Source organism: Paenarthrobacter sp. NPDC090517, assembly GCF_044769165.1.
In the GTDB taxonomy this organism is placed as follows: Bacteria; Actinomycetota; Actinomycetes; order Actinomycetales; family Micrococcaceae; genus Arthrobacter.
In genome coordinates this window covers 245,710-303,380 of the sequence record NZ_JBIVXN010000003.1, presented here as the reverse complement: position 1 = coordinate 303,380, position 57,671 = coordinate 245,710, and the positions used below count along the sequence as shown (strand labels likewise).

50 protein-coding genes and 1 tRNA gene (1 of these 51 running past the window's edge) are annotated in these 57,671 nt (G+C 62.7%); 26 read left to right on the top strand and 25 right to left on the bottom strand.

Going from position 1 to position 57,671, the window contains the following annotated elements; genetic code table 11:
* On the top strand, positions 1–1,711 hold the 3' portion of the coding sequence (locus tag ACIQTW_RS13025; protein WP_402937348.1) for a type IIA DNA topoisomerase subunit B. Its footprint begins 398 nt before the window's first position; the window shows 1,711 of its 2,109 coding nt (coding positions 399–2,109); its start codon lies beyond the left edge, outside the window; it ends in the stop codon at positions 1,709–1,711.
* On the opposite strand, the gene ACIQTW_RS13020 is transcribed toward ACIQTW_RS13025, so the two are convergent.
* A complete protein-coding gene (locus ACIQTW_RS13020; protein ID WP_402937584.1) occupies positions 1,708–2,925 on the bottom strand; it encodes an MFS transporter in 1,218 nt (405 codons plus the stop codon). The genes ACIQTW_RS13025 and ACIQTW_RS13020 overlap by 4 nt on opposite strands.
* A 22-nt stretch (positions 2,926–2,947) precedes the next feature.
* Between ACIQTW_RS13020 and ACIQTW_RS13015 the strand changes: the two genes are divergently transcribed.
* Positions 2,948–3,490 carry a Chromate resistance protein ChrB gene (locus tag ACIQTW_RS13015; protein ID WP_402937346.1) on the top strand — a complete coding sequence of 181 codons (543 nt, stop codon included), beginning with the start codon at positions 2,948–2,950 and terminating at the stop codon, positions 3,488–3,490.
* 14 nt (positions 3,491–3,504) lie between these two features.
* Here ACIQTW_RS13015 and ACIQTW_RS13010 read toward each other — a convergent pair whose 3' ends face one another.
* A complete protein-coding gene (locus ACIQTW_RS13010; RefSeq protein ID WP_402937344.1) occupies positions 3,505–4,527 on the bottom strand; it encodes a M56 family metallopeptidase in 1,023 nt (340 codons plus the stop codon).
* A 5-nt stretch (positions 4,528–4,532) separates the two neighbouring features.
* Positions 4,533–4,919: a BlaI/MecI/CopY family transcriptional regulator gene (locus tag ACIQTW_RS13005; protein WP_011774471.1), complete on the bottom strand. Its 387-nt coding sequence runs from the start codon at positions 4,917–4,919 to the stop codon at positions 4,533–4,535.
* A 279-nt stretch (positions 4,920–5,198) separates the two neighbouring features.
* On the opposite strand from ACIQTW_RS13005, the gene ACIQTW_RS13000 reads away from it, so the two are divergent.
* Genes ACIQTW_RS13000 through ACIQTW_RS12985 form a run of 4 tightly spaced genes read left to right on the top strand, consistent with a single transcriptional unit; the run spans position 5,199 to position 12,363 of the window.
* Positions 5,199–6,797 (top strand): cytochrome ubiquinol oxidase subunit I, encoded by a 1,599-nt coding sequence (locus tag ACIQTW_RS13000; RefSeq protein WP_402937342.1) that lies wholly within the window; start codon positions 5,199–5,201, stop codon positions 6,795–6,797.
* A gap of 18 nt (positions 6,798–6,815) precedes the next feature.
* Entirely contained in the window at positions 6,816–7,898 is a 1,083-nt protein-coding gene (gene cydB / locus ACIQTW_RS12995) for a cytochrome d ubiquinol oxidase subunit II (RefSeq protein WP_402937340.1), read from the top strand.
* 7 nt (positions 7,899–7,905) lie between these two features.
* Positions 7,906–11,343 (top strand): thiol reductant ABC exporter subunit CydD, encoded by a 3,438-nt coding sequence (cydD, locus tag ACIQTW_RS12990; protein WP_402937338.1) that lies wholly within the window; start codon positions 7,906–7,908, stop codon positions 11,341–11,343.
* A gap of 9 nt (positions 11,344–11,352) precedes the next feature.
* A complete protein-coding gene (locus ACIQTW_RS12985; RefSeq protein WP_402937336.1) occupies positions 11,353–12,363 on the top strand; it encodes a GNAT family N-acetyltransferase in 1,011 nt (336 codons plus the stop codon).
* Between the two features lie 3 nt (positions 12,364–12,366).
* On the opposite strand, the gene ACIQTW_RS12980 is transcribed toward ACIQTW_RS12985, so the two are convergent.
* On the bottom strand, positions 12,367–12,885 hold the full coding sequence (locus ACIQTW_RS12980) for a DinB family protein (protein ID WP_402937335.1): 519 nt from the start codon (positions 12,883–12,885) through the stop codon (positions 12,367–12,369).
* A 129-nt stretch (positions 12,886–13,014) separates the two neighbouring features.
* Between ACIQTW_RS12980 and ACIQTW_RS12975 the strand changes: the two genes are divergently transcribed.
* Positions 13,015–13,398, top strand: coding sequence for a VOC family protein (locus ACIQTW_RS12975; protein ID WP_402937333.1), 384 nt, complete (start codon positions 13,015–13,017; stop codon positions 13,396–13,398).
* Between the two features lie 120 nt (positions 13,399–13,518).
* Here ACIQTW_RS12975 and ACIQTW_RS12970 read toward each other — a convergent pair whose 3' ends face one another.
* A complete protein-coding gene (locus ACIQTW_RS12970; protein ID WP_402937332.1) occupies positions 13,519–16,035 on the bottom strand; it encodes a DNA topoisomerase (ATP-hydrolyzing) subunit A in 2,517 nt (838 codons plus the stop codon).
* Between the two features lie 54 nt (positions 16,036–16,089).
* On the opposite strand from ACIQTW_RS12970, the gene ACIQTW_RS12965 reads away from it, so the two are divergent.
* The 4 genes from ACIQTW_RS12965 to ACIQTW_RS12950 are packed head-to-tail and all read left to right on the top strand — an operon-like array spanning position 16,090 to position 21,537.
* Positions 16,090–18,777 carry a GNAT family N-acetyltransferase gene (locus ACIQTW_RS12965; protein WP_402937331.1) on the top strand — a complete coding sequence of 896 codons (2,688 nt, stop codon included), beginning with the start codon at positions 16,090–16,092 and terminating at the stop codon, positions 18,775–18,777.
* 57 nt (positions 18,778–18,834) lie between these two features.
* On the top strand, positions 18,835–19,560 hold the full coding sequence (locus ACIQTW_RS12960; RefSeq protein WP_017198895.1) for a DUF5998 family protein: 726 nt from the start codon (positions 18,835–18,837) through the stop codon (positions 19,558–19,560).
* Positions 19,557–20,786, top strand: coding sequence for an alkaline phosphatase family protein (locus tag ACIQTW_RS12955; protein WP_402937328.1), 1,230 nt, complete (start codon positions 19,557–19,559; stop codon positions 20,784–20,786). Before ACIQTW_RS12960 ends, ACIQTW_RS12955 begins: the two co-directional genes overlap by 4 nt.
* Positions 20,779–21,537, top strand: a complete 759-nt coding sequence (locus ACIQTW_RS12950; protein ID WP_402937327.1) for a thymidine kinase — start codon at positions 20,779–20,781, stop codon at positions 21,535–21,537. The genes ACIQTW_RS12955 and ACIQTW_RS12950 overlap by 8 nt, the downstream gene beginning before the upstream one ends.
* A gap of 48 nt (positions 21,538–21,585) precedes the next feature.
* Here ACIQTW_RS12950 and sepH read toward each other — a convergent pair whose 3' ends face one another.
* Positions 21,586–22,929 carry a septation protein SepH gene (gene sepH, locus ACIQTW_RS12945; protein WP_402937325.1) on the bottom strand — a complete coding sequence of 448 codons (1,344 nt, stop codon included), beginning with the start codon at positions 22,927–22,929 and terminating at the stop codon, positions 21,586–21,588.
* Between the two features lie 316 nt (positions 22,930–23,245).
* On the opposite strand from sepH, the gene ACIQTW_RS12940 reads away from it, so the two are divergent.
* A complete protein-coding gene (locus ACIQTW_RS12940; RefSeq protein WP_017198899.1) occupies positions 23,246–23,545 on the top strand; it encodes a DUF4193 domain-containing protein in 300 nt (99 codons plus the stop codon).
* A gap of 16 nt (positions 23,546–23,561) precedes the next feature.
* On the opposite strand, the gene ACIQTW_RS12935 is transcribed toward ACIQTW_RS12940, so the two are convergent.
* Positions 23,562–24,059, bottom strand: coding sequence for a DUF3093 domain-containing protein (locus tag ACIQTW_RS12935; protein ID WP_402937323.1), 498 nt, complete (start codon positions 24,057–24,059; stop codon positions 23,562–23,564).
* 85 nt (positions 24,060–24,144) lie between these two features.
* Between ACIQTW_RS12935 and dut the strand changes: the two genes are divergently transcribed.
* The 4 genes from dut (at position 24,145) to ACIQTW_RS12915 (ending at position 26,746) form a co-directional block, all read left to right on the top strand.
* On the top strand, positions 24,145–24,684 hold the full coding sequence (gene dut, locus ACIQTW_RS12930) for a dUTP diphosphatase (protein ID WP_402937322.1): 540 nt from the start codon (positions 24,145–24,147) through the stop codon (positions 24,682–24,684).
* A gap of 115 nt (positions 24,685–24,799) precedes the next feature.
* Complete coding sequence (locus tag ACIQTW_RS12925) at positions 24,800–25,558, top strand: DUF3710 domain-containing protein (protein WP_402937320.1); 759 nt, start codon at positions 24,800–24,802, stop codon at positions 25,556–25,558.
* A 103-nt stretch (positions 25,559–25,661) separates the two neighbouring features.
* Positions 25,662–25,922 (top strand): hypothetical protein, encoded by a 261-nt coding sequence (locus tag ACIQTW_RS12920; RefSeq protein ID WP_402937318.1) that lies wholly within the window; start codon positions 25,662–25,664, stop codon positions 25,920–25,922.
* On the top strand, positions 25,919–26,746 hold the full coding sequence (locus tag ACIQTW_RS12915; RefSeq protein WP_402937317.1) for a DUF3159 domain-containing protein: 828 nt from the start codon (positions 25,919–25,921) through the stop codon (positions 26,744–26,746). The genes ACIQTW_RS12920 and ACIQTW_RS12915 overlap by 4 nt, the downstream gene beginning before the upstream one ends.
* On the opposite strand, the gene ACIQTW_RS12910 is transcribed toward ACIQTW_RS12915, so the two are convergent.
* Positions 26,713–27,450 carry a potassium channel family protein gene (locus tag ACIQTW_RS12910; RefSeq protein WP_402937315.1) on the bottom strand — a complete coding sequence of 246 codons (738 nt, stop codon included), beginning with the start codon at positions 27,448–27,450 and terminating at the stop codon, positions 26,713–26,715. The genes ACIQTW_RS12915 and ACIQTW_RS12910 overlap by 34 nt on opposite strands.
* A complete protein-coding gene (locus tag ACIQTW_RS12905; protein WP_091466734.1) occupies positions 27,450–28,121 on the bottom strand; it encodes a TrkA family potassium uptake protein in 672 nt (223 codons plus the stop codon). The genes ACIQTW_RS12910 and ACIQTW_RS12905 overlap by 1 nt, the downstream gene beginning before the upstream one ends.
* 114 nt (positions 28,122–28,235) lie before the next feature.
* Between ACIQTW_RS12905 and ACIQTW_RS12900 the strand changes: the two genes are divergently transcribed.
* The 8 genes from ACIQTW_RS12900 (at position 28,236) to ACIQTW_RS12865 (ending at position 39,204) form a co-directional block, all read left to right on the top strand.
* Entirely contained in the window at positions 28,236–30,212 is a 1,977-nt protein-coding gene (locus ACIQTW_RS12900; protein WP_402937314.1) for an APC family permease, read from the top strand.
* Positions 30,209–31,576 (top strand): class I SAM-dependent RNA methyltransferase, encoded by a 1,368-nt coding sequence (locus tag ACIQTW_RS12895; protein ID WP_402937312.1) that lies wholly within the window; start codon positions 30,209–30,211, stop codon positions 31,574–31,576. The genes ACIQTW_RS12900 and ACIQTW_RS12895 overlap by 4 nt, the downstream gene beginning before the upstream one ends.
* A 243-nt stretch (positions 31,577–31,819) precedes the next feature.
* Positions 31,820–34,627 carry an aconitate hydratase AcnA gene (acnA, locus tag ACIQTW_RS12890; protein ID WP_402937310.1) on the top strand — a complete coding sequence of 936 codons (2,808 nt, stop codon included), beginning with the start codon at positions 31,820–31,822 and terminating at the stop codon, positions 34,625–34,627.
* Positions 34,628–34,812: 185 nt separating this feature from the next.
* Positions 34,813–36,786 carry a 1-deoxy-D-xylulose-5-phosphate synthase gene (gene dxs / locus ACIQTW_RS12885; protein ID WP_402937308.1) on the top strand — a complete coding sequence of 658 codons (1,974 nt, stop codon included), beginning with the start codon at positions 34,813–34,815 and terminating at the stop codon, positions 36,784–36,786.
* A complete protein-coding gene (locus tag ACIQTW_RS12880) occupies positions 36,783–37,352 on the top strand; it encodes a DUF402 domain-containing protein (RefSeq protein WP_402937306.1) in 570 nt (189 codons plus the stop codon). Before dxs ends, ACIQTW_RS12880 begins: the two co-directional genes overlap by 4 nt.
* On the top strand, positions 37,349–37,909 hold the full coding sequence (locus ACIQTW_RS12875; protein ID WP_402937305.1) for a hypothetical protein: 561 nt from the start codon (positions 37,349–37,351) through the stop codon (positions 37,907–37,909). The genes ACIQTW_RS12880 and ACIQTW_RS12875 overlap by 4 nt, the downstream gene beginning before the upstream one ends.
* A gap of 30 nt (positions 37,910–37,939) precedes the next feature.
* A complete protein-coding gene (locus tag ACIQTW_RS12870; protein WP_402937304.1) occupies positions 37,940–38,158 on the top strand; it encodes a hypothetical protein in 219 nt (72 codons plus the stop codon).
* A 62-nt stretch (positions 38,159–38,220) separates the two neighbouring features.
* Positions 38,221–39,204, top strand: coding sequence for an aldo/keto reductase (locus tag ACIQTW_RS12865; protein WP_402937302.1), 984 nt, complete (start codon positions 38,221–38,223; stop codon positions 39,202–39,204).
* A 96-nt stretch (positions 39,205–39,300) separates the two neighbouring features.
* Here the strand turns inward: ACIQTW_RS12865 and ACIQTW_RS12860 are convergent, their stop codons facing one another.
* The 9 genes from ACIQTW_RS12860 to ACIQTW_RS12820 form a co-directional block, all read right to left on the bottom strand.
* Entirely contained in the window at positions 39,301–41,445 is a 2,145-nt protein-coding gene (locus tag ACIQTW_RS12860) for a 3-hydroxyacyl-CoA dehydrogenase NAD-binding domain-containing protein (protein WP_402937300.1), read from the bottom strand.
* Positions 41,442–42,728 (bottom strand): thiolase family protein, encoded by a 1,287-nt coding sequence (locus ACIQTW_RS12855; RefSeq protein ID WP_402937298.1) that lies wholly within the window; start codon positions 42,726–42,728, stop codon positions 41,442–41,444. The genes ACIQTW_RS12860 and ACIQTW_RS12855 overlap by 4 nt, the downstream gene beginning before the upstream one ends.
* Positions 42,729–42,925: 197 nt before the next feature.
* Positions 42,926–44,287: an HRDC domain-containing protein gene (locus ACIQTW_RS12850; protein ID WP_402937296.1), complete on the bottom strand. Its 1,362-nt coding sequence runs from the start codon at positions 44,285–44,287 to the stop codon at positions 42,926–42,928.
* 80 nt (positions 44,288–44,367) lie between these two features.
* The gene (locus ACIQTW_RS12845; RefSeq protein ID WP_105690896.1) at positions 44,368–45,027 is read right to left on the bottom strand and encodes a DUF3000 domain-containing protein; all 660 of its coding nucleotides are present in this window, start codon (positions 45,025–45,027) and stop codon (positions 44,368–44,370) included.
* 67 nt (positions 45,028–45,094) lie between these two features.
* Complete coding sequence (locus tag ACIQTW_RS12840) at positions 45,095–46,201, bottom strand: threonine aldolase family protein (RefSeq protein WP_402937294.1); 1,107 nt, start codon at positions 46,199–46,201, stop codon at positions 45,095–45,097.
* A 29-nt stretch (positions 46,202–46,230) separates the two neighbouring features.
* Positions 46,231–46,968: an SDR family NAD(P)-dependent oxidoreductase gene (locus ACIQTW_RS12835; protein ID WP_402937292.1), complete on the bottom strand. Its 738-nt coding sequence runs from the start codon at positions 46,966–46,968 to the stop codon at positions 46,231–46,233.
* Positions 46,968–48,335, bottom strand: a complete 1,368-nt coding sequence (locus ACIQTW_RS12830) for a DUF6421 family protein (protein WP_402937290.1) — start codon at positions 48,333–48,335, stop codon at positions 46,968–46,970. The genes ACIQTW_RS12835 and ACIQTW_RS12830 overlap by 1 nt, the downstream gene beginning before the upstream one ends.
* A gap of 207 nt (positions 48,336–48,542) precedes the next feature.
* Entirely contained in the window at positions 48,543–48,983 is a 441-nt protein-coding gene (gene msrB, locus ACIQTW_RS12825) for a peptide-methionine (R)-S-oxide reductase MsrB (protein WP_402937288.1), read from the bottom strand.
* A gap of 14 nt (positions 48,984–48,997) precedes the next feature.
* Entirely contained in the window at positions 48,998–49,489 is a 492-nt protein-coding gene (locus tag ACIQTW_RS12820; protein ID WP_091467649.1) for a hypothetical protein, read from the bottom strand.
* A 136-nt stretch (positions 49,490–49,625) separates the two neighbouring features.
* Between ACIQTW_RS12820 and ACIQTW_RS12815 the strand changes: the two genes are divergently transcribed.
* On the top strand, positions 49,626–50,894 hold the full coding sequence (locus ACIQTW_RS12815) for an alpha/beta hydrolase family protein (RefSeq protein ID WP_402937286.1): 1,269 nt from the start codon (positions 49,626–49,628) through the stop codon (positions 50,892–50,894).
* 40 nt (positions 50,895–50,934) lie between these two features.
* Here the strand turns inward: ACIQTW_RS12815 and ybaK are convergent, their stop codons facing one another.
* The 3 genes from ybaK to ACIQTW_RS12800 form a co-directional block, all read right to left on the bottom strand.
* Complete coding sequence (ybaK, locus tag ACIQTW_RS12810) at positions 50,935–51,441, bottom strand: Cys-tRNA(Pro) deacylase (protein WP_402937284.1); 507 nt, start codon at positions 51,439–51,441, stop codon at positions 50,935–50,937.
* Positions 51,442–51,474: 33 nt separating this feature from the next.
* Complete coding sequence (locus tag ACIQTW_RS12805; protein ID WP_178995486.1) at positions 51,475–51,936, bottom strand: SufE family protein; 462 nt, start codon at positions 51,934–51,936, stop codon at positions 51,475–51,477.
* An 89-nt stretch (positions 51,937–52,025) separates the two neighbouring features.
* Entirely contained in the window at positions 52,026–52,952 is a 927-nt protein-coding gene (locus tag ACIQTW_RS12800; protein ID WP_402937282.1) for a sulfurtransferase, read from the bottom strand.
* Positions 52,953–53,161: 209 nt separating this feature from the next.
* Here ACIQTW_RS12800 and zapE point away from each other — a divergent pair, with 209 nt between their 5' ends.
* The gene (gene zapE / locus ACIQTW_RS12795; RefSeq protein WP_402937581.1) at positions 53,162–54,202 is read left to right on the top strand and encodes a cell division protein ZapE; all 1,041 of its coding nucleotides are present in this window, start codon (positions 53,162–53,164) and stop codon (positions 54,200–54,202) included.
* A 55-nt stretch (positions 54,203–54,257) separates the two neighbouring features.
* Here zapE and ACIQTW_RS12790 read toward each other — a convergent pair whose 3' ends face one another.
* The 4 genes from ACIQTW_RS12790 to ACIQTW_RS12775 form a co-directional block, all read right to left on the bottom strand.
* Positions 54,258–55,475, bottom strand: a complete 1,218-nt coding sequence (locus tag ACIQTW_RS12790; RefSeq protein WP_402937280.1) for a benzoate/H(+) symporter BenE family transporter — start codon at positions 55,473–55,475, stop codon at positions 54,258–54,260.
* A 120-nt stretch (positions 55,476–55,595) separates the two neighbouring features.
* A complete protein-coding gene (locus ACIQTW_RS12785) occupies positions 55,596–55,829 on the bottom strand; it encodes an antitoxin (protein WP_091466768.1) in 234 nt (77 codons plus the stop codon).
* A 96-nt stretch (positions 55,830–55,925) separates the two neighbouring features.
* On the bottom strand, positions 55,926–57,380 hold the full coding sequence (locus ACIQTW_RS12780; RefSeq protein ID WP_402937278.1) for an amino acid permease: 1,455 nt from the start codon (positions 57,378–57,380) through the stop codon (positions 55,926–55,928).
* A gap of 178 nt (positions 57,381–57,558) precedes the next feature.
* A tRNA-Gly gene (locus ACIQTW_RS12775) sits at positions 57,559–57,634 on the bottom strand.
* Positions 57,635–57,671: the final 37 nt, after the last annotated feature.

Sequence of the window (57,671 nt, the reverse complement as noted above, 5' to 3'; positions counted from 1 at the left end):
CCAAGTGGACCGCGGCAGCAAGACTTACCAGATGTCGTTCCGCCGCGGTGAGCCGGGACGCTTCGTGGATTCCGGGGCAAAGCCGAGCCCCAACGCACCGTTCGAACCGTTCGTGGAGAACTCGGTGCTGGATGTCGTGGGGAAGGCGAAACGTGGCGTCACCGGCACCCGCGTGCGATATTGGGCCGACCGTCAAATTTTCACCCCTGACGCCAAGTTCTCCTATGACGACCTGGCAGCACGGGCACGCCAAACATCGTTCCTCGTACCCGGCTTGAAAATCACTGTGCGCGACGAGCGCAAGCTGGCCGGAACGCCGGGGGAGGCCGGTGTCCATGAGGAAGTGTTCCACCACGATGGCGGCATCTCCGAGTTTGTTGAGTTCCTCGCTGCCGATTCCGGGGTTACGGATGTCTGGCGCCTCCATGGTTCAGGGAAATTCAAGGAAACCGTCCCGGTCCTCGATGAGAACGGGCACAGCAAGATCGCGGAAGTTGAACGTGACTGCGAGGTGGACATCGCCCTGCGATGGGGCATCGGTTATGAGACCACTATGCGCAGCTTCGTCAACATCATCGCCACCCCCAAGGGCGGCACGCACCAGTCCGGCTTTGAAGCGGCCCTGCTGAAAACCTTCCGCAAGGCCGTGGAGACGAACGCGCGCAAGCTCAAGGCCGGCAACGACAAGGTGGAGAAAGACGACATTCTCGCCGGGCTGACCGCCGTCCTAACTGTCCGGCTTGCGGAGCCGCAATTCGAGGGACAGACAAAGGAAATCCTTGGTACCTCGGCGGTTCGTGCCATTGTGGCCAAGGTGGTTGAGAAGGAAATAACAGCGAGGCTGAACTCGGCCAACCGCAACGACAAAGCCCAGTCCGCGCTCCTCTTGGAGAAGATGGTCGCGGAGATGAAGTCGCGCATCTCGGCCCGTGTGCACAAAGAAACCCAGCGCCGCAAGAACGCCTTGGAAACTTCGTCGATGCCTACAAAGCTCGCAGATTGCCGAACTGATGACGTCGCGCGCTCTGAACTGTTCATCGTAGAGGGTGACTCGGCACTCGGTACCGCCAAACTTGCCCGCTCATCCGACTTCCAAGCACTACTGCCCATTCGCGGCAAGATCCTGAACGTGCAGAAAGCATCCGTAGGCGACATGTTGTCCAACGCGGAGTGCGCGGCGTTGATCCAGGTTGTGGGCGCCGGCTCCGGTCGAAGCTTCGACATTGACGCTGCCCGTTACGGCAAGGTCATCCTCATGACCGACGCCGACGTGGACGGTGCACACATCCGCACCCTGCTGCTTACCCTTTTCTTCCGATACATGCGGCCCATGGTCGAAGCCGGCCGTGTGTTTGCCGCTGTCCCGCCCCTGCACCGTGTGGAAGTGATCAACCCCGGCCAGAAGGCCAACGAGATGATCTACACCTACTCGGAGGCCGAGCTTCACGTCCTTCTCTCCAACCTTGCCAAGGAAGGCAAACGCTACAAGGAACCAATTCAGCGATATAAGGGCCTGGGTGAAATGGACGCACAGCAACTGGCAGAGACCACTATGGATCCACGACACCGGACTCTCCGGAAGGTGGGCATTGATAGCGCCCAACGTGCCGAGGAAGTCTTCGATCTTTTGATGGGCTCGGACGTGGCACCGCGCAAGGAGTTCATCATTGCCGGCGCGGCTACGCTGGACCGGGAACGCATCGACGCCTAGCTCTGGTTTGGCGGAACCAGGTCACCATCAGGGACCTGTGGTGCGCGGGCGCCCGGGGCTGCAAGGGCCGCGGCGCCCACCACCAAGGCCAAAGCTCCCAGGCCCCAGGGCAGCCCGGCCGCTACTGCGACGCCGCCCACCAGCAGCGGCCCGCCGGCGTCGCCAAGTTCACGGCCCAGCTCGGCAGAGCCCATGGTTCTGCCGAGGCGTTCGGCCGGCGTCGCATCGGCCAGGTGAGCGAATGCGAGAGGGGTGGAGACGCCGATTCCCGCACCGATGAGCACTGCTGCGCAGTAGATCCAGGCCGCTCCCGGCAACAAGCCGGCCATCAGAGTGCCTACCGAGATAGCCAGCAGGCCGGCCACCATGCCGGGCCTGTCGGCGATTCTTCCCTGGTCCCTCAGCCTGCCGACGCGGGGCTGTATCAGCGCGGAAGCTACTGCCAGCACGGTGACTACGGCAACGCTGCCTGCCGTGCCTAGCCCTTCCCGTGCTACCAGCGCGGGGAGAAAGCCGACGGCGGCACCCAGCGCACCCGTGGCAGCGGCCAACACCAGGGTTGGGCCGAGGAATGACCGTTCAGTGCTTTGGCGCCACACATCGACGATGGTGTATCTGGGACGGGGAAGCGGCTGCAGGCGGGGTACTGAAACCATGGCCCACATGGCCACAGCCAAGCCCAGGGCCGTCAGGATCCCGAACAGGAAGCCGAATCCGCCGATGATGATGGCCATGGCGCCCAGCAACGGGCCAATGGCGTAGCCGAGTCCTTTCCAGGAGCCGTAGCGGCCGAAGTAGTGCCCGGTCCTGCCGCCTGCGAGCCGGGCAACGCCAGCGGATGAGGCCGGCGAGAAGGCCGAAGCCGCCATCCCTTGACCAAGGCGGGCGGCCGCGAGCATGGCGGGTTGATCCGCCCATAATCCAATCAGGGAGGCAGCGGAGAAAGCCACAAGCCCACCCACGATCACCGGCTTGGGTCCGATGTGATCGCTGAGGGCACCGAAAACGGGTTTGAGGAACACTTCCGCTACGTCGTACAAAGCCAGAAGAACGCCCAGAGCAAGCAAGCTCAAGCCGATGTCCGCGCTTTCTGCCCCCAGGCCCGCTGCCACCGCATGGGCACCAAAGGCGGTGGTGAAGCCTGCGGCGTAGAGGGGCCAACGCTGGCGGGCTGCAACGGACGTGGGAGAAGAGTTGGGGGCTTTCACGTACATGAATGTAACAGCTGCTACATTCATGAGTGTGATTGATGAACAGTGGTTGTTGATTTTGGTGCAGGTTCCTGCGCAGCCATCCCGGCACAGGGTGGCAGTGTGGCGGGAGTTGCGCCGGATCGGTGCCGTTCCTTTGTCGCCGGGTACGTGGGTTCTCCCGGCCCATCCGGCCTTCGATGAGGGTCTTGCGCGGGCCCAGGCGCTGGTGGCAAAGGGCGCAGGCACTTGGACTTTGGTGGACGCTGCACCCCGCGACAACGGTGCGGACACTTTCCGTAGCGCTTTCGAAGCTGCCCGGTTGGAGGAATGGAAGGAGTTCACGGCCGATTGCGGCAAATTTGAGCAGGAGATAGCGAAAGAGATTTCGAGGGAGAAGTTCACTTTCGCCGAACTGGAGGAAGAAGAACAAAGCCTGGAGCGCTTGAGGCGCTGGTACAGGGAGCTGAAGTCACGCGATGTGCTTCATTTGCCGCAGGCGACGGATGCTTCAGAGCACCTGGCACGCTGCGCCGAGGCACTGGAAGGCTACGCGTCCTTGGTGTACGAGGCGACGCTGCCCCAATAGCCGGGTCAGCCCGGTCACCCCAGTAGTCCCGGGACGATCAGCAGGGCAGTGGGCACCGCAAGCAGCAAGGCCGAGGCCGCCAGGACCAACACCCGTGCAGCCTTGGTGAGTGGAGGCTTGGGTGAGAGCAGGCGGCTGACGCGTGACGCCGTCGTGCGTGGGGAATCAGCGCCGCCTGTGGCACTCACGGCATTGCCCTCGACGACGGCACCACCGACGCTGAGTGCCTGGCCGCCGGCCAGTGTCTTGCTCCCGCTGACCGGCTGCCCGTCAAGGGCGGGCTGTGTGGTGCCGCTGGCAACAATGGCGATGGCCTTGATCAGGGTGCCTTTGCTCTCGGTGCGGAGGGCGACGTCGTCGGCCAGCATTTCGATCAGCGAATTCACCGCTGTCTGGGCCAGCCGGGTGGTGGGAAACCATGGCAGGGCCTGACGCCAAGCAGCAAAGGCCCAAAGCAGGAGATCGTGGCGCTGGGACAGGTGCGCGTTCTCGTGAATAAGCACAGCCCTGAGTTCAGCAGGTTCCAGTGCTGCCATCAGGCCGTCGGATAGCACGGTTACGGATCGGGCGCCACCAGGCAGGCAGTAGGCGACGGGGGAATCGTGGTTGATCACCACTGTGCCGGGGCCGTCGTCCGACGGTGATGCCAGCAGGGCCAGCAGCTCGCGGTGGCGTCGCCGCTGCCGTTCAATCTTGTAATAGGTCAGCAGCAGGGTGAAGACCAAGTGGGCGGTCAACAGTGCCGCTGCGGAGAGCGCAAAAAGGTGCCAAAAGCCCAGCGCGGTGGTGGGCTCGTTGTTGAAAACCATCCCGGCCAGGCTCTTGAGTCCTGCAATGAGGTTGTCCCCGATGGGCTCGAGTCCGTAAACGAGCATGGCCCCGATCATGGACAAGCCGCCAGCGAGGGCGATCGCCTGCCACAGCACCATGGCGGTGAAGGGAGATCGTGCCGGCCACTGCGCGCGGGAAAGCAGCACGGGTACTGGCCACGCCAGAATGATTGCCAGGACCGCAAGCAGGTATGAGGTCCAGAACATAGTGGCTAATTGTAGCCGAGCAGTTTGCGCAGGGTAGCGGCTTCGCTTTCGGTGACGGAACCAATGAAGCGGGCCAGGACGGCCTCGCGGTCCGGAGCCGAGCCCAGGACTTCGTGCATGAGTTCGGCGGTGTGATCGGCGCGGCTGGAGACGGCTTGGTAGCGGTGCGGTCGCGTTCCGCGTTCGCGCTCCACCAGGCCCTTCTTTTCCAGCCGTGAGAGCACAGTGAGGACCGTGGTTACGGCCAGATCCTTGCCCTGGTGACCCGCGGTGCCGTCACCAGCCTCGGAATCCTGCGCCAGCAGATCCCGCAGTGTGTTGGCAGTTGCAGCCTCCTGGCCTGCCCAGAGCAGATCCATCACTGCCCGTTCCAGTTCCCCAAGACTTGCCATTGATACGTCCCTACCTTCCGCTCCTGGTGCAGAGTGCCTGCTGCCGGAAGCGATGATCCAACATTCCACAATAAATCTACCGCTTTTCAGGCCTTCATTCTACGTGAGGTAGAACTATCGGCGCGCCGCACCCGAAGGCAAACCCTTGTGCGTGGGTTACGCCACTTGAAGAATGGGTTTCGGCGGTCGCCATTTGTTCTACACTGTGTAGAAGAGAAGTTTTCTACGTGACGTAGAAGTAAGGTCATCGTACTTCGGTCCACCGCACAAAGGACAGCCATGGACGCCTTGGAAATCGCACGCTGGCAGTTTGGTATCACTACCGTCTACCACTTCATGATGGTGCCGCTCACTATCGGACTCGGTCTGGTGGTGGCCATCATCCAGACCATTTGGTATCGCACGGGCAAGCCCGAGTACCTGCGGATGACCAAGTTCTGGGGAAAGCTCTTCCTCATCAACTTCATCATGGGCGTAGCCACCGGCATCGTCCAGGAATTCCAGTTCGGTATGGCGTGGAGTGAGTACAGCCGATTCGTCGGGGATGTTTTCGGTGCGCCGTTGGCCCTCGAAGCGCTATTGGCCTTCTTCGTGGAATCCACGTTCCTGGGGCTGTGGATCTTTGGTTGGAAGCAACTCAAGCGCGGCGTCCACCTGGCGTGCTTGTGGATCGCCGTGATTGGTTCAGTCTTCTCCGCATACTTCATCATCGTGGCGAACTCCTGGATGCAGCACCCCGTAGGCGTTGAAATGGTTGATGGCCGGCCCGTGATGACCGATGCCTGGGCTGTGTTCACCAATAACACGGCCTTGGTTGCAGTGCCGCACACACTGTTCGGCGCTCTGGCTGTCGCGGGTGCCTTCCTGTTGGGTATCGCCTGGTATCACCTCTGGCGTCGCCGCCACGATGGCATTGATGTGGTGGGCAAGGAGGGCAAGCTGGTTCCCGGCGAGGCCGCAATCCCGGGCCGTGACAAAGCCGATTACACCGTGTGGATGACATCCTTGCGAATTGGTGCGGTGGTGGCCATGATCTCCTTCGCGGGAACGGCCATCACAGGTGACCTGCAGGGCAAACTGATGTTCGAGCAGCAGCCCATGAAGATGGCCGCAGCGGAAGCTGCCTGCCATGACGGCACGGGCTTCTCGGTCCTGAGCGTCGGGAACCTTGGTGCCACCAACTGCGATGACATTGTGGCCGTCATTGAAGTGCCAGGCATCCTCTCCTTCCTGGCCAAGGGTGACTTCACCACTGAGGTCAAGGGCGTGAACAGCCTGCTGGGTGAGTACAAGGAGAAATACGGCACACACCTGCCGGACAACCCGCTGTACGGTGAGCGCGCCGGACAGGAAATCCAATACGTGCCTGTCATGGAAGTGACCTACTGGGGCTTCCGCATGATGATCGGCTTCGGTGGCCTCGCCGCCTTCGCCGCACTGTTGGCCCTCTGGGTCACCCGCAAAGGCGTGGTTCCTCAGTCCACATGGCTCATGCGCCTTGCCGTCCTGGGGATCCTTGCACCGTTCGGAGCCAACGCCGCAGGCTGGATCTTCACCGAAATGGGCAGGCAGCCGTTCGTAGTGGCCCCGAACCCGGACATGAACGGAATCGACCAAGTCTTCATGTTCACCGCTGCTGCGGTGTCCCCGGGGGTCAGCGCAGGGGAGCTCATGACCTCGCTGGTAGTCCTCACCGCCATCTATGCCGTGCTGTTGGTGGTGGAAGTGAAGCTATTGGTCAAGTACATCCGCGGTGGCGTGGCCTCAGCGATGCCTGAACTGGGCCATGTGCAGGATTCAGACGACCAACGTGACAAGAACGACGACGGCACGGGACCGGACAAGTCCGGCAACGACGTCCTGGCATTCGCCTACTAAAGCCAAGGGGTACTGACAATGGAACTGTTGCCAACCATCTGGTTCGTAGCCATCGCCGTGTTGTGGACCGGTTATCTCTTCCTGGAGGGTTTCGACCTCGGCGTCGGCATGCTCATGAAGCTGTTTGCCCGCCACAACACTGACCGCCGGGTACTGCTGAACACCATCGGCCCGGTGTGGGACGGCAATGAGGTGTGGCTGCTCACGGCCGCCGGTGCCACCTTCGCAGCCTTCCCCCTCTGGTACGCCTCACTGTTCTCCAGCCTCTACCTCCCGCTGCTGGCAGTCCTCGCTGCCTTGATCTTCCGGGCAGTCGCTTTCGAGTACAGGGGCAAGGTGGACTCCGAGCAGTGGCGCAACCGCTGGGACTGGGCGATCGCCGTCGGGTCCTTCGTGGCCGCCTTCGGCATCGGCGCAGCCTTGGCGCTCACCACCACGGGCCTGCCCTTGAACGCCAACGGGGACCGCGTCGGTGGCCCAATGTCCTGGTTTAGCGGCTACGCACTCCTTGGCGGTTTCGGTGTGGTGGCGTTTGCCCTGGTGCACGCTTTGGCGTTTCTTGCCCTTAAGACCGACGGCGATGTGCGGCATCGCGCCCGCCGTTGGTTCATTCGCCTGGTGCCGTTCGCGGTGTTGCCGATGTTCGGCTGGATGGTGGCCGTCCAGTTCCTGAGCGGCAAGCCCTGGACCTGGGCTTTGGTGGCAGCCGCTGTCGTCGCAGTCGTCTTGGCTTGGCGGCTGGCCCGCACAGGGTCTGAAGGGCGCGCCTTTAGTGCCCTCGGCGCCTTCATTGTGTGCGCCACGGCCTCGATCTTCGGAGCCGCTTTCCCTGTGGTCATCCCGTCCACGATCGATCCTGCCTTCAACTTGACCATCTCCAACGCCTCGTCCTCGGACTACACGCTGGGCCTCATGAGCATCGTTGCAGCCGTTGGCCTGCCGCTCGTGATTGCCTACCAATCATGGACGTACTGGGTGTTCCGGAGGCGCGTCAGCGCGGCCCACATCCCCGAAGCCCACGGGTTCCTGCCGGCAATTGCCGCAAAGGTGATGGTCCCCAAGGGCAGCTCGCCGGCCACACCACGCAAATCGGGAGAATAGCCGCCCCATGAAACCCGTGTTCCCTACCGGCCCTGCCACGCGATCGGCGCTCTACGCCCTTGGCCTGATGTCCGCCCTCAAAGCACTGTCCCTGGTGCTCATGGCCCAAGCCGTAGCGGGGATGCTGGCCGGACTGGCCTCCGGTTCAGCGGACTGGAACAGCGGACTGCTGTGGGGCGCGGTGGGAGCGGTCCTTAGGTCGCTGACCGTTTGGGGCCAAGGCATAGCCTCCCGGAGGGCTGCCCTGGGCGTCAAAGAGGAACTGCGGGCACGGCTGTTGGGGCGCTCGCTGTCCGGCGGCGGTTCATCGCCCGTATCGGGAATGAACGACGGCGGTCTGGCGATCCTCGCCACGCGGGGCCTGGACGCGCTGGACGACTACTACACCCAATACCTGCCTGCGATCGTGAACTGCGCTACGGTCCCGCTCCTGATCGGAGCCCGAATCCTCTTCGCTGACTGGGTGAGTGCCGTGGTGATCGTCCTGACGGTTCCACTGGTGCCGCTGTTCATGGTCCTCATCGGCAGGCACACGGAAGACACCGTCCGGGAGGCGCAAAGCACGCTCCGGAAACTGTCCGGTCACATCCTTGAACTCGCCAAGGGCCTTCCCGTCCTGGTGGGCCTGGGACGTGCCACCGAACAGCGCGCAGCCTTGGAAGATATCTCCGAGCAATACCGGACCCGGACCATGGTCACCCTTCGCACGGCCTTCCTTTCCGCGCTGGCACTGGAACTCATTGCGACCATCTCCGTGGCCGTAGTGGCTGTGTTCATCGGCGTACGGCTGGTGCATGGCGACATGGCCCTTGAGGCCGGGCTCTTGGCACTGATCCTGGCCCCGGATTGCTACCTTCCGCTCCGGGAACTGGGCACCGCCCACCACGCAAGCGATGACGGCAGGGCAGCCCTCGAAACCACCAATGCCGTACTTGATGCCCCCTCACACGAGCGACTGCAGGATCATGGGCCTTCCAACACCGAGCAGGCCAGTACCGAGCAGACCAGTACCGAGCAGGCCGGCGTAGTGGTGAGCGGATTGTCCGTGACGTACCACGGAAGGTCCGCGGCCGCCGTCGGGCCCCTCAGCTTCACTGCCGCACCCGGGCGCGTTACGGTCCTCGACGGCGATAGCGGCTGCGGAAAGAGCACAATCCTGGGTGTCCTGGCCGGCCTCATCGGCCAAGGGCCGGGAGCCTCGGTCACAGGGACCATAACCGGTGCGGCCCCTGGGACAATGGCGTGGGTTCCGCAACACCCGGTCATGGCCACCGAAACTGTGCAGCAAGAGATTGAACTCTATCTTGACGGATACCAGGGGAACGCCTCCGAAGCCGTCACCCGTGTCCTGCGGAAGGCCTCCGCAGAGCACCTGGCTGCAAGGAACCCGGCCGAACTAAGCCCCGGTGAGTTGCGGCGGATCGCCCTGGCCCGCGGATTGGCCCGCGTGGAAGCAGGCGCTACGGTCTTGTTGCTCGACGAGCCCACCGCCCATCTTGACCAGTACTCCGCCAGCGTGGTCCGTCGCGCCATCGAGTCGCTTCGTGGCAGCGTCACCGTGATCCTGGTGGCCCATGACGCTGGCACCCGGGCGCTCGCCGACCATGTGGTACCTGTAGGGCACCGGCACGGGACCTTAGCGGCTGTGGCCAGGGGGACGAGCAGCCCGCGCGACACTCCTGCCGGGGTTGTTTCAGTCCCAGCGAAGGAAGCCAACCTCCAAGGCGGCCTCCCTCCCGTTCCCAGGGCCAGCAGCCTGCACGGCCTCCTGCGGGCGCTGCGACCCGTACGTTGGAAGTTCCTTGCCGCAGGTGTCGTGGCCGTCCTGGCTGCCCTCTTCGCAGTGGCACTGTCAGGTCTGTCCGGGTGGCTGATCATTCGTGCCAGTGAGCAGCCGCCCATTCTCTACCTGCTCGGTGCGATCGTCGGAGTAAGGTTCTTCGGCATAGGAAGGGCCGTCCTGCGTTACTGCGAGCGGCTCTTGACCCATGACGCTGTCTTCGCTGCCATGACCCGCCTCCGCGGTGCTCTGTGGGCATCGCTAAGCCGGAGGGCGCTGTCCCTCAGGCGACTTCTCCAAGGGGGCAACGTGTTGGGCTCCATTGTGGACGACGTGGACACCCTCCGAGACCTTCTGCCCAGGGTTGTTCTCCCACCCGTGACTGCCATGGGAGTCGGGGCCGCGGCGATCCTCGCCACAGCCATCGTCTTGCCCGCGGCCCTGCCTGCGGTGGTGGCAGCCGCAGTCGTCGGCCTGGTCCTTGCCCCGACCCTGGCGGTCCTTGCTGACAGGAACTCCGCCAAGGCCGAACAGCAGATGCGTTCAGTCGTGCTTCGGGGGGTGGCCGCAGCCCTGGACGCCCGTGCGGAACTAAGCGCCAACGGGGTGGGGGAGCCGGTCCTCGGAGCACTGCGTGGGAAAGACCGCACCGCCACAGTCTCTGCACAACGCTCGGCATGGGCTGAAGGACTCGGCCAAGCGGTGATTGTCCTGGCGTCCTCCATGGCCGCACTGTGGGCCGGCGCCCTGAGTGCACCCGCCGTGCTGAACGGCACAGTTGCCCCGGAACTGGCAGCCGTCATTGTCCTGATGCAACTCGCATTGGTTGAACCATACGGTGGCATCGTGTCCGCTGTGCGCCAAGCACCGGCGCTCGCAGCCGTTCTGGGTCGGGTGGCAGCATCCGGCGCTTTGGACAGCGCCACGCCAAGGAGCCAAGCGGAAGAACACGACGGCGGCACGCTGCGCCTGCCTGATCGACCGGGACGGGCGGGGCTGGAGTTGCGGGATGCTTCAGCGTCCTGGCCGGATGGTCCGAGGGTCTTTTCCGGTGTGAATGCTGTTGCCGAGCCCGGCCGCTGGCTTGCCGTGACCGGCCCCTCCGGCGCAGGGAAGTCCACGCTTCTCTCCGTACTTCTCGGATTCCTGCCCCTGACGGAGGGAACTGTGAAGCTCTCCGGCAAAGCTGCGTGGTGCCCCCAGGAGGCCCACCTGTTCGACTCCACTATCCGCGGCAACCTCCTGCTGAGCCGTCCGGCTGCAGCCAAGCCCAGTGAGGCCGAGATGCACAAGGCGCTGGCCGACGTCGGGCTTAATTCAGTGGTGGAAGCGTTGCCGGGCGGGCTCGATGCCCGTATCGGCCCCGGTGGTTCTTTCCTGAGTGGTGGCGAACGTCAGCGGCTTGCCATGGCAAGGACGCTCCTGACCGGAGCCTCCGTGTTGTTGCTGGATGAACCCACTGCCCACCTGGATGCGGGCTCGGCGCGGGAAATGATGGCCATTCTGCGCAACGGACTCAAGGACGTCACCGTTGTCCTGGTGACGCATAATCCAGACGATATTGATCCGGCAGATGTGCGGCTGGAACTCCCTGCCGCCAAGGATGCTGCCAAGCGAAGCAGCGCAGGCGCGTCGGAACTGGTGGGAAGGCCTACTCCTCAGTAGCCTGTTGGCATGCCTTTCGAAGACGCAAGCCAGGTCATGCCGGATGCTGTTGCTACCGGCCTGAACTGGCGACCAGCCACCATGGAAGACCTCGACAACTGGGCAGGCCTGATTGCCCGGACGGCCGCCGTCGAACGCCCCGTCTGGTATGAGAAGCGCGGCGATCTGGTCCACGTCCTGGAGTCCACCAAGAACCCGGCGGAGACGAGCACGCTCCTTGGCCTTGATTCCGACGGTGTGGCGCGTGCCTATGGCCGCATTTCCAAGAATCCGGCCGGTGATAAAGCCACCGGAATGGCGTGCGTTGACCCGCAATGGCAACAGCGGGGCATCGGCTCTGCAGTCCTGCTGTGGCAGGAAGGACAAGTACGCAGCCGATTCGAGTCCGATCAAGCTGCTGGACACACCACAGCACCGCCACGTCTCCGCATCCAGACGGAGGAACAGCACGAGCACCAGGCAACACTCCTGATGGGTCACGGCTACGGCGCCGTGCGCTGGTTCAACGAAATGCACCGGCCCCTGTCCCAGCAACTGCCCGAGGCGCCCCTGAGGGCAGGACTCGAGCTCAGGACGCTGGATCCATCGCTGTTTGAACCCGTGCGCCAAGCCCATAACGATGCGTTCAGGGACCACTGGGGGAGCGAGCCCCGGGATCAAGAATCGTGGCGCTTCACCATTGAGGAACCGACGGCCAGGCACGATCTCAGTGCTGTGGTAATTGATTCCGGCACGGGGGAGGTGGCCGGGTATCAGCTAACCAGCTTTGATCCCGGCTCGGCCGCGGATCGCGGTTTCAAGGAAGGCTATACAGAGCTCCTTGGTGTGCGGCGTGCCTATCGCGGCCAGGGCATAGCTCAAGCACTGCTCGCCGATGCCATGCAGCGGTACGCCTCGGCGGGAATGAACGTGGCCTCACTGGACGTGGACTCGGCCAACCCCACCGGGGCGTTGCAACTCTACTTGGGCATGGGCTATGCGCCGGTGAACCGCAGTATGACGTGGGAGAAGATGCTCTAGTTACTAGCCGTCCACATCATGAAGGTGATGCACAACGTCGTGGAGGAAGTACTGGGAGAACGTCAGGACTGTGAATGAGGATCCGTTGCTGCGCGTTCCGGTGCGTTGCCAATCATCCTCGGTAACCCTGGCGAAGGACTCTGCAATCTCCTTGCCCTCTGCCTCCAGTTCGTCGGCGACCGTGTGCGGATCAGCGGAACCGTACTCGCCGTCGATCGCGGCCTGGTCCTGGTCCCAGTTGGCAAACCGGGCGTCGTCCTCTGTGAGCATCAGGTTTAGACGCTGATCGAAGAGGCTGAAGACGTCCCGGACGTGGCAGGCGTACTCCAGGTTGGACCACGTGTGGTCGTTGGGCCGTGTTGCTACGTCCTCCCGACGCAGCACGGCCCGCCACCGGGGAAGCATGTTCAGAACGGTGCCGGGCACCGTGGAGGGAGTCACCGTCGCGGGGTCGAAACCGCATTCGGGGCAGGGCTCTGAGAGCACCCAGGTCCAGTCTTTTTCATCGGGGATGATCGGCATGCGGCCAGTCTAAGCTGATCCTGCCCGCTCTCCTCTGCAGCCCATGAAATATGGTGTCGTTTTCCAATTACTTACGGCCCCTGCCGAGAGTAAAGTTCGTTCCGGGGGGAGAGCCGGAAAGAGAAAATAATGCTCAAGGATCAGCAGGTTGGTGCCGTCCTACCGGCACAGGACATAGCCCGGGCACGCGCGTACTACAGCGAAAAACTCGGACTGGAACCCGAAAATCCGGACGACGACGATAACCTCCAGTACAGGTGCGGCGACGGAACCGGATTCTTTCTCTATCAAACGTCCAATGCAGGGACTGCGAAGAACACCCAGATGGGCTGGACGGTCAGCGATGTCCGGGCCACAGTGCAGGAGCTGCGCGGCAAGGGAGTCAAGTTCGAAGACTACGACTTCCCGGGCCTGAAGACTGAAGACGGCATCGCTACGATGCCTGATGGAAGCGCAGCAGCATGGTTCCTCGACAGTGAGGGAAACATACTGAGCATCAACCAAACCGGCTAGCCCGCGCGGTGGCTTCACAGCCACGGCAGCACAAAGGCCGGAGGTCTGTAACCCCCGGCCTTTGCCGTGCTGTTCGACGACTTCGCGGCCCCGTTCGGGAAGCCCCGCGATTATTCCGCGTTATTCCGCGGCGTCGGCCCATGCCATGCTCGGGCCGATGGCTTCCACGGGCTGGGACAACGGAACGCCGGATCCATCCCTGCGGCCATGTTCATGGGGAAGCGCCCTTGCGACGCCTGCCGTCGAGGAAGCCTTCGCCGGACCATGACCTGCCCACGCGAGGAGCAGTGTGTCTTCGCCCTTGAGGAAACGGTGGACCCGCACGCCACCGGTGGCCCGGCCTTTCACGGGATACTCCTCGAAAGCGGTCACCTTCGCAGTTCCCGGTGCCGTCCCCGGCAAGGCGCCGATCGTTCCCGCAATGGTCACCACGACGGCGGCAGGATCGTCCGCGCGAACGGTACCGAAGTGAATCACTTCGTCGCCGGCAGCAAGCTTGATGCCGGCCATGCCGCCGGCTGTACGTCCCTGCGGACGGACATTGGAAGCGCTGAATCGAAGCAATTGGGCCTGCCGTGTCACGAAGACAAGGTCAACATTGTCCTCCTGCGCCGGTTCAACCGCGAGGACCGAGTCCTTGTCCTTCAGGGCGATGATTTCCCAGTCTTCCCGGTTCAGCGGGTAGTCCGGCTGAACTCGCTTGACCACGCCCTGGACCGTACCTACGGCGAGGACGGCGTCCAGGGGAACGAATGCTACCAAGGTTTCGCCCTTGAGCAGGGTGATGAAGTCCTTGGCGGGGACGCCGCCGGCCAAGTTGGGGAGACCGGAGACCGGAGGCAACACGGGCATGTCCATCACTTGGAGCCGCAGCATGCGCCCCTGGGATGTGACAGCACCGATTTCTCCCCTGGCGGTGGTCTTGACCACTGAGCGGAAGACATCGTGCTTGGTTCGGGGGCCTGATTCGGCCAGCGGTTCCTGGTTGGACGTCCTGGCGATCTGTCCGGACACACTCAGCAGGGCCCAGCAGGGGTCGTCCGGAATTTCCAAGGGCAGCGCTGCGGCTTTGCCCTTTGTTCCGGGTACTGATGCCGCCAAGGCCGCAGCCACCGTGGGGGAGACAGCTTCCGATTCCAAGAGGACTGTGCGGCGGGGCGTGCCATACTTTTCGGCGACCACGGCCAACTCACCGGAGACAAGATCGCGGAGGAGTTCATCCGAAGCCAGGATGGCCTCCAAGGCCTCGATCTCGCGGCGCAGTTCGTCCTGTTCCTTCTCCAGCTCCAGGCGGGAGTACTTGGTCAACTGCCGCAGGCGCAGTTCCAGGATGTAGTTGGCCTGGATTTCGGTGAGGTCGTAGATGGACATGAGGCGTTCACGCGCGGCCGAAGCCTCGTCCGAAGAACGGATGATCTGGATGACTTCATCGATGTCCACAATCGCGATCAACAAGCCCTCCACCAAGTGGAGGCGGTCCTTCTTTTTGCCGAGGCGGAAGGAGGTACGGCGCCGCACCACATTGAGCCGGTGTTCCACGTACACCTGCAGCAGCTGCAGGAGGCCCAGCGTCTGGGGCTGGCCGTCCACCAAGGTGACGTTGTTGATGCCGAAGGAATCTTCCATGGGTGAGTAGCGGTACAGCTGCTGGAGCACGGCATTGGGATTGAAGCCGTTCTTCAACTCGATGACCAGGCGGAGGCCGTGATTGCGGTCCGTGAGGTCGACGACGTCGCTTATGCCGGTCAGCTTCTTGGCGTTGACGGCATCCTTGATCTTCTCGATGACCTTTTCCGGGCCCACCATGTAGGGGAGCTCGGTGACCACCAGACCGGTGCGGCGGGCGGACAGCTGTTCAACCTCAACCTTGGCGCGGGTCTTGAAGGATCCACGGCCCGTGGCGTATGCGTCACGGATTCCGTCCAATCCCACAATGCGGCCGCCCGTGGGGAGGTCGGGGCCCGGGATGAACCGCATGATCTCGTCCAGCGTGGCCCCGGGGTTGGCTATCAGGTGACGTGCAGCGGCGATGACCTCCACCAGGTTGTGGGGAGGCATGTTCGTGGCCATACCCACAGCGATGCCCGTGGTGCCGTTGACCAGCAGGTTGGGGAAAGCCGCGGGGAGCACATCCGGCTGCGTCAGCTGGTTGTCGTAGTTGGGGACAAAGTCCACCACGTCTTCGTCCAGGTGGTCCGTCATGGTCAGCGCGGCGGCCGCCAAGCGTGCCTCTGTGTAACGCGGTGCTGCCGGGCCGTCGTCGAGCGATCCGAAGTTGCCATGGCCATCGATGAGCGGCAGGCGCAGGGAAAAATCCTGCGCCATACGCACCATGGCGTCATATATGGCGGTATCGCCGTGGGGGTGGAGCTTACCCATGACTTCGCCCACCACGCGGGCGCTCTTGACGTGTCCTCGATCCGGGCGGAGGCCCATATCGGACATCATGTACAGGATGCGCCGTTGAACGGGCTTCAGTCCGTCGCGGGCGTCCGGGAGGGCACGCGAGTAAATCACCGAGTAGGCGTACTCCAGGAAGGAGCCTTCCATCTCGGACGTGACGTCGATGTCGACGATGTTCTCGGTGAAATCGCCGAGGGGCTCGGCTGTGCGTGCGGATTTTTGGCTGCGGGCCATGGGGTCGGTGGATCCTTAAAGATGTACTGCGGATGTTTTAGCTAGGCTAAGCCTATGGTGGATCAGCCCGGCGTCGGCATTTATCCGGAATATTGGGAAGCTGATGTCGTGCTGCGCGACGGCGGGACAGCCCACCTTCGTCCGATACGACCCGAAGATGCCGATGCTTTGCAGGCGTTCCATGCGGGTCAGTCGCAGGCCTCCATCTACATGAGGTTCTTCTCCTTCAAACCAAAGCTCTCCGGCAAGGAAGTCCGGCGCTTCACGGAAGTGGACCACATCAACCGCGTGGCGTTCGTGATCACTATCGGCGGTGAAATCATGGGGATTGGCCGCTACGACAGGCTTGATGATCCCGCGGAGGCCGAGGTTGCCTTCAACATTTCCGACGCGCACCAGGGACGTGGAATCGGCTCAATCCTCCTGGAGCATCTGGCGGTTGCCGCCAGGGAAAACGGCATCCGGCGCTTCACGGCCGAGGTCCTGCCGGACAACCGGAAGATGCTGATGGTCTTTGCCGACGCCGGCTACGACGTCAAACGACAATTCGATGACGGCGTTGTGAGCGTCGAATTCAACATCGACCCCACGGAAAAATCGCGGGCCGTCATGGAGTCCCGCGAGCACCGCGCTGAGGCGCGCAGCGTGCGGGACCTGTTGTCGCCGTCGTCGGTGGCTGTCATTGGTGCCAGCCGCAAGTGGGGGACGGTGGGCTACCAGCTTCTGGAGCACATTATTGAAGGCGGCTTCAAAGGTCCTGTCTACGCCGTCAACCCGGAAGCGTTCGAACTCGCCGGAATGATCTCCTTCGGAAAGTTGTCCGAGATCCCGGGGCCGGTGCAGTTGGCCATCGTTGCTGTTCCCTACGAGGAAGTGCCCAACGTAGTGGACGACTGCGCCGCTGCGGGCGTCAAGGGCATCGTGGTGGCCACTGCCGGATTTGCCGACGACGGCGAGCGGGGACTCGCGCGCCAGCACGAATTGGTGCGGCGGGCAAGGGCGAACGGTATGCGCGTCATTGGCCCGGAATCACTCGGGATCCTCAATACACACCCGGCGGTGTCGTTGAACGCATCCATGGCACCCACGATGCCCCCACGCGGCAGCCTGGGCTTGTTCAGCCAGTCGGCGGCCGTTGGAGTGGCGGTTTACGCAGCCGCCAGCCGCCGCCGGCTCGGGTTGTCGTCGTTCCTCTCCGCGGGAAACCGTGCCGACGTTTCCGGCAACGACGTCATGCAGTACTGGGAGGACGACGCCGATACCTCCGCCGTGGGCCTCTACCTCGAGTCCATCGGCAATCCCCGCAAGTTCTCACGCCTTGCGCGCCGGTTGTCCCGCAGCAAACCCGTAATCGTTGCCAAATCCGACGTCACCGGCCTCAGCCTGCCCCCCGGACACGAGGTTCGCACCACCCAGGCGCCGTCCGCGGCAGTGGACGCGATGATGCGACAGGCGGGCGTGATCCGTGTTGAGACCATCGAGCAACTCATGGACATCGCCCAGATCGCGTCCTCGCAGGCGTTGCCCAAGGGGCCGGGCGTCGCCGTTTACTCAAACTCCGTCGCGTTGGCCAAGGTGGTTGCCGACAGTGCCGGACCCCTCGGGCTGGATGTGAATCGCCTTGTGACGGACATTGATCTGGACGCCGGTATGTCACTGGCGCTTCCTGCCCTTCGGGCAAGTCTCCAGGAAAGCCTTGCGGACGACTCCGTGCATGCCGTTGTGGCGGCCCTCCTCCCGGCCCGCGGGCTTACCGTGGAGTCACTCGCGGGCGTCCTGGCCGAATGCGCTGCCGAGGCCGGCAAACCTGTTGTGGCTGCATTCACTGGAATCCTGGATCCCTCCGTGCAGGTGGAAGGCATGGTGGGCGCAGCGGGCAAGCCTGTGCTGCCGTGCTACTCCAATGCCGGCGCCGCCGTGGCGGCCCTGGCGGCGATCGTCCGTTACGCGCAGTGGCGCGACCGTGACCAAGGGCTTTTCGTGGAGCCCGACGGCTGCGATGTCGACGGCACCAGGGAAACGTTGCACGCCATGCTGGCCGGCGTCACGGGCGAAAAGATCAGGAAGCTCGACGCCGGTGCTGCCGCCGCACTGCTTTCGGGCTACGGAATCGATGTTGTGCCGACTCTCGGATTTGGTACCGCTGACGAGGCTGTGCAGGCTGCGGAGACTGTGGGATGGCCCGTGGTCCTCAAGACCACGGATCCCGCATTGCGGCATCGACTGGACCTCGGAGGCGTTCGGCTGGACATTCAGGACGCCGAATCCCTCCGTCAAAACATCGCCCAAATGCGCCGTGCTTTGGAACCTTATGGATCGCCGTCGCTTGAAGTGCAAGCCATGGCGCCTGTGGGGCAGGCCTGTACCTTCCGTGCCATGGAGGACCCCCTGCTGGGGCCGGTCCTGTCGTTCGGCCTGGCCGGGGATGCCGTGAACCTGCTGGACGACTGGGCGCATCGGGTCCCGCCGCTATCAGCTGCGGACCTGCACGATGTCATCCGCTCGCCACGGGCGTCCCGAAAACTGTTCGGCTACCAAGGTCTGCCCGCCGTGGACGTGGAAGCCCTTGAGGACATTGCTGCCCGTCTCGCCAAGCTAAAAGATGACCATCCTGGAATCGCCTTAGTGGAATTCAACCCTGTCCTGGCGGGGCCCTCGGGTGCCACCATCCTTGGCGCGGATGTATGGATCGGCAACGCGGCACAGCGTACGGACAGTGCCCGACGCGCGATGCGGGGTTAGCCACAGGACTGGACCGCGCGGTTAGGTAGTCACCAAGCGATCTGTGAAAATGGGGGAATGAGCACCCAGTCTCCGACGCCTCAATCCCGTCCGTCCAACGCCGGGCACCACACCTCCCATCATCACAGCTCGCAGGGACAGAGCCTGGACCAGGCGCTGCAGCAGGCAGGGTTCTACCCACGGTTGGTGGCCGACGTCGTCGATGACGCCTTGGATGGCCGGGAGTGCCTCTCCCACCTGGTCCACTTGGAGACCCATTTCGACCGTGCCGAGGTCCGCAGGCACATCACAGTGCTGGTGCTCACGGAGGACATGCTGGTGATCACCCACGTTGATGACCAGCAGTTGGATGAGGCCGGAGAGCAAATCGTTGCCCAAGTCTCCACTGAGTCGGTACCCGTGGCCCAGATCCGCTCAGTAGTCTTGAGCTACATGTATTCACAACCCCAGGACTACAAGCCGTCCGATCCTGTCCGGGAGATGACCTTGTCCATAGCCTGGTCCGGCGGGCAGCGCCTGGACATGGGCCCGGCGAGCTGCGGGGATCCGCAGTGCGAGGCCGATCATGGCTACAGCGGAACCATCGCCCAGGAAGACATCGTCCTGCGGATCAGCGCTGAGGCAGACGGACTGCAAGCGGTCCAGGACGCCAAAATTTTTGCCCGTGCACTACGCGCGGTTAACACGGGCAATCCCTCCCCGGCCCAACATGCCAGCATCCCTGCACCGAGGCCGCGTTCGGGCGTCTTCAGCAACCGCCTTAGCCGCGGACACCAGCGTTGAGGGAAACCGCACAGAACCTGGTGAGCACGTCTTCGGGGACCAGCCCGGCCGCTGACCTTCCATCACCCCCGCTATTCGGAAGCAAGTCCATAGCGGAAGTCCTTACGAGCGCGGCCTCATCCCTGGGCATGCCGGGCTTCACCAACCACCTGCAGCTGCCGTCAGCGCAGCGTGTCTGCGTGGTCCTTGCCGATGGGCTCGGCCGTAGCCTCTTGAAGCAAAAGTCCTCCCACACGCCCTTCCTCCGGTCGGTCGTGGCCGGCGGACAACGCAACGTCCCCACGTGGATAGACGCCGCCTTTCCCAGCACCACGGCGGCATCCCTCGCGAGCCTCGGCACAGGTTTACCGGCGGGCCAGCACGGAATGGTGGGCTACGACGTCCTCGACCCCGATCAGGACAAGGTAGTCAACCTCCTGGGCAATTGGGATTCCCAGGTGGATCCCGCGCAGTGGCAGCCCCATGCCACGGTTTTTGAACGACTTGCCGGAGAGCTGGACGTCGTGACTGTCAGCCTGCCTCAGTTCGGAAACTCCCCGATGACTCAGGCTGCCCTCCGCGGAAGCCGCTTTGTTGGCGGCACCACGCTGCATGCCAGGACCGCTGCGGCCGCTGAGGCAATGTCCCGAGGTGGACGTTCCCTCATGTACTTTTACGCCAACGAGCTCGATAAAGCCGGTCACCGCTATGGCTGCCAGTCGGACCGGTGGGAGCACCAACTCGAAGAACTCGACTCTACGGTCAAGAGACTTTCCGCTACGCTGCCTGCCGGCACCACCATTCTGGTGACCGGCGATCACGGCATGTTGGACGTCCCGGAATCGCAGAGGATCGACTATTCCGCTGATGAAGCACTGATTGCAGGGGTCCGGCACACTGCCGGGGAGCCACGCATGGTGCACCTCTATCTTGAGCCGGACGCGACTCCGGCCCACCGGGAATCCCTGATTGAGGCGTGGCGTCACCGCTTTGGCGAACGGATCTGGGCCTTTACTCGGGAGCAGGCCGTGGACGCAGGCTTGTTTGGCGCAGTGCGCCCTGAGGTGGCTCCGCGCATCGGCGACGTCATGATCGCAGCACGTGACACCTTGGCCCTGTATGACACGAGGAGGGCCCGCCCGGCATCCCTGGAGGTTGTGGGGCAGCACGGTTCACTGACCAAGGCCGAACGCGAAGTACCCCTGCTGTGCTTCGCCGCTGCCGGCAAGAAGGGCAAACGTGGCTGAGCTGGTCTTTTTCTCAGGCACCATGGACTGTGGCAAATCCACACTGGCCCTCCAAATGGACCATAACCACCGCGCACGCGGCCGCGGAGGTGTTCGGTTCAGCTGTAACGACCGAGCAGGTGATTCAACGATCTCCAGCAGGCTGGGCCTGCAAACCGACGCGGTAGAGGTTGTGGGCGACACCGATTTCTGGGACGAAGTGGTTGCCCGGCGAACCAACGGATTACGGGTGGACTACCTCATTTGTGATGAGGCCCAGTTCTACTCGCCCACCCAGGTGGAGCAATTGGCACGGGTTGTTGATGAGATGCAGGTGGACGTCTTTGCGTTCGGCATCACCTCCGACTTCCGGACCAGATTATTCCCTGGCTCACAGCGACTCATTGAACTCGCCGACAAAGTGCAGGTCCTACAGGTCGAAGCTTTGTGCTGGTGCGGCCGCCGGGCAACTCAGAACGCCCGTACCGTCAACGGCATCATGGTGGTAGAGGGTGACCAGGTGATGGTGGGCGACGTCGCACCGCAGAACAGCGGCGACGACGCCGGGCCTACGGAGGCCGCATTGTTTGAGACCCCACCCGCAGAAGCCGGTCCTGCTGACGCAGTGGGCTACGAGACGTTGTGCCGACGCCACTACATGAGGCGCGTCACGGCGCATGGCGCGAACTTGATGGCAGGCGCAGACCAGCCGCTGCCTTTTGACGTCGATGCCTGCCTCTGGCCCGGTGCAGGGGCCCTTAGGCGCGGCTAGCCGTTGCAGCTGGCCGCTGCGCGTAGCTGCAGCATCCTGTGCCGGCGGCTAGTCGCCTCGGGCCCCGAAAACGATCTCGTCCCAGCTCGGGATGCTGGACCGTTTGGGGCGGGACGGCTGGCGTTCGGCAGGGGCGTCCACATCCTTATGCACGTCAGCATCTTTCTGGTTCTCTACCGGCGCTTCGTCCTGATGGGCGTCGTGGGAAGATTGCGCAACGTCGGCTTCGTCCTCTGCGCGGGGTTGCGGGTTACCGCTGCCGCCGAGGAGTTCGTCAAGTCCTGCAGGCTTGCGTCCTGCCAGGGAAGTCACAGGTCGAAGCGGGCTGGCTAGCACCGTTATTTCACGTGTGTCTGTGCTGACGCCATTGTGGAGCTTCAGTGAGTCGTCGCCGTCGCCGTCGTCGTGCGACTCGAAGTGCCGCGGAGCCAGGCTGAGCCTGGACATCATCGAAGGGCGTCCGTCTTTGCGTGCGTGCTCTTCGACTGCAGGAGCCGCCGCTTCGACATCCGGTACACCGGGTTCTTCAGCTTCGTCTATTTCCTCCCCGGGGCGGGGATGCGCTGCGGGAACGTTGCTCAGAAGGACGGCCAAGGCGTCGTCGCCGTCTTCATCCACGCCAAGGCGCTGGCCGCGCCGCGAACGGAGCATTTCCAGCAGGCTGTCGGATTCTTTCGCGGACGCACGTGCCGCCATTTCGGCGTCGGTCTCGAAATCGAACGGCCTGTCCGAGACGGCGGCAAGCCGGCGGGCCGGGACCGGGCCATCCATTGGCTCGAGTTCGCTGAGTTGCTGGGCCCAACGGTTGGCATTCTGCAGCGACTTGCGCTGGGGACTAAAGGTCCACATGGCCGGCGGCTCTTCACCGATGCTTCCGTGAGCGCCGGGGACAGTTTCGAAGCGTGCGACGACGGTCCAGGTACCGTCCGGGCGGCGCCATGAATCCCAATCCACGGAGGAGGAATCGATGCCGTGCGCTGAGAGCCGGTAGTCAACCATTTCGCCAAGAGTGGCCGGGTTGTCGCCAAAAGCGGAGCGGTAGATGTCATGCCCGGGAGCAGGGGAGGCAACTTCGATGTTTCGGGCTTGTCGCACTACGTACTCACGCTCTGCAAGCACAGGGCCTTCATAGCGTTGCACGTTGGCAAGGGGGAGACCCGAAAGCTCTGCAACTTCCATGGCCGTGGCTCCGCTGCGGATCCGGGCCTGAATATCGCGGGGCGACATGGAAATCGACGTGTTGGAGGCACGAGCGGCCACCTGGGCAGGGGTGCGGCTCGCCGCGGCCCTCAAGGCCTCGTCGATCGGAAGCTGGAACATCGCACCACCGGGGCCGCTCAAGAGCAGATGCCCGCCGTCGTCGTGGACGCCTACCAGTCGTAGATCCTGCATAACACCCTCCACCACATGGCATAACTGACATTCGAAACTCTGCCACCCGCGGAGGGCTTTTCCTACTAGGGCAAAGGGCGTGCCGTGATATTCCGCTGAAAGCCGGTTCATTCCGGAAGGGTTTTCAGCCGATTTCACGGCAAAAGCGGGTCTATGGACTTTCCGGGTCCGTGGGAGGACAATCTGGCCGAGATCGGGCACAACTTCGGGGCGTCCGGCGTTTGCACCCTTAAGCCGGCGGCAGGGAGGTTCCTGCGATCCGGTTTCCAACCCTCAACAGGTATACCGGAACAGATATGGAGGACGAAGAAGGACCATGGCTACGGACTACGATGCCCCTCGAAAGACCGAGGAAGACGTCAGCGAGGATTCGCTGGAAGAGCTTAAGACGCGCCAGTCGGGGAAGCAGTCCTCCGCGGTGGACGTCGATGAGACCGACCTTGCCGATGGCTTTGAGTTGCCTGGCGCGGATCTTTCCGGCGAAGAGCTGCTCATTCAGGTCATGCCGCCCCAGCCTGACGAATTTACGTGTTTCAACTGCTTCCTGGTGAAGCACAGGTCCCAGATCGCCGCCGAACGGGACGGGCACCAGTACTGCACCGAGTGCGAAAGCTAAGCGCTGCGTCCCGGTGTCAGAGCCGTGGCGTGGTGAGTGCCGAAACGAACTCATCAGGCCGGCGCGAGGATGCCAGCCAGTAGGGGGTCCTGTCTGCGGGGTCCGTGATCTCAATCTTTACCACCGGATCGATCCAACCGCGGAAGCACATGTAGGCGAGTCCATTCAGGCGTGGACCCCGCTCAGCGGTGGCCTCGCCCTTCTTGAACGCCTGGACGGAGCCTACGTATTTCCGATCGATGCTCGCACGACCCACCCTGACGGTGTCAGTGGTGACAGTAATGGTTGGCGTAGAGAGCACCAGCATGATTGTCATGATGGCCAGAAGCACCAAGGCGGCGATGATGCCGGCGGCTGCGCTGATGGGACCAAACATCAGGACGCCTGCGCCGGAGAGGCCCACAACCACGACCCAGATCCATACGGACGGCCACAGCTTCTCGGTGTACAGGACCTCGGAGGCCGAAGGGGTGTTCCGGGCAGGCACAGGGGAAGACTGGTCAGGCGTAGGCATGGGTCCAGCTTATCGGGCATTGGCACGGGGCTTCGCCCGGGCCTGCCGGGGCTTGTGCCGGCAGGTCCCAGTAGAATGAACCACTGTGAGCAACGAGACCGCAGTATTCAGTACAGAGGCAACCTCCGCAGTCGCGGATAATGGCGAAAGCACGGCAGCGCACGGCGCCCCCACTTTGGAGGTGCAGCTGAAAATGCTCGACGCCGGGTTGGAAGCTCCGTCATACGCCCACCCTGGCGACGCGGGTGCCGATCTCCGCGCCCGGGAGGACGTGCACCTTGCCCCGGGCGAACGAAAACTGGTTCCAACCGGCGTCTCCATAGCGCTGCCCGACGGATTTGTGGCCCTGATCCACCCCCGTTCCGGGCTGGCCACCAAGCATGGCCTTACGGTCGTTAATGCTCCCGGCACCGTGGACGCGGGTTACCGTGGTGAAATCGCAGTCACGCTTCTGAACACCGACCAAAAAAATGCCATTGACCTCAAGCGCGGCGATAGAATTGCACAGATGGTGATTCAGCGCGTCGAATACGCGCGGTTCGTGGCTGTTGACCAACTGTCCGATTCCATTCGGGGGACCGGCGGCTTCGGATCCACGGGCGGCTTCAACGTACCGAAGGCCTAAGAAACTACTGAACCCGGCGTACCGCAGACCAACCCCTGGCGCATTGGCGCGGTTTAGCGCGGTTTAACGTGGTTGCGGTTTACTTGGGGATAGACCACTACTAAGGAGAAACCCAATGCTTTTTGGGCGCGGCAAGAAGTCCAAGGACGAGCGGTCGGAAACCGCCGGTTCCGTCGATGAGTCGGGTGCCGAGGCACTGAATTCCGAAACAGGCGGGTCGGGCACGCCCGGTGACTTCCGGCTTGGCAAAGGACCCCTGGACATAGAGGAGATCGAGAGCCGCGATGGCTACGTTGACCTCGGTGCCCTTCTGATCGAACCGGCCGAAGGTCTCCAGCTGCGGCTCGAGGTGGAAGAAGCCACTCAGCGCGTGGTCGCCGTGACCATGGACCTCAATGGTTCCAGCTTGCAGCTCCAAGCATTCGCGGCACCGCGTTCCGAAGGTCTTTGGGACGAGATCCGTGAACAGATCAACCAGTCCGTAGCGAGCCAAGGCGGTGAAACCGAAGAGGTTTCCGGAGCTTTCGGCACGGAACTTGTGGCGAAACTGCCCGCTGAAGCTACTGACGGCAGCCGTGGCTTCCGTGCCGCCCGCTTCATGGGCGTGGACGGGCCACGATGGTTCCTCCGAGGTGTCCTTGGCGGGCAGGCTGCCTTGGAGCGTGATGCCGCAGCAGGTTTGGAAGATCTGTTCCGCAAGGTTGTGGTGGTCCGTGGCGACAATCCGATGCCTCCCCGCGAATTGCTGCAGCTGCGCCTGCCCAAGGATGCTGCGGTACCGGGCCAGGCCAGCGCTCCCCAAGGCGCCGTTCCCCCGGAAGAGCCCGCAATGCAGCAGCCGGAGCGAGGGCCGGAGATTACCCAGATTGGTTGATTCCTCCGGGTACAGCGGAACTTCCGGCCAGAGACCCCCTGAGCAGGGAGTTCGGGACCTTCCTGCGCGGGGAAGGGCCGTCTGTACCGGTTTCATCGAGTCTGTGACTCATCAGCCGCCCAGCGAACAGCCGTTCTTCTCCGCTGTGGTGGTCGATACCCTGAGGTCGGCAGACCAGCGCGCTTCCGGGGGAGCAAAAAAGCCCTATGACCGTCTCCGCGTGATCTGGCTGGGCAGGACGCGGGTCCCCGGCATTGAAGCCGGCGTGGAACTTCGCTTGAACGGCATGGTGACCCAGGTGGATGGCCTTCCGGCCATGTTCAATCCCCGATACGAAATACTTTCCCGTCAGGAGCACCTATGACCGTGGCCAACGGATCAGAACCGAAGGACACAGGGCGCCCGACGCCCCCGCAGGACGAAGTTTCGCTGCCCGGAGAGGCCAAGCCCGGTGCGGCCAAGCCTGGTGCGGCCAGCCCCGGTGCTGACTCACCCAGCGTGTCTGACCTCGCTGCCGGTTATGCCGAAAAAGCCGGTCTTCACCGGAACAGCGCCGGGCACGTGGACATGCTGAAGTCAGCGGGCGGGGTCCAAGGTATCGCCGAGAGCATCCTTCCCGGACTTGTCTTCCTGGTCGCCTTCACCATCACCCGCGATCTCACACTGTCCCTTATCGCAGCGTTGGCTACCGCCGCCGTCTTCACCGTGGTCCGCCTGATCCAGCGGCGCCCCTTGACGCAGGCGCTGGCCGGCGTAGTGGGCGTGGGCATTTCTGCGTGGTTGGCCAACACCACAGGTAAGGCGGAGGATTTCTACGTCCTCGGATTCTTCACCAACATCGCTTATATCGCGGGCATGGTGCTTTCCATCGTGCTCAAGTGGCCGGTTGCGGGGCTTTTGTTCGGTTTCGTGCGCAACGAGGGACTTGAGTGGCGAAAGGACGCCGAAAGGCTCCGTGCCTACAGCCTGGGTACGTGGATCGTAGTGGCGGTGCTTGCTCTCCGCCTGGTGGTTCAGGTGCCGTTGTACTTCATGGGAGAGCCGGGACTGACGGCGTTGGCAACCACCAGGCTGTTAATGGGAGCTCCGCTGTACATCCTGGGTCTCTGGGTGGCGTGGCTTGTCACTAAGCCTGCTGTTGGCGAGCCGACACCTCAGCCGTCGAAACCGTCGTCCTCAGCTGATTGATCGGCTGCTTCGGCAGCATCATCACGGGGTTCCTGGCCGTCGTCGGAACCCGGCGACAACAGCGCCCTCAAGCCGTCCTCGGCTGCGATGGTGGTGACGAAGAAGAGCTCGTCACCGCCATCCAGCACGTCATCGCGTGTGGGAGTGATGGGGGCGTGGTCGCGCAGGATGGCAACCAACGTCGCGTCTTCCGGCCAGTCGATACCGCCTACCGTGCTGCCAATGACGTGGGAATCATGCGGAACAGTGAACTCCACGATCGAGGCCACCCCTGTCTGCAGGGTCAACAGGCGCACGATGTCGCCAATCTCAACAGCCTCTTCCACGAGGGCCGTCATGAGCTGCGGGGTGTTGACGGCCACGTCTACGCCCCAGGAGTCATTGAACATCCAGTCGTTTTTGGGGTTGTTGACACGCCCCACGGTCCGCCCCACGCCGAATTCGGTCTTGGCAAGCAGGGATACCACCAGATTCACTTTGTCGTCACCTGTGGCAGAAACCACGACGTCGGCATCCTCGAGTTTGGCGTCCTGCAGGGTGCTGAGTTCGCAGGCGTCGCCCACCAGCCAGCGGGCACCTCGAAGCCCGCTGCGCCCAATGACTTCGGGCTTCAAATCAATGAGGAGAATCTCGTGTTTGTGGGCGAGTAGTTCACGCGCGATGGACGAGCCGACGCTGCCTGCGCCAACAATGACAACTTTCACTAAGACTCCTTGGCGGGTGCTTTGGCGAGAATCCGGCTGATCTCGGAGGTTCTGTCCAGGCTCACCATCGCGTGGACGGTATCACCCTCCTGGTAGGCGGTGCCGGCTTGCGGCAACAGGCCCTCACCAAACCTGGTGAGGTACGCGATACGGATTCCGGCGGCGGACTCGATGGACTCCATGCTGTGTCCGATCCAATCCTCGTGCAGATCCACTTCGGCCAGTACCAGGCGGCCGGAGGGCTCGCGATAGTCACCGGCGAGGTGCTGCTCCGGGAGTATTCGGCGCAGGACCTGGTCGGCACTCCAGCGGACGGCTGCGACCGTGGGGATGCCGAGCCGCTGGTAGATCTCGGCGCGGCCGGGATCGTAGATGCGTGCCACCACATGGGCAACATGGAATGTTTCGCGGGCTACGCGTGTGGCGAGGATGTTGGAGTTGTCGCCGCTGGAAACGGCGGCGAAGGCGTAGGCCTCTTCCACGCCTGCTTGCTTCAGGGTGTCCCGGTCGAAGCCGACCCCGGTGACTTTGCGACCCGTGAAGGTGTTGCGGAGCCGGCGGAAGGCCCGCTCGTCCTGGTCGATGATGGCCACTGAGTGGCCTGCATCCTCCAAAGTGTGTGCCAGGGTTGCGCCAACACGGCCGCAACCCATGATCACGAAGTGAGCCACCGTGTCTCCTTATGTGTGTTGTCCATCCCGCTCGGTATGACTTTACCGGTGCAGCGCGGGTAAGCCGGCGACAACCGTCATGACATCCCTGTGGATTCAGAGTAGCTTTGCGGAGTGCTGACAATTTTGAATGCCGCGAAGCGGGTGCTGGTGGGCCGGCCAGTCCGGAATGACCGCCTATCCCACACCCTGTTGCCCAAACGCATCGCTTTGCCCGTCTTCGCCTCGGACGCTTTGTCCTCGGTGGCATACGCCCCGGACGAAATCCTCCTGACGCTTGCCCTTGCGGGCGTGAGCGCAGTGGCATTCTCCCCGCTGGTGGGCCTCGCCGTCATGGTGGTTTTGCTCACAGTAGTGGCTTCCTACCGCCAGAACGTGCACGCCTATCCCTCCGGCGGCGGCGACTACGAGATTGCCAACGTCAACCTCGGCAAGTACGCCGGTCTCACGGTCGCTTCTGCGCTGCTGGTGGATTACGTACTCACTGTTGCAGTGTCCATGTCATCAGCAGCGACATACTTGACCACCGCCATCCCGGCTCTGCATGGCCAGCAGGCAATGATTGCCACTATTGGCGTGATCATCCTGGCTCTGGTCAATCTTCGCGGGGTCAAGGAAGCCGGGACGCTATTCGCTGTCCCTACGTACATCTTTATGGCGTCCATCCTTGGAATGACCGCGGTGGGCATCTTCCAGGCTGCCACCGGAACCTTGGGGGAGGCGCCTTCCGCCAACTTCACCATCGTTCCTGAGCCCGGATTCGATGAGGGCTTGGTGGGGCTGGCCGGGGCCTTCCTGCTTCTGCGTGCCTTTTCATCGGGGGCGGCGGCGCTGACCGGCGTCGAAGCCATCAGCAACGGGGTGCCGAATTTCAAGAAGCCGAAGAGCAAGAACGCCGCCACCACGCTGCTGCTTCTGGGCGTTATTGCCTCGGCCATGCTTGCGGGCATCATTTATCTGGCTAACGCCACAAAGGTCCACATCGTCCTGGACCCGGCCCGGGAATTCCTGGTGGACGGCAAGCCGCTTCCGGAGGACTACATCCAGACCCCTGCCATCAGCCAGATAGCAGACACCATTTTCGGTTCCGGCTCCATCCTTTTCTACATCGTGGTTGCGGCCACCGGCATCATCCTGGTGTTCGCTTCCAACACAGCTTTCAACGGTTTCCCCGTGCTGGGCTCGATCCTTGCCCAGGACGGCTACCTTCCACGCCAACTCCGCACTCGCGGTGACAGGCTTGCATTCAGCAATGGCGTCCTTGCGTTGGCAGCCGGGGCGCTGGTCCTGATTCTCGCGTTCAACGCAGATGTCACCAAGTTGATCCAGCTGTACATTGTGGGCGTCTTCATCTCTTTTACGGCCAGCCAGCTCGGCATGGTCCGGCACTGGGGGCGAGAGCTGAAACTGGCCAGGGATAAAGCTGTCCGTCGCCGGATCTTCAAGTCGCGCACTATCAACATGGTGGGTTTTGGCATGACGGCGCTGGTTCTCGTCATCGTCCTCATCACCAAATTTGAGCAGGGCGCCTGGATAGCGTTGCTGGCCATGTTTGTCCTCTTCCTCATCATGTGGAGCATCCGCGCGCACTATGACAATGTGGCCAAGGAATTGGCCGTGGATGAGGACTCCTCGCCCCGTGCACTTCCCACCAGGGTTCACGCGGTTCTCCTCGTTTCACACGTGCGGAAGCCGGTCCTACGGGCGCTGGCCTACGCACGGGCTTCCAGGCCCTCGCGTTTGGATGCCGTTACGGTGGACATCAGCACTGAGGAGACAGCGCAGACCGTCAGGGATTGGGAGAAGCTGGAGATTCCCGTTCCCTTGACTGTGTTGGCCAGTCCCTACCGCGAGACCGTGACACCCATCATGGACTACATCAAGAACATGCGCCGCGACTCACCGCGGGACCTGATCGTGGTGTACATCCCCGAATATGTAGTGGGCAAATGGTGGGAACAACTCGTCCATAACCAAACAGCACTCAGAATCAAGACAAGGCTCCATTTCGAACCCGGAGTCATGGTTGCCAGCGTTCCGTGGCAGCTGAAGTCGTCCGAAGAAGCAAAGGCACTACAGGATACTCAATGACCTCCCACAACAATTCCCATAACGCAGAACACGGCGGAGGCCAAGGCGAGCCCGGCACCGAACTAGTGGTGGACGTTGGCCCCATAGCCCATGGAGGCCACTTCGTCGCCAGGCACGAAGGGCGCGTGATCTTCGTCCGGCATGCGATCCCGGGGGAGAAGGTCCGTATCCGGTTGACTGACTCCGGCGACTCGTCACGCTTCTGGCGTGCCGACGTCGTCGAGGTCCTTGAGGCTTCACCGGACCGCGTTCCGCACTTCTGGAAACAGGCCGATTCGCTGGGCTCATGGAGCCGCGGGGCTCCGCCGGTGGGCGGCGCCGAGCTCGGACATATTTCCCTGCAGCGCCAACGGGCCCTGAAGGCCGAGGTGCTTGCCGAACAGCTCAAGAGGCTTGCCGGTTTGGACCTGGCCACAGAGGTGGAAGCTGTGGGAGACAATCACGACGGCGGACTCGGCTGGCGTACGCGCGCCAGCTTCGCGGTGACCCCAAAGGGCCGGTTGGGGATGCATGCGCACCGTTCAGACGTTGTGCTTCCCATCAAGGAGATGCCGTTGGCGCTTGCGGGAGTCAACGAGCTGAAGCTGTGGGACCTTGACTTGTCCGGCATTGCCCGCGTGGAGGTCTCGGTTCCCGCCAACGGTTCGCGGCCCCTGATCCTGCTGGCTCCGGAAGAATCCACGAGCCCCAAGAGATTGCACAGCATCCTGTCGCAGTTGCCGCACGACGTCTCGGTTGCGAGCTTCGATCCCAGCAAGGGCGAGGTCCTGCAGCTGCGGGGGAGAACCTGGGTGCAGGAAAGTGCGGCCGGGCATGAATACCGTGTGACCGGTGAGGGTTTTTGGCAGATCCATAAGGACGCCCCGGACACGCTGGTGGACGCTGTAACGGGCTATCTTTCCAACGGCGGGTACTTGCAGCCCGGCGCTGCAGTTGCCGATCTCTACGCCGGTGCGGGCCTGTTTACGGCATCTTTGGCGGACGCCGTCGGAGTGACCGGTTCGGTACTTTCCGTGGAGGGCGCTCCGGGCACCAGCCGCGACGCCCGCAAAAACCTGCACGGTGAAGCCCAGGTGGAAATCGTTCAGGGACGTGTTGAGCGGGTCCTGCACCAACGCTCCCGCAGCTTCGACTCGCTGGTGCTGGATCCACCCCGTGCCGGAGCCGGCAAGGCTGTGGTCAAGCAACTGATGGCCACCGGGCCACGCGCAATCGCCTATGTGTCGTGTGATCCGGCATCCTTTGCGCGTGATCTGGGTTACTTCCATCAAGGTGGTTGGCGACTCGAGTCGCTGCGCGCCTTCGATTTGTACCCGAACACGCATCACCTGGAAACGGTAGGGCTGATCGTCCCCGCCGCTTAGCCGGGAGGCGGCCCGGCGTCCATGGTGCAGAAGGAGTAACAGCCTGTTTCCTACGGGATGCCTGATCAGTGACGCAACGCCGGAGTATGCCACTACGATGGCTGTAGTAGCCCCGGTCCGCGGTCTTCAACGCCGCGGACCGGGGTGACCACGAGAGATGCCGCCCGGCTAAGTAAGGTGCGCCTAACTGGCTAGCGGCCAACCACGCGACAAAGATGAAACTGTTGCGAGAGGAGTCCTGCCATGAGCACTGTGGACAGCTTCGGTTCCAAAGGCGTACTGAATGTAGCCGGCACCGACTATGAAATTTTCCGGTTGAACTCCGTAGAGGGCGCAGACAGCCTTCCGTTCAGCCTTAAGGTATTGCTTGAAAACCTCCTGCGGACTGAGGATGGCGCCAATATTACGGCTGACCATGTCCGCGCCCTGGCCGGTTGGGATCCCAATGCGGAGCCCGACACGGAAATCCAGTTCACCCCCGCCCGCGTCATCATGCAGGACTTCACCGGCGTTCCCTGCGTCGTGGACCTGGCTACCATGCGTGAAGCCGTCAAGGAGCTCGGCGGTGACCCCAAGCGCGTCAACCCGTTGGCGCCTGCAGAAATGGTCATCGACCACTCCGTCCAGATCGACGCCTTCGGAAACTCCGGCGCACTGGAGCGCAACATGGAGATCGAATACCAGCGCAACGGTGAGCGCTACCAGTTCCTTCGCTGGGGCCAGACCGCATTCGATGACTTCAAGGTTGTTCCCCCGGGAACCGGCATCGTCCACCAGGTCAACATCGAGTACCTGGCACGCACGGTCATGACCCGCGAGGTAGACGGTGTTGTCCGCGCCTACCCCGACACCTGTGTTGGCACCGACTCGCACACCACCATGGTCAACGGCCTGGGCATCCTGGGTTGGGGCGTTGGCGGTATCGAAGCCGAAGCTGCAATGCTCGGCCAGCCCGTCTCCATGCTGATTCCCCGCGTTGTGGGCTTCAAGCTCAAGGGCAGCATCCCCGCAGGCGCCACCGCTACTGACGTGGTGCTGACCATCACCGAAATGCTGCGCAAGCACGGTGTTGTTGGCAAGTTCGTTGAGTTCTACGGTGAAGGCGTTGCCGCTGTGCCGCTGGCCAACCGCGCCACCATCGGCAACATGAGCCCGGAATTCGGTTCCACGGCTGCCATGTTCCCGATCGACGAAGTCACCTTGGACTACTTGCGCCTGACCGGCCGCTCCGAAGCAAATGTCGCCCTCGTGGAGGCATACAGCAAGGAACAGGGCCTCTGGCACGATCCGTCCCGTGAACTGCGTTTCTCCGAGTTCCTCGAGCTGGACCTGTCCACGGTTGTTCCTTCCATCTCAGGCCCCAAGCGTCCCCAGGACCGCATTGAGCTCACTGATGCCAAGGAACAGTTCCGCAAGGACATCCATAACTACGTCGCCATCGAAGACGGCAGCGTGGACGAGGCCTTGGATGAGTCTTTCCCCGCTTCCGACTCGCCGTCCTTCACGCATGCTGATTCGCACACCACGGAGACGGCACGCGTTGCATCCGCCGCAAACGGTGCGCATGGCCGCCCCTCTTCGCCGGTCAAGGTCACCACTGCCGACGGCCGCGAGTTCGAGCTGGACCACGGTGCAGTGTCGATCGCTTCGATCACATCCTGCACCAACACGTCCAACCCGTCCGTCATGCTGGCTGCGGCCCTCCTTGCACGCAACGCCGTGGACAAGGGCCTGACCTCCAAGCCGTGGGTCAAGACCTCCGTTGCCCCGGGTTCGAAGGTCGTCACGGACTACTACGAAAAGTCCGGTCTGACCCCTTACCTGGAGAAGCTTGGCTTCTACATCGTGGGTTACGGCTGCGCCACCTGCATCGGTAACTCCGGACCGCTGGAGCCGGAAATCTCCGAGGCCATCCAAGCCAACGACCTCTCCGTGACCGCAGTTCTCTCGGGCAACCGCAACTTCGAAGGCCGAATCAACCCGGACGTGAAGATGAACTACCTGGCGTCGCCGCCGCTGGTCATCGCTTACGCCCTGGCCGGCACCATGGACTTCGACTTCGACACCGACGCCCTGGGCACCGACTCCGAAGGCAACGAGGTCTTCCTCAAGGACATCTGGCCGAACCCCATCGAGGTGCAGGAAGTCATCGACTCCTCCATCGACGAGGCTATGTTTGCCAAGGGTTACGAGGGCGTCTTCGACGGCGACGAGCGCTGGAAGGCACTCGACACGCCCGCCGGTGACACCTTCGCCTGGGCCGAAGATTCCACCTACGTGCGGAAGCCCCCATACTTCGAGGGCATGAAGGCCCAGCCGGATCCCGTCAAGGACATCTCGGGCGCCCGTGTGCTCTTGAAGCTTGGCGATTCCGTCACCACGGACCACATCTCCCCGGCCGGTTCCTTCAAGTCGGACACCCCTGCAGGCCAGTACCTCCTGGCCAACGGTGTGGAGCGCAAGGACTTCAACTCCTACGGTTCACGCCGTGGCAACCACGAAGTCATGATCCGCGGTACGTTTGCCAACATCCGCATCAAGAACCAGCTCCTGGACAACGTCGAAGGTGGCTTCACCCGAGACTTTAGCCAGGAGGGTGCGCCCCAGGCTTACGTTTACGACGCAGCCCAGAACTACCAGGCAGCAGGAACGCCCCTGGTTGTCTTGGCAGGCAAGGAATACGGTTCCGGTTCGTCCCGTGACTGGGCGGCCAAGGGCACTGCGCTCCTGGGCGTCAAGGCCGTCGTCGCTGAAAGCTACGAGCGCATTCACCGCTCCAACCTCATTGGCATGGGCGTCCTTCCGTTGCAGTACCCTGCCGGAGAGTCCGCAGCAACGCTGGGCCTGACCGGTACGGAAACCTTCGCAGTGGAAGGCGTCACCGAGCTCAACAACGGCACCACGCCGAAGACGCTCAAGGTAACGGCCACGGCTGAAGACGGTACCGCCAAGTCCTTCGACGCCGTTCTGCGCATCGATACCCCGGGTGAAGCGGACTACTACCGCAACGGTGGCATCCTGCAGTACGTTCTGCGCCAGATCTCGGCATAGCGCACCGGCTGGTTTCCAGCTGATTCATAAGCCGGACAGCCCCGGCTGGTCGCCCGACCAGCCGGGGCTGTTGGCGTCCCGGCAGCAGCCGGGAGGACCAGCCAGGACTCGGAACCACGGCGCAACGCGTGGGTCCGGGCACGCGCTAGAGTTAACAAGCACGTCATTCACCCTAAGGAGGGCCGTTGGGACTTTTGGAAACCGTCAAGGATCCACAGGACCTGGCCAAACTGTCCGGCACGGAGCTGGAACAACTGGCCGGCGAAATCAGGGAATTCCTGATCACCAACGTAGCCGCAACGGGTGGACATCTTGGTCCCAACCTGGGCGTTGTTGAACTCACGCTTGCTGTCCACCGGATCTTTGAGTCGCCGCGGGACAGCGTCATCTTCGATACCGGGCATCAGTCCTATGTGCACAAGCTGCTCACGGGACGCCAGGACTTCACCACGCTTCGCCAGCAAGGCGGGCTGTCCGGTTATCCGGACCGTGCGGAGTCTGAGCACGACATCGTGGAAAGTTCGCATGCGTCCTCGTCCCTGTCCTGGGCAGATGGCATTTCGCGTGCCCGGCAGTTGACCGGTGAGGGCGATCGCTTCGTCGTCGCCGTTGTTGGCGATGGCGCGCTCACCGGTGGAATGGCATGGGAAGCCATCAACAACATCGCCGCGGATAAACGGCGTCGCGTCGTGATCGTTGTCAACGACAATGGTCGCTCTTATGCTCCCACTGTGGGCGGTTTTGCTGACTACCTTGCGTCATTGCGTCCAACCATCGACTCCCTCCGCACCACCCCGGCCTACGAGCGGATGCTGGACTGGTGGAAGAAGAAGCTCCAGGACGGCGGCCCTGCCGGTCAGTTCACCTACAAGAGCTTGCATGCCATGAAGAAGGGCATCAAGGACTGGTGGGCCCCGCAGGGCATGTTCGAGGACCTTGGCATGAAGTACATCGGCCCGGTTGACGGGCATAACCTCCAAGCCATGGAGCATGCGCTTAACACCGCCAAGGCTTACGGCGGACCTGTCATCGTTCACGCTATGACGGAAAAGGGCCACGGCTATGCTCCCGCCCTCGCCAATGAAGCAGACCAATTCCACGCCGTAGGAATCATCGACCCTGAAACGGGCGAGCCCACCGAAATGCCTGGAGCCCGGTCCTGGACCTCGGTATTCGCTGAAGAAATCGCGGATATTGCTGATGAGCGCCCCGACATCGTGGGCATCACCGGCGCCATGCTCATCCCCGTGGGATTGCACAAGTTCGCTGAGCGCCATCCGGAGCGGGTGATCGACGTCGGCATTGCGGAGCAGCATGCACTGACGTCCGCCGCAGGCATGGCATTCGGTGGCCTTCACCCTGTGGTGGCCGTTTACGCCACCTTCTTGAACCGCGCCTTTGACCAGCTCCTCATGGACGTGGCACTGCACAAAGCCGGTGTCACCATCGTCTTGGACCGTGCCGGCGTGACGGGCCCGGACGGACCCAGCCACCACGGGATGTGGGATATGGCGATGGTCCAGATCGTGCCCGGGCTCCATCTGGCTGCACCCCGCGATGCCACCCGTCTCCGCGAAGAACTGCGTGAGGCGGTAGCGATCAACGATGCCCCAACGGTGGTGCGGTTCTCCAAGGGCAGCGTCGGTTCCGAAATTGAAGCTATCGAGAGGCTTCGTGACGGCGTGGACATCCTCGCGCGACGCCCCGAAGGCTCCACCGAGAACGATGTGTTGATTGTCAGCGTCGGCGCCATGTCCGAACTCGCACTTGATGTCGCAACCCGCTTGGGTGCCCAGGGCATCAGCTCCACTGTGGTGGATCCCCGGTGGGTCCTTCCTGTCCGGAAGTCGATCATTGCCCTTGCCGCCCGTCACCGCTTGGTGATCTGCATCGAAGACGGCGTCCGTGCCGGTGGTGTGGGCTCGCGTATACGGCAGGAAATGCGGGCTGCCGGTGTAGACACCGCCCTGAACGAGGTGGGCTTGCCGGTTGAATTCCTTGTACACGGCTCCCGCAGCCAGGTCCTGGAACGCGTGGGCCTCACCGCCCAGAAAATAACCCACGACGTCGTCGCCCAGGTTTTGGGGACCAAGGTCCCGTTTGCCCGGCCCCTTCCGGGACAGGAACACCCCACCACCGGCAGCCTGCCAACCCTGTGACGGACGAGCGCGTGCCGGGCGCATTGCAGCCCGGTGACCTCGTGGTGTCGAGGAACAGGAAATGGGACGGCAAAGCTCATTGGGTGGTGCCTGGCCGCTACCTTGGTGAGGACATTCACGGCTGGTGGATATTTCAGGGAGCGGGGGAGTTTTGCGCACGCCCGGGCGCAGCGTTCTATACGGCATCAGACGCCGTCTTGTTGGTCCCGCGGACCGGCGAGTTTGTGGCCACGTTCTACGACGACAGCTATCCGGGCGACTTTCGGATCTACGTCGACCTCGCCACAGCCCACGCTTGGAACCCCCTCAAGCCCGGTGTAACAGAGTTCCACATGATCGACATGGATTTGGATGTCATCCGTTCCACCAAGCACGGGGTGTTCGTGGACGACGAAGACGAGTTTGAGCATCATCGGATGGCCATGGGCTATCCGCAACAGACGGTGGACGCAATGCGCGCAGAATGCGCAGCCCTTTTCGAGGCAGTGGACACCATGAAAGCACCTTTCGACGTCAATGGAGCCACCAGCACCAGCGCCGAGTGGTTCAGGAAAGGACGATCATGAGCGGCATCATCCGTGCGTACAAGCGCGACGACGAAGGAGTACTTCACTTCCGGGAGGCTTGGTACGACGACGAAGACCAGCAGTTCGTGGTCAACCACGGCGTAGTGGGCCACCAAAGCAAGACCGACGAAGCAAACGTTGACGATGAATCTGCCGTGGAAGGCCTGATGGCCGCCTTTGCCGCGCAGTGCGAGGAAGACGGTTATGCCGAGATTCCCGAAACCGAACAGTTCTGGGTAGTTGCCCAAATTGCATTGAAGACCAAGGACGGCACCGAACGTGACCGGCATCTTGAGCGGAAAGCCAAAGCCGCCCTCACCGGTGAGCTGGCGTGGCGTGGGTTGGGCGTGGTGGACCGTTCGGAAATTGGCAACGGCCATTTGAACATTTTCTGTCTCTGCCCGGACGTCAATAAAGCCGTGAATGCCATCAAGATCTGTGTCCGTGGTGAGGATCTGGACTTCACCAAGCTCACTGTTGCAGCAGCGCCGCACAGCGACCCCACCGCATTCCGGGTGAAGCACTCGCCCAAGCAGGGCGCGGGCTTTACTCTCTAAGTAGCACCCAACGCATCAGGAGGGATCTCCATGTCGTCCAAGAGCAACTGGCCCGGACATACGCCGCTGCCCAAAGGTCTCGCTGCGCCGGCGAAACGGGCCCTGGCCCATGAAGGGATAGAGACGCTGGAGCAACTGGCCGAGTTCGGCGAGCTGGAACTTTCCAAGCTCCACGGCATGGGCCCGGTGGCCATAGCGCAGCTTGAGGATGCCATGGAGGAATCGGGCATCTCTTACGGCACCCGTTAGTTTGGGGTGCTTTGTTGCCTGGGGTGACCACCTGGTCCCCGCGCCCCGTATAGGCTGAATTCATGACTGAATACCGACGCCTTGGCCATTCCGGACTGACAGTCTCAGCTGTGGGGCTGGGCTGCAACAACCTGGGCCGCGCCAACACTCCCACCGAGTCCCAGGAAGGCACGGACGCTGTAGTCCATGCCGCGATTGATGCTGGCGTGACCTTCTTTGATGTAGCCGATGTTTACGGTCGTGAGCCTGGCCTGAGTGAGGTCATGCTGGGCAAAGCCCTGAAAGGCCGACGTGATGACGTGGTCATCGGAACCAAGTTCGGTTTGGACATGCGTGGAGTCAACGGCAAAGACTTCGATGCCCGGGGTTCGCGGCGGTACATCGTGAAAGCCGTAGAAGCTTCACTCCGCCGCTTGGACACCGAGTGGATCGACCTCTACCAGTTCCACACCCCGGATCCGCGCACTCCCATAGAGGAGACCCTTGCGGCCTTGGATGACCTGGTGTCCAGCGGCAAGGTGCGCTACATCGGCCATTCGAACTTTGCTGGCTGGCAAATCGCCGAGGCTGAGTATGTAGCACGGCAATCACAATCAGGTGGCGTCCGCTTCATCTCGACGCAGAACCATTACAACCTCCTGGATCGGCGCGCCGAACTCGAAGTCCTTCCCGCAGCCGCAGCCTTCTCCTTGGGTGTCCTGCCTTATTTCCCCTTGGCCAACGGGCTGCTCACCGGAAAGTACTCCGCAGGGAAAGCCCCGGAGGGTTCACGATTGAGCCACACCCGCACCAACCTGGTGCACGACGCCGACTGGGAACAGCTTGGACGCTTCGGCCAGTTCGCCAAAGAACGGGACATCAGCGAGCTTCAGTTGGCCTTCTCCTGGTTGGCCGCGCAGCCCGGCGTCAGTAGCGTCATCGCGGGTGCCACCCGTCCGGAACAGATCCGTGAGAACGCCGAAGCCGTGTGCTGGGTCCCCACGCAGGAGGATCGCGAGGAACTGGACGAGATCTTCCCGCGGACGCCGAAAGTGGCACTCTTTTAACCCTCTCTCACATAGCAGCCCTTAAACCGGAACGCTCTCCCACCAAGGTGAGAGAGCGTTCCGGTTTAGGCCGCGGGATCTGAGAGAGGGATGGGTCTAGGCAGGTGCTGACGCAACGCCAGGGGCGAGGAACCGCTTGCCGTTGACCCGCTCCGATGCACCCACCCGGTCCAGGTACGGCGTAATGCCGCCCAGGAACATCGGCCACCCTGCGCCCATGATGACGCAAAGGTCGATGTCTTCCGGTCCGGCCACGACACCTTCCCCGAGCATCAGTCCGATCTCCTCGGCCAGGGCATCCTGGGTGCGCCGGAGGACTTCTTCGCCAGTGGACGGGGTGTTGCCGAAGGACATGATGGCCAGCGTCTCCGCCGGGATGACAGGAGTTCCGTCAGGCCCGGGGACCCAGAGGCTCTTCACTCCGTTGTCGATGAGTTTCTGCAGGTTTTGCGAGACCGGGAACCGGTCGCCGAATGCGGCGTGCAGGGACTCCTGGACATGCTGGGCCACCGGGAGGCCAACCATGGCACTCAAGGTGAACGGCGACATTGGCAGCCCCATGGGACGCAGCGCGCTGTCTGCCACCTCCGCCGGGGTTCCTTCGTCGAACGCCGCGATAACCTCACCCATGAGGCGAAGCAGGATGCGGTTGACCACGAAGGCTGCAGCATCCTTGACCAGGACGGCAGTCTTCTTGAGCCCCTTGGCAAGTTCGAATGCGGTGGCAAGGACGGCGTCGTCGGTCTTTGGAGCCCGAACGATCTCCAACAGCGGCATGACAGCCACTGGGTTGAAGAAGTGGAAGCCCACCAAGCGTTCGGGGTGCTTCAAATCTTCGGCCATGGCAGTGACGGACAGTGAGGACGTGTTCGTGGCAAGGATGCACTCGGGAGAAACTATCGCTTCCACCTCGGCGAAGACCTGCTTCTTGATGTGCAGTTCTTCGAAGACGGCTTCGATGACGAAGTCGGCATCCGCGAAGGCTTCCTTGGAGACGGAACCCGTAATAAGCGCTTTGGTCCTGTTGGCGGCGTCCTGCTTGATCCGCTTCTTGGCAAGCATCTTGTCGACTTCGGCGTGGACGTAGCCAACGCCCTTGTCCACCCGTGCCTGATCGATATCGGTCATGACAACCGGGACTTTCAGCTGCCGGGCGAACAACAGTGCCAGCTGACTCGCCATGAGCCCTGCACCCACAACGCCGATCTTGGTGACCGGGCGGGCAAGCTTGCGATCGGGGGCGCCCGCGGGACGCTTCGAGCGCTTTTGGACGAGGTCCAGGAACGCGTACACGGTGGAGCGGAATTCGTCGGTTTGCATGAGCCCTGCGAGGGTCTCGCACTCGAGTTCAGCCGATTCGGCTTGGCTCATGGTGCGGTTGGCCTCCATGACGTCCAGGACTTTGCCCGGGGCGGGGGAGGCGTTGGAGGTCTTGGACTCCACGAAAGCCCGACCTGCGGCTACCGCGGCTGCCCAACGGGCGGTCACTGCGTCATCGGTGGCATCAACGGAGTTCTTCCGCTCAGGCGTCACCTCGCCGGAAATGACACGTGCCGCCCATGCGAGCGACTGTTCCACGAAGTCGGCCGGTTCGAACACGGCATCGGCCACGCCGAGCTCGAACGCCTCCGGTCCGGTGAGCGTGCGGTTGTTGCTCAGGGGATTCTCGATCATCACCTTGACGGCGTTCTCGGGACCGATGAGGCGCGGCAGGATGTAGACGCCGCCCCAGCCCGGTACGAGGCCGATGAAGGCCTCAGGCAAGGCCAAGGCGCCGGCACCCGTAGAGACGGTGCGGTACGTGGACTGCAGGGCGATCTCCAAGCCGCCGCCCAAGGCAAGGCCATTGATGAAGGCGAAGCTCGGAACACCCAGGTTGGCGAGGGTGCTGTAGACGGCGTGGCCAAGCTGCGCCATCCAGAGCCCGTGCTCGCGTTCCTTCAGTGTCTTTACGGCAGAAAGGTCGGCACCGGCCACCAGGAAGTACGGCTTTCCCGTAACGCCGACGCCAACGATTTCTCCGCGCGAGGCGCGTTCCTTGAGCTTGTCCAAAACGTCGCCGAGCTCAACGAGCGTATTGGGCCCCAGCGTGGTGGGCTTGGAGTGGTCAAGGCCGTTGTCCAACGTGATCAGTGCGAACGTCCCGGTGCCTCCCGGCAGCTGGATGTCCTGCACATAGGAGTGCGTGACAACCTCGTCCGGGAAAAGTGCGGCGAGCTTCTGGAATTCGGCGGCGCTCATGCGGCGGCTCCTTCGGTGGTGGCTGCGGTGGCCTGGTCAGTGGTGCGCTGGTCAACGGTGAACGATTCGTAGGCGGCATGGTGCGGGTTTTCCCAGATCACCGTGGCGCCCATGCCCAATCCAATGCACATGGTGGTAATGCCGTAGCGGACAGAGTGGTCTTCTTCGAACTGCCGTGCGAGCTGGTTCATCAGGCGGACGCCCGAGGAAGCAAGCGGGTGTCCGACGGCGATCGCACCGCCATAGCGGTTGACCCGGGGATCGTCATCGGCTATGCCGAAGTGGTCCAGGAAACTAAGGACCTGGACCGCGAAGGCTTCGTTGATTTCGAAGAGTCCAATGTCATCGATGCCCAGCCCTGCGTTCTTTAGGGCTTTTTCCGTGGCGGGAACCGGTCCAATGCCCATAACTTCGGGTTCGACGCCGGCGAAGGCATAGGAGACGAGCCGCATCTTGACTGAGAGGCCCAGTTCTTCGGCGGCTTCGGCCGAAGCGAGAACCGCCGCTGTGGCGCCGTCGTTCAATCCTGCAGCGTTGCCAGCGGTCACGCGGCCATGGGCGCGGAACGGGGTTCGCAGTTCGGCCAGGTCGGCAACAGTGGTGCCGGGCCGCGGCGGCTCGTCCGCGGTGTGCAGGGTCCAGCCCTGGCCGGGCTTCATGGTGGCTACGGGGACCAGGTCATGCTGGATCTGTTCGTTGGAGTAGGCTGCGGCGAGCTTGGCCTGGGAAGCCGCCGCATAGGTGTCGGTGCGGTCCTTGGTGATCGCGGGGAAGCGGTCGTGCAGGTTCTCGGCGGTGTTGCCCATGTTCAGGGCCGCGGGGTCCACCAGGCGTTCGGACATGAACCGCGGATTGGGATCGGCGCCTGCACCCATGGGGTGGTTGCCCATGTGCTCCACGCCGCCTGCAATGACGACGTCGTAGGCACCGAAACCGATGCCGCTCGCCGTCGTCGTTACTGCAGTCATGGCACCTGCGCACATGCGGTCGATGGCGAAGCCGGGTACGGTGCGGGGAAGTCCGGCCAGCAGTGCCGCAGTGCGGCCGATAGTGAGGCCTTGATCACCGGTCTGGGTGGTGGCGGCGATGGCAACCTCGTCGATCCGGTCAGCGGGCAGTGAGGGATTCCGGCGCATCAGTTCCCGGATGCATTTCACCACGAGGTCATCGGCGCGGGTGCCCGCATATATGCCTTTTTCGCCGGCCTTGCCGAAGGGGGTGCGCACACCGTCCACGAAGACGACGTCGCGGACGTTCCTCTGAGCACTGCGTGATGGACTCATGTAATAACTCCTCGTTGAGACATGGCGCCGAGTCCCGCTTCGCGGGTGCTTCGGCTGGCATTGGGTCCAATGTTACTCGTGGGTAACTTAGCTTGCAAGGCCCGCGACCCAGGCGTTGCCCACGTGTCCCGGGGGACGCGAAAGGCCTGCCACCACGAACCTCAGTTCGGGTGACAGGCCTCAGGGCGGGCGGGAGCTCAGCCGGCACTGCTGGAAGGTTGCGCGTCCTTGGACGTTTGAACTTCTTTTCCCTTGGACTCTTTGCCGGGAAGGGGAGCCGGGTTCAAGCACGCGTCGGTCAGTATCGGAGCGGCGAAGGAGATCTGCCACTCACGGGCACCCAGGGACCGCAACTCTGCGGCGACGGACTCCAGGGAAACATCAGCCGGAGGGCGCCAAGCGACCCGTCGTAAATAATCCGGTGTCAACAGGTTCTCCACTGGCAGCTTCAGCTCATCTGCTTTGGCTTGCAGGGCAGGCCTGGCGGTGGCCAGGCGTGCTGCGGCCTCGGGGTCCCTGTCCGCCCACACCCGCGGCGGAGGCGGGGCGTTGGTGGGCAAGTGCAGGGGTGGGAGATCCGTGAGTGTCCGGGCGTTGGTGATGCAGCGGAGCCAGCGCGGGGCTTCCCTCTGGGCGGACCGGCCGTGGAAGCCTTTGGTGGCCAGTAGCTGCGGCACGGTGGTAGGCATGGCCTTGGCTGCAGCCACCAGCGCCGAGTCAGGGATGAGCCGGCCGGGCGCTACGTCCCGTTTGCGTGCCAGTTGGTCGCGCTCAAGCCACAGCTCACGCACCGCTGTCAATTGGCGGCGGTCGCGTATCTGGTGGAGTCCGGAGGTCTTCCGCCAAGGATCCACGCGCGGGGCGGAAAGGCCCGCCGCGAGGATGCCTGCAAACTCCTGTTCGGCATATTCAAGCTTGCCGTCAGCCTCCAGCAATTCGATGAGTTCCTCGCGGAGTTCTGCAAGGACTTCGACGTCGAGCGCTGCGTAACGCAGCCAGGGTTCCGGCAGGGGGCGTGTGGACCAGTCGGCAGCGGAGTGTTCTTTCGCGAGGCCGAATCCCAGAAGTTGTTCAATGACGGCGGCAAGTCCCACGCGGGGGAGTCCCGCGAGGCGGGCGGCAAGTTCGGTATCGAAGAGCTTGTCCGGCCACATGCCGAGCTCCGAGAGGCAAGGGAGGTCCTGTGAGGCAGCGTGAAGTATCCATTCGACGCCGCGAAGGGCGTCATTGATGATGTCCAGGTTCTCGAATGGTTCGGGATCGATCAGCCAGGTTCCGGCGCCCTCGCGACGGATCTGTACCAGGAAAGCCCGCTGCCCGTAGCGGAACCCGGAAGCGCGTTCTGCGTCCACTCCGGCGGGTCCTGTTCCGGCGGCGATTGCAGCTGCGCACCGCTCCAGCCCGGACGGGGTATCTATGACCAGGGGTACTCCCTCGCGGGGAGTATCGAGATCGATGATTTCAGGGACGTGGCTATCGAAGCCGTCTACCTTGATGTGGGTGGTGGGATCAGCAACCGGGTCGCCGGCCGTGGTGTTTTCCGGATTTTCAGGGGTCATGGTGGGTTAAGCTTACCGATTCCGGCCACAGTGGGTTTGTGCACGCACATTTTGCATACCCGGCGACACGATTTTCACCCTCAATTGAGTCTCCTGTTGGGCAGTCCGGTGACGCCTGGTGGCAGGGGCGGCAGGCCAGCGAAGGTGCAGACCATGTCGGACCACGCTTCGAGGTGGGCTTGAACATCCTGGCTTGCCGGTGTCCAGGATGCGCGGAGTTCTATATCTATGGTGTCCGGCCGTTCAGCCAAGGTGCCGAAGCTTTCGGAGAGAATCCTGGTGGCGGTGCCGCCGGCAGCGCGATAGGGCGCGGCATGGTTTTCCAGGGCGTCAACGAGCCAGGTCCAGGCAACAGAGCCAAGCATGGAGTCGTTCCCCATCTCTGCGTCCATTTGAGCCCGAATGTAGGTGACGATGCGGAACTCCCCCTCCCAAACGGCAGAACCGTCGGGGTCATAAAGGAGGATGAAGCGGCCAGTGGCCAGTTCGTCGTCCTCTTCGCTTGAGGGACTGCTGCCTTGGTTCGCGGCGAAGGCCTTGGCCGCGGGTCCATGGACGGGAACTTGGCGGGTTGCCGCAGTGGGGCTGAAAACTTCAGCTCCCAGGGCAACTGCATAGGGAGCCAGACGGGCCGGCGCGGGGATCTCGTCAAGCCGCAGTTCGCTGCGGCATTGTGCTTTTCGTAGCGATCCCAAGGCGAAGAGAAATTCCGAGGGAACCTGTGCGAGGGCGTTCACCATCGCAGATTATGCGTCCGGGGCGGCGAATCTGTGCAGGCTCGCCGCCCCGGTTTGCACGTGTTGACTGTCAGGCCAGTTCACGCTTAATTGCCGCCACGAAAGCGTCAATGTCTTGCTCCGTGGTATCGAACGAACACATCCACCGAACTTCGCGCCGGGCGGCATCCCAGTCGTAGAAAGCGAAGGATTCACGCAGCTTGTCCGCCACGCCTTCGGGAAGGATGGCGAACACGCCGTTGGACTGCGTTGCCTGGGTTGGCTCCACGCCGTCGAGTCCTTCCACTGCCGTTCGCAGCCGGGCGGCCATGGCGTTGGCGTGTGCGGCGGAACGCAGCCACAGGCCATCCTCCAGCAGGGCAATGAACTGGGCCGAGATAAAACGCATTTTCGATGCCAATTGCATGTTCATCTTGCGCAGGAACTTAAGGCCGTCAGCTGCCTCCGGGTTCAGGGCAACCACGACTTCACCAAAAAGAAGTCCGTTCTTGGTACCGCCGAAGGACAGGATGTCCACGCCGGCGTCGCGGGTGAACGCGCGGAGGGGAACGTCCAGGTGCGCTGCGGCGTTCGCAAGCCGGGCGCCGTCCATGTGAAGCTTCATGCCCTTGGCGTGAGCGTGGTCAGCGATGGCCCGCACTTCTTGGGGCGTGTAGCAGGTGCCGAGTTCAGTGGTTTGGGTAATGGACACCACCAAAGGCTGCGCGCGGTGCTCGTCGCCCCAGCCCCAGGCCTCCCGGTCAATCAGCTCGGGCGTGAGCTTGCCGTCCTCGGTGGGCACTTGCAGGAGCTTGATCCCGCCCACCCGTTCCGGTGCACCGTTCTCGTCCATGTTGATGTGTGCCGTGGAGGCGCAAATCACCGCACCCCAGCGTGGAAGGAGTGATTGCAGGGCAAGAACGTTGGCGCCAGTGCCGTTGAAGACCGGGAAGGTCTCAACACCCGGGCCGAATTGCTGCTCCAGTACCTCTTGCAGCCTTGCTGTGTAGACGTCCTCACCATAGGACACCTGGTGCCCGCCGTTGGCGGCTGCCAGTGCTGAGAGGATCTCCGGATGCACGCCGGAGTAGTTGTCCGATGCGAACCCACGAACCGCAGGGTCATGCAGCTGACCCGCGCCGGGGGTTTCATTGGCGCTGTGGATTGCCTCTGTTGTGCTCGTCACTTGTTCATTCACGCTTTCAAGTCTATTTGGCCGGCGGGATTCTATTTGGCCAGCAGGATGCGCTGGCCGTTGAGGGTGGCGGCGGGTTGTTCAAAGAGTCCGACGGCGGCAGCCGCCAGTTCTTCAACGTCCGTGAAGCCGGGGAATCGCCTTTCGGGATGGGCTTCCCGCATAGCTGGATCCACGAGGGCTTTGACCACAAAAATCACTGCCGCGCTGTGTTGCCCGGTGGGGGATTCCGGGTTTCCGGCGCTTCCGGATTGCGCTCGCCGGAAACCATCCGCTAATGCCAAGGTCCAAGCTTCTGCAGCTGCTTTTGCCGCCGCGTAGCTGGCTGCCGCAGCTGTTGGAGCAGCGGCAGTGGTTGAGGAGACCATGGCGAAACGGCCGTGCGGGGATGCTTCAACCTGGCTGTAGAAGACCCGGGAGACGTTGCGGAGGGTGGTCACAGCGCTCCGTTCCATGGACTCCCAGTCCTCATCCGTTTGGTCTTCGATGCCCTTTGCGCCCCGCCAGCCGCCCACGAGGTGGATCACGCCGTCGATGCCCTCGATGCCGAGGTCACGGATGCCAGCCTCGAGTTCCCGTACGGAATCCAAGCTGGAGAGATCGGAAACCAGGGGAGTTGCCCCATTGCCGGCTTCAGCTGCGGCCGCTTTAATCCGGACATCGTCCGAACCCACGGTGAGGACCCTGTGACCGGCAGCCGCCAACGCACGCGCAACGGCGACGCCCGAAGCGCTGCTTCCGCCGGTCACAAGGATGGTCAGTGTGGTCATCAGGCCGCCGTCGAGCCAGTGATGCCGGTGGTGGACTCGATGACAGGGCGCATCTTCTTCTCCAGTGCTTCGTAGAACATGGACAGGGGGAACTCGTCATCCAGCACCTGGTCCGTGAGGCCGCGGGGCGGACCGTCCAGGGGCAGCGCTTCCGGGCCCTTGGCCCATACCGACGCCGGGTGCGGAGTCACGGTGCTCGAAATGAGATCGTAAGCCGCCAGCCAGTGGGCAGCCTTCGGGCGGTCGATCGAGCGCCAGTACAGCTCCTCGATTTTGGCGCCGAGTTCCACTACTACCGAGGCAGCTTCGTCCCAGTCGATGGAGAGCTTGCTGTCCGTCCAGTGGAGCACGTGGTGCTGGTGCATCCATGCGAACAGGAGCTGGCCGCCCAGGCCGTCGTAGTTACGGACGCGGCTGCCCGTGATGGCGAACCGGAAAATCCGGTCGAAGATCACTGCATACTGGACGAGTTTTGCATGCTTGCGGGCATCGGGGTCGGCTTCTTCGTCTTTTTCAATGCGTACGGACTCCCGGAATGCGGTCAGATCGCAGCGCAGCTCCTCCAGCGAATAAAGGAAGAATGGCATTCGCTGCTTGATCATGAACGGATCGAAGGGAAGGTCCCCGCGCATGTGGGTGCGGTCGTGGATCAGGTCCCACATGACAAAGGTTCGTTGCGTCAGTTCCTGGTCCTCGATGAGCTGTGCTGCATCCTCGGGCAGTTCCAGCGACGTGGTGGCCGCAGCTGCCTTGAGGACGCGGCGGAAACGTGCGGCCTCGCGGTCGGCGAAGATGGCGCCCCATGTAAAGGTAGGGGTCTCGCGGACTGCCACCGTCTCGGGGAAGAGTACAGCCGAGTTGGTGTCGTACCCGGGCGTGAAATCCACGAAGCGGATGGGGACGAAGAGTTTGTTGGAGTACTCGCCGGCCTCCAGGCCGCCAATGAACTCCGGCCAGATAACCTCGATCAGGACGGCTTCGACCAACCTGTTGGTGCTGCCGTTCTGCGTGTACATGGGGAAAACCACCAGATGCTGGAGGCCGTCGATGCGCTGCTCCTGGGGCTGGAACGCCTGAAGGGAGTCCAGGAAGTCCGGCACTCCGAACCCGCCTTCCACCCACCGGCCGAAGTCTTCCACCAGGAGCTCCAAGTACCGGGCATCGTGGGGGAAGTGCGGTGCCAGGGCAGCGATGGCGTCGGTCACTGTGGCAACGAGGCTCGCTGCCTCGGAGTGGGCTGCGGAATCGGCAATGGAACCGTCCTGCTCCTGGTGAGCCTGCAGTGCTGTGGCAGCGGCCTTCAGGGTCATCCATTCGGCGTTGTCAGCGGTGACCCGCGGCAGGATGGCGGTGGTGATGGTGGTCATGGTGCTCGGCCCTTTCGAAGTGGTGTTTGCTTCTGGGCCGAGCGTAGCAAGCAAAAAGCATTGCTAATCCAAGAATGACCTGAGCATAAGAAACTCTTGGTCATTCGGTGCTTGGAGGAGGGTTGAGATTCAGTCCCGCCATAGGGAGCCGCAAATAACGCCGCATTTCCGGACGGGCCGGCAAAGCGCCAGGCCGTCCGGAACTGCCTAGCTCTCTTCCTGCGTCACCAAACGAAGCGAAACGGAGTTGATGCAGAACCGCTGGTCCGTGGGCGTGCCGTAGCCCTCGCCCTCGAAAACGTGCCCCAGGTGCGAGTCGCAGTTGGCGCACCGGACCTCAACACGATCCATTCCCATGGTGCGGTCATGCAGATATCGGACCGTGCCTTCGGCCAAGGGCGCCCAGAACGACGGCCAACCACAATGGGAATCAAATTTCTCCCGGCTGGTGAACAACTGGCTGCCGCAAGCGCGACACTGGTACACGCCTTCCGTGTGGGTGTCCCAGTACTCGCCCGTGTACGGCCGCTCTGTTCCCGCCTGCCGAAGAACACGGTATTCCTCGGGCGTCAGCTCCTCCCGCCACTGGGCATCGCTCTTTTCCACGGGCACAGAAGTTGTCTTGCTGGTGTTGTCAGGAGTGTTCATGTCTAATGCAACGCTCACGAGTCGCCGATAAATCCCGAACCTGCGTACAGGTGGAGGACCGGAAGACCCAGCTGATCCTGTGCCTTATTGGCCCAGTCCGTGTGGAACGTGTCCGAAATGGCATGGGGCCGGGTAATGACCACCGCCTGGGCAGCGTCCACCGCACGGACCTTGGCCACCAAGCCGGCCACGGCACCGCCGTCGACGACCTCTCCGGTGACGCCACCGCCCAACCCGGCCAACGCGGCCAGCGATGCAGCCAGCGTCTCGGAGGCCTCCGCACGCTCAGCTTCGGGGTCAGGATGCTGTGCAGTGAGCTCCCGGAACGCCTTGGCGATATCAAGCAGCGACAGGTTCTCCAGGAAATCCACCAGTAGGTGTCGCTCTGTGTTTGAGGGGACCAGGACAATAAGGGGCGCATCACCGCCGTCAAGCAATTTGGCGATGTTAACGCGGTCGTCGGGGCCGAGGGGCTCTTCAGTCAGGATGACGATGGGATCACTCATGGCTACAGCGTAGTCCCGGCGAACCGGTGTCCGCAGACTTTTGCGACTCTGATTCACGCGCCAGGAATCGCGGGCCGATGCGCCGCGCGGTCCACGCCTGCCCCAAGCACAGCCGCTGAGCAGCAACAATGGAACCATGGCATCGACTACCCCGCCAGCGAGCGACGCTGCAGATAAGAAACTCTCCCTCCGCACCAAATGGGCCATCGCAGGCTTCCTGGCCGGCGGTACCGTAGCCGGGCTGGTAGGTGCGGGGTCCTCGGCGCTCGCCGTGTATTTTGCCCGTCGTGTCATTACGCCCGCCGCCCGGCACGAGGATCAGGAAGTGCTTGCCGTGATCCGCGGTGACAAGGGACAACAAGTCATTCTTGCGGCCACCCCCGATACCACCATCGACGGCGTCTTCAGCCTCTTCTTCTCCGGCGGCCAAGGACATGCCAGGATCGGCCAAATTGTGTCCTATTCGCCCGCCGAGCAAACCGTGCTGCGGGAAGTCGAGGAAGTTTACAGCGGAAACCTCTCGGAGGCTCGCCGTGCTTGGTGGAGCGGTGCAACGTACCCGGACCCGGCCGCGATCGGCCTTGCGGCCGAGGACGTGGACATAGAGATCAAGGGCGGGAAAGCACCTGCCTGGCTGATCCGGGCCGAAGCTTCGGCAGCGGCGCCAGTGTGCGCAATCATGGTCCATGGCCGCGGAGCGACGCGCCTGGAAGGCCTCCGTGCCGTCCGCGCTGCTCGTGAACTCGGGATGGATAGCCTCCTGATCTCCTACCGTAATGACGGCCTTGCCCCCGCCGCGCCGGATGGACGATACGGCCTCGGTTCCACGGAATGGCGCGACGTTGAGGCCGCGATCGAGTACGCACTCGATCAGGGCGCGCAGGAAATAGTTCTGTTTGGCTGGTCCATGGGCGGGGCGATCAGCCTGCAAACAGCCGACCTGTCCAAGCACCGCCACCTCATCCGCGCGTTGGTACTGGATGCCCCGGTCATCAACTGGGTCAATGTGATGGCCCATCACGCCGAGATGAACAGGATCCCGTACAACGTGGGTCGGTATGGACAGATGATGCTGAGCCATCCCTTGGGGCGCAGGCTGACCGGACTATCCGCGCCTGTGGACCTGAAAGCGATGGACTGGGAAGCGCGGGCAGTCGAGTTGCGGACCCCCACCTTGCTGATCCACAGCGTGGACGACGACTACGTGCCCTTCGGGCCCTCCGCCAGCCTTGCGGAGAAGAACCCCGAGATGGTCACCTTTGAGCCGTTCGACGGCGCCCGGCACACCAAAGAGTGGAACGTCGACCCCGAACGGTGGGAGCGCCTGGTCCGCGCCTGGCTGCAGAGGCAACTGGCCCCCCGAAACAATCCCGGGCAGGTGGGCGCTACGGGGCAGCCCGCCTGAGGGCCCCTGGCGGTACAGGGTGGCTACCGGCGGTGCCGGGTCAGCCCTTGATGCTTGACGCAGTGCCGATCGGAGCCGTGATGGCCTTGGTGAGCCGGATGAGATCGGCCGGAGCCAGCTCAATGTCCAGTCCACGGCGGCCTCCGGAAACAAGGAGGGTAGCCAAGCTCAAGGCGGACTCGTCAAGCACCGTGGGTGAGGGCTGCCGCTGTCCCAAAGGTGATATGCCTCCCAGCACATATCCAGTGCGCCGTTCGGCGGCCTTGGGCTCGGCCATTGCTGCCTTCTTGGACCCGAGGGCGGCAGCGACCGACTTGAGGTCGAGGTTTCCGGACACCGGGACGATGGCCACTGCCAGGCGGCCTTCAACCTCCACCATGAGGGTCTTGAAAACCCGCTCAGGCTCGATGCCCAGGACTTCCGAGGCCTCCATGCCGTAACTGGCCGCTGAGGGATCGTGGGCATAGGGGTGCAACACGAAGGGAACGCCGGCCGCTGCAAGTGCTGCAGTAGCCGGCGTTCCCTGTGAAGCCATCTTCTTGGCCATACCTGTGGTTGTGCCCTTCAGTTTTCCAGCGGGTCAGTTTTCCAGCCGGCTGGCGGCTGCGACTTTCCGCTTGATACGCCCCAGCATGGCAGTCATTCCCCGCATGCGCAGGGGAGTGATGGCCCGGGTGAGGCCCAACAGCTCCGGCATATCGTCAGGCACCGCAAGGATTTCCTCAGCAGTCAGTCCATCCAAGCCCTCGTGCAGGACCCCTGCGAAGCCGCGGGTTGTGGGCGCCTCCTGGGGAGCTTTGAAGAAGAGCCGGTAGGCGCGGGCGCCGCCGTCGGGATTTTTCTCGGACTCAATGGTGAGAAACAACGGTGACTGGCACTCCACAACCTGTTCCAGCAGTTCAGGGTGGTCCTTCAAGCGCTCTGGAAGCTCCGGCAAGCCCCTCGAGAATTCGAGCAGGAGTTGCAGGCGGTCAGGCTCCGTCAGTGCCTGGAAGTCATCGACGATTTCCGCCAGGGCGGTGGGCAAAGTGTTCGTACTCATCACTTCCAGCTTACGCACAACAGCGGTCAATGCATCTTGTGTGGCCGAACACTACGGATGCCTTGATCCCTGCCTTGTTCTGACGAGCCCTAGTTGCTGACGAGGGACGCAGGAACGGAACCGCGCTCGGCGCCCTTGACGATGGGAACCCGCACAGCGTTGCCCCACTCGGTCCAGGAGCCGTCGTAGTTGCGGACAGTGTCGAAGCCCAGCAGGTACTTCAGCGCGAACCAGGTGTGGCTGGAACGCTCGCCGATGCGGCAGTAGGCCACCACGTCATCGCCGGGTTCCAAGCCAGCCTCGCCAAGGTACAGGGCTTCGAGCTCTTCACGGCTCCGGTAAGTGCCGTCTTCAGCCGCAGCGCGTGCCCACGGGATGGACGCGGCGGTGGGAATGTGGCCGCCCCGCAGCGCGCCCTCTTCCGGGTAGGCCGGCATGTGCGTTCGCTGTCCCGTGTACTCCTCAGGGGAGCGGACATCTATCAGGGGGTTGCCCAGGTGGGCAAGGACGTCTTCCTTGAACGCGCGGATGGGAGCATCATTGCGTTCCACCTCCGGGTATTCACCCACTGCGGGCTGGGGGACGTCGGTGGTCAGCTCGCGGCCTTCGGCGATCCACTTGTCGCGGCCACCATCGAGGAGGCGGACATCCTCATGCCCGAACAGCGTAAAGACCCAGAGCGCGTAGGCAGCCCACCAGTTGGACTTGTCACCGTAGATGACCACGGTGCTGTCGCGGGAGATGCCCTTGGAGGCCGCGAGGGCGGCAAAAGCGGCACCGTCCACGTAGTCGCGGGTGACCTCGTCATTCAGGTCGGTGTGCCAGTCAATCTTGACGGCGCCCGGGATGTGGCCGGTTTCGTAGAGGAGAACGTCTTCGTCGGACTCAACAACCACAAGCTTGCCGTCGGCAATGGCGCCGTCTGCAAGGGCTGCCGCGAGCCACTCAGTGGACACAAGTCGTTCCGGGTTCGCATACGATGCAAACTTTTCGTTCTGTTCAACTGGGTAGGACATGGTGATGGCCTTTCACTGACAACGGTCGGAGCCAGGCCGTGGAAGGTGGTGCAGGTGCCGGCCGGGCGTGCTCCAACACTAACCACGGGCAGCGAGGAATGCTTCCCTGTGGTCATACGGTGAAACATGGGCTTGGTCACGTGACGGTTTTCCGAGTGTCCGATGCCGGTATTCTTGCTGGGGACCTAAAACCAAAGGAACGGACCACCGTGGTAAAGATCGAACAACTGGCTGCCCGCACACCGGCAGTCTCCGTGGAGGAACTCCTCAAGGGTTTCTACCCGTCTCCGCGATTCGGAGAGGTATCGTTCGACAGTTACCGGCCGGATCCTTCCCAGCCGAGCCAGGCAAACGCAGTGAAGCTGCTTTCCGGATTTGCCGATGGCGTGGGATCCGATGAAGGTGGAGGTCTCTTCAAAAAGTTGTTCGCCAAGAAGGCGCCGGCAACGAGGGCAGGAATCTACCTCGACGGCGGTTTTGGTGTGGGTAAGACCCACCTCCTGGCTTCCCTTTGGCACAGGTCCCCGGGCCCGAAGGCCTTCGGAACGTTCGTGGAATACACCAACCTCGTGGGTGCGCTGTCCTTCCGTAAGACTGTGGAAGCGCTGAGCAGCTACAAGCTGGTGTGCATCGACGAATTCGAACTTGATGATCCGGGCGACACCGTGCTCATGTCCCGGCTCATGCGGGAACTCGCCGACGCCGGTGTGAAGCTTGCGGCAACGTCCAACACCCTCCCCGGTTCCCTGGGTGAAGGGCGCTTCGCGGCGGTGGACTTTCAGCGCGAAATACAGGTACTCGCGGACCAGTTCGACGTCGTCAGGATCGACGGCGAAGACTTCCGCCACCGCGGTTTGCCCGCGGCTCCCGCACCCCTCAAGACCGAGGAACTTAAGCACCGTATGCGTGCCGAGTTCGACGGAAAAACCGTGGCTGTGGACGATTTCCGCACACTCGTGAATCATTTGGCCGCCGTCCACCCCAGCCGTTACCGGCAGCTCATCTCGGGCGTGGAGGCCGTGGTGTGGAGCGACGTCGAAACCATCACCGAACAGGCTGTCGCCCTCCGCTTTGTGGTTCTTGCGGACCGGCTCTATGACAAAGACGTGCCGATCCTGGCCAGTGGCGTACCTTTCGATCAGCTCTTTACCGAAGAGATGATGACCGGTGGCTACATGAAGAAGTACTTCCGCGCTGTCTCCAGGCTGACGGCTCTTGCCCGTGAGGCCCAGAACCACGAACCTGCCTGATCCGGGTTTACTGCTTGCTTCAGGCGTCTCGGTTGAACCGGGCTTCCGGCCTGCTTCACGCTTTGTGAACAGGTTCGCGGCTTTTCAGCATCCATCGCACCAGGATGCCGCCTGCCAGCGCCCAGAAGGCAGCGCCAACGCCGGCGAAGCTCAGGCCTGAGGCTGCCAGCAGGAAAGTGATGCAGGCCGGGATGCGTTCCTCGGCCACTGCCAGAGCGGATGAGATGGACGAGGCCAGCGTCCCAAGGAGTGCGAGGCCTGCTACGGCCTCAAGAAGTCCGGGTGGGGCTGCAGCCACCAAAGTGACCAGTGCTGCTGAGGCAACGGCCAGGATCAGATAAGCAAAGCCTGAGACGAACGCGGCGATCCAGCGCCTGCCGTGGTCCTTACCGGCCTCCTCACCTGCCGCCAAGGCTGCGCTGAGGGCGGCCAGATTGATCGCATGGCCTCCGAATGGCGCTCCCGCGATGGTGCCCGCTCCGGTTATCAGCATCGACGGACGCCACGGGGTGGTGTAGCCGAACGATTTCAGGACCGCGACGCCGGGAATGTTTTGTGACGCCATGGTGACGATGAACAAGGGCAGTGCCAAACCCACTGCAGCCTCAACGGTAAAAGCGGGGGTGGTCCACTCCAGCCTCGGCAGGAGGCTGGCGGCGGGGATGTGAACCCCGTTGGACACGATGTGGACGCCGATAACCGCCAGTGCGACGAGCAGCGATGCCGGCACCGACCAACGTGGTGCGAATTTCATCAAGACCACCCAGCACACCACCACCGGCGCGATGAACAGGGGAGCCGATCCCAACGATTTGAACGGAGCAAGGCAAAGGGGGAGCAGCACGCCGGCGAGCATTGCCTGTGCCAGTGCGGTGGGGATCTTCGCCATGATCCTCCCCAAGACGGGAAGGAGCCCTGTCAGGACGATCAGCACCCCGACGATGAGGAAGGCACCTACAGCAGCCGGCCAGCCGCCGTCGACCATTCCAGCGGAGGCGAGCAACGCCGCCCCGGGCGTGGACCACGCCAACGTCACGGGCATCCGGGACCGCCATGAGAGCCACAGGATGCCCAGACCGAAGGTGAGCGTTAGCGCAAGTAACCCACTGGATGCCTGGGCCTGGTTCGCCCCGACAGCCTTCAAACCTGCAAGAACCACAGCGAACGACGAGGTGAAACCCACCAGGGCGGTGACGATGCCTGCCGTGATGGGTGGTCCCAGCGTCTCCTTGGCGGCACGGCTTTGGACGGCAGAGGTGGAAGCTGAAGGCATAACGTCCAACGTACCTGACCAGCCGGTTTAGCGGCTGCCACTTAAACGCCAAGGGCACCGGTGGCGCCTCTCGGCGGGACCGGTGCCCCCTTGACGTATCTGGTACGGCGGCTCAGGCAGCTACGGCTGCTTCGGCTCATCCGTGACGGGAGCCTGTCCAGGCTTACCGTCGTTCTTGGCCACGAAATCGGAAGCGGCATTCTGGACTTTGTCGACGTGACCGGCGTACTTGCCGCCCGTCTTCTGGTCCACAAAATCCCCGGCCTTGTCGATGCCATTCTTGATGGCTTCTTCGTTGCCTTGAATGAGACCCTGAGCCTTGCCCTTCAGGTCGTCAATTAAACCCACGGGCACCTCCCTTCCATTCGCGGAGCCAGTTCGCTCCTCCGCGTCCGACCCTAACACCAGTTCTCCGGGGTGCCAAGGGTTCAGCGGCGGCCTGTGGATGAACTACGCCAACGGCTGATTTTCGACCTTGTGGCGCGGGCTGTCCGGATTCATGAGGGAGTGCCTGCGTCCATAGGCGAAGTAGATGATCAGGCCGATTACAAGCCAGGCCCCGAACCGCAACCAGGTTTCCCAATGGAGCTGGAACATGAGGAAGGCCGATGCAAGGACACCGAAGGCGGGAACAACCGGCATGAACGGCAAACGGAACGTGCGGGGAGCGTTGGGCTTGGTGTAGCGGAAGACGATCACTGAAACGCAGACCACCACGAAGGCAGCCAGGATGCCGATGTTGGTGAGGTCGGCAACTTCCTTGATGGGGAAGACGCCTGCGAGGAACGCCGAAGCAACACCTGCGATCCACGTGACGCGCTGCGGAGTCCCGTGGCGGTCAGTCTTGGCAAACCAGCCGGGGAGAAGGCCGTCGCGGCTCATGGAGAACCACACGCGGGTGACACCCAGAAGGAAGGTGAGCATCACGGTGAGGATGGACAGGACCGCGAACACCGAAATGATGGTGGCGATGACTGGCAGGCCGACGCCCTGGAACGCCGATGCGAAGCCGGCTGTGGGATCAATGTCCTTGTAGTTCTGCATGCCGGTGAGCACCAGTGTCGCGGCAACGTAAAGCAGCATGGCCACGATGAGGGAGAGGATGATGGCCTTGGGCATGTGCTTCTTGCCGTCCTTCGCCTCTTCCGCAGCGGTGCTCATGGCGTCATAGCCGAAGACGGCGAAGAACACGGTAGCGGCACCGGCCAGGACGGGGCCGAATCCGCTGGGCATGAACGGGTTGTAATTCTCGGTGTTGATGTAGAAAATACCCAGGCCGATGATGAACAGGATCAGGATGACCTTGATGGCAACTGCTACCAGTTCAAAGCGGCCAAATGCCTTGGTGCCCCGGCTCAGGATCCAGGTGACCAGGAGGCAAACGAGGATGGCCGGCAGGTTGATGATGCCGCCCTTGCCCTCATCAGCGGTGGACGTCATCCACGTGGGCATATGGATTCCGATGCCGGAAAGGAATGCATCGAAGTACCCGGAAATCCCGATGGCCACCACAGCCACGATGGCGATGTACTCAAGCAGGAGGTCCCAGCCGATGAACCAGCCGATGATCTCTCCCAAGGCAACGTAGCCGTAGGTGTAGGCCGATCCGGCCCGGGGAATCATGCCGGCGAATTCGGCGTAGGACAACGCTGCTGCGCCGGAAGCGAGACCGGCGATCAGGAACGAGAAGAGCACGGCAGGGCCGACGCCCGGGTTGCTCTCGCTGCCATGGGCTACCAGCCCGGCCAGCGAGAAGATGCCGACGCCGATGATTCCGCCGACGCCGATGGCTGTCAGTTGCCAGAGGCCAAGACTCTTAAAAAGTCCGCTGTGTTTATTCTCTTCCTCGATATCGTCGATGGGCTTGCGCCTCAGGACGGACTTTGATGCCGTCATTTGGTTCATGGGGGTACTCCTGCCGGTAGGCGTGGAACGGTGATGAGCTCGCAGTACATTATGCGAGCCGAATCACATTAGATAAAGCGACTTCTTCTGAGGGGTATCGGTTACTTCCAATAATCAATTGAGTATTGGCCGAATCCGGGCATAAAAAAAGCAGCTCCGGGGAGCTGCTTTCTCTCTTTGGAGCGGACGACGAGATTCGAACTCGCGACATCCACCTTGGCAAGGTGGTGCTCTACCAGCTGAGCTACGTCCGCACATGTTGTCTGCCGGGCTGATACCTGGCCTTCAACA

Coding starts and splice junctions, on each gene's coding strand:
- ACIQTW_RS12970 (WP_402937332.1), bottom strand. CDS start 16,035: ATGGCCCGCAGCCAAAAATCCGCACGCACAGCCGAGCCCCTCGGCGAT.
- ACIQTW_RS13005 (WP_011774471.1), bottom strand. CDS start 4,919: ATGGCAAGTCTTGGGGAACTGGAACGGGCAGTGATGGATCTGCTCTGG.
- ACIQTW_RS12800 (WP_402937282.1), bottom strand. CDS start 52,952: ATGTCCTACCCAGTTGAACAGAACGAAAAGTTTGCATCGTATGCGAAC.
- ACIQTW_RS12780 (WP_402937278.1), bottom strand. CDS start 57,380: ATGAACCAAATGACGGCATCAAAGTCCGTCCTGAGGCGCAAGCCCATC.
- ACIQTW_RS12850 (WP_402937296.1), bottom strand. CDS start 44,287: ATGACCCCTGAAAATCCGGAAAACACCACGGCCGGCGACCCGGTTGCT.
- ACIQTW_RS12835 (WP_402937292.1), bottom strand. CDS start 46,968: ATGACCACACTGACCATCCTTGTGACCGGCGGAAGCAGCGCTTCGGGC.
- msrB (WP_402937288.1), bottom strand. CDS start 48,983: ATGAACACTCCTGACAACACCAGCAAGACAACTTCTGTGCCCGTGGAA.
- ACIQTW_RS13020 (WP_402937584.1), bottom strand. CDS start 2,925: ATGTACGTGAAAGCCCCCAACTCTTCTCCCACGTCCGTTGCAGCCCGC.
- ACIQTW_RS13000 (WP_402937342.1), top strand. CDS start 5,199: ATGGACGCCTTGGAAATCGCACGCTGGCAGTTTGGTATCACTACCGTC.
- ACIQTW_RS12790 (WP_402937280.1), bottom strand. CDS start 55,475: ATGCCTTCAGCTTCCACCTCTGCCGTCCAAAGCCGTGCCGCCAAGGAG.
- ACIQTW_RS12870 (WP_402937304.1), top strand. CDS start 37,940: ATGTCGTCCAAGAGCAACTGGCCCGGACATACGCCGCTGCCCAAAGGT.
- ACIQTW_RS12895 (WP_402937312.1), top strand. CDS start 30,209: ATGACCTCCCACAACAATTCCCATAACGCAGAACACGGCGGAGGCCAA.
- ACIQTW_RS12960 (WP_017198895.1), top strand. CDS start 18,835: ATGAGCACCCAGTCTCCGACGCCTCAATCCCGTCCGTCCAACGCCGGG.
- ACIQTW_RS12940 (WP_017198899.1), top strand. CDS start 23,246: ATGGCTACGGACTACGATGCCCCTCGAAAGACCGAGGAAGACGTCAGC.
- ACIQTW_RS12925 (WP_402937320.1), top strand. CDS start 24,800: ATGCTTTTTGGGCGCGGCAAGAAGTCCAAGGACGAGCGGTCGGAAACC.
- ybaK (WP_402937284.1), bottom strand. CDS start 51,441: ATGGCCAAGAAGATGGCTTCACAGGGAACGCCGGCTACTGCAGCACTT.
- ACIQTW_RS12855 (WP_402937298.1), bottom strand. CDS start 42,728: ATGAGTCCATCACGCAGTGCTCAGAGGAACGTCCGCGACGTCGTCTTC.
- cydB (WP_402937340.1), top strand. CDS start 6,816: ATGGAACTGTTGCCAACCATCTGGTTCGTAGCCATCGCCGTGTTGTGG.
- ACIQTW_RS12815 (WP_402937286.1), top strand. CDS start 49,626: ATGGCATCGACTACCCCGCCAGCGAGCGACGCTGCAGATAAGAAACTC.
- ACIQTW_RS12865 (WP_402937302.1), top strand. CDS start 38,221: ATGACTGAATACCGACGCCTTGGCCATTCCGGACTGACAGTCTCAGCT.
- ACIQTW_RS12965 (WP_402937331.1), top strand. CDS start 16,090: ATGGTGGATCAGCCCGGCGTCGGCATTTATCCGGAATATTGGGAAGCT.
- ACIQTW_RS13015 (WP_402937346.1), top strand. CDS start 2,948: ATGAGTGTGATTGATGAACAGTGGTTGTTGATTTTGGTGCAGGTTCCT.
- ACIQTW_RS12845 (WP_105690896.1), bottom strand. CDS start 45,027: ATGGTGAACGCCCTCGCACAGGTTCCCTCGGAATTTCTCTTCGCCTTG.
- ACIQTW_RS13010 (WP_402937344.1), bottom strand. CDS start 4,527: ATGTTCTGGACCTCATACCTGCTTGCGGTCCTGGCAATCATTCTGGCG.
- ACIQTW_RS12935 (WP_402937323.1), bottom strand. CDS start 24,059: ATGCCTACGCCTGACCAGTCTTCCCCTGTGCCTGCCCGGAACACCCCT.
- ACIQTW_RS12980 (WP_402937335.1), bottom strand. CDS start 12,885: ATGCCGATCATCCCCGATGAAAAAGACTGGACCTGGGTGCTCTCAGAG.
- ACIQTW_RS12830 (WP_402937290.1), bottom strand. CDS start 48,335: ATGACCACCATCACCACCGCCATCCTGCCGCGGGTCACCGCTGACAAC.
- ACIQTW_RS12915 (WP_402937317.1), top strand. CDS start 25,919: ATGACCGTGGCCAACGGATCAGAACCGAAGGACACAGGGCGCCCGACG.
- ACIQTW_RS12875 (WP_402937305.1), top strand. CDS start 37,349: ATGAGCGGCATCATCCGTGCGTACAAGCGCGACGACGAAGGAGTACTT.
- ACIQTW_RS12985 (WP_402937336.1), top strand. CDS start 11,353: ATGCCTTTCGAAGACGCAAGCCAGGTCATGCCGGATGCTGTTGCTACC.
- ACIQTW_RS12975 (WP_402937333.1), top strand. CDS start 13,015: ATGCTCAAGGATCAGCAGGTTGGTGCCGTCCTACCGGCACAGGACATA.
- sepH (WP_402937325.1), bottom strand. CDS start 22,929: ATGCAGGATCTACGACTGGTAGGCGTCCACGACGACGGCGGGCATCTG.
- acnA (WP_402937310.1), top strand. CDS start 31,820: ATGAGCACTGTGGACAGCTTCGGTTCCAAAGGCGTACTGAATGTAGCC.
- ACIQTW_RS12805 (WP_178995486.1), bottom strand. CDS start 51,936: ATGAGTACGAACACTTTGCCCACCGCCCTGGCGGAAATCGTCGATGAC.
- cydD (WP_402937338.1), top strand. CDS start 7,906: ATGAAACCCGTGTTCCCTACCGGCCCTGCCACGCGATCGGCGCTCTAC.
- ACIQTW_RS12820 (WP_091467649.1), bottom strand. CDS start 49,489: ATGAGTGATCCCATCGTCATCCTGACTGAAGAGCCCCTCGGCCCCGAC.
- ACIQTW_RS12860 (WP_402937300.1), bottom strand. CDS start 41,445: ATGAGCGCCGCCGAATTCCAGAAGCTCGCCGCACTTTTCCCGGACGAG.